This window comes from Streptosporangium sp. LJ11 (genome assembly GCF_051918945.1).
GTDB lineage: Bacteria > Actinomycetota > Actinomycetes > Streptosporangiales > Streptosporangiaceae > Streptosporangium.
On the sequence record NZ_JBPXMB010000042.1, the window covers coordinates 1 to 53439 of the forward strand.

Below are 53439 nucleotides of genomic sequence, written 5' to 3' on the forward strand. Positions count from 1 at the left end.
GACGTCTCGAAGACCGTACGCATGCTCGCGTGCCTGGGCCGTGCGGCGGGCCCGGTCGTGGACAGCAGCCCCGTGTCCACGCCCAGACGTTCGGCCAGGTCGGCGCACGGCACGGCACGCAGCAGGCCGGCCGCCAGCTCGATCGCCAACGGCAGCCCGCCGGTCGCGGCGCAGATCGCGGCCACCAGCGGGGCCTCGCGCTCGGGGTCGAACCCCGGCCGGGCCTTGAGCGCCCGCGCGACGAACAACGCCTCGGCGGCCGGCTCGGCGAGCCCCTCCACCGGGACGATCACCTGTCCGGGCACGTCCAGCCGCCGCCGGCTGGTCGCCAGCACCCGCAGGCCCGGCGCCACCCGCAGGATCTCCGCGATCACCCCGTCGAAGGACGGCAGATGTTCGAGATTGTCGAGCACCAGCAGCGTCGAGCGACCGGCGAGGGCGGCGAGCAGCAGCTCGGCGGCGGGCCGCGGCGGGGAGAGGTCCACGCCGAGCCGGCGTGCGAGCGTCGTCACGGCCGCCTCCGCCCGTACCCCGACAAAAGACACGAACGCGACATCCGTCGCGGAGGGGAACGTGGTGTCGTGCTCACCGGGCTTCGCGGAGGAAGGGGAGTCGGCGTCGTGCCTCCCGGTCCCCGTGGAGGTCCCCGTGGAGGTCCTCGCGGGGGAGAGGGACGCGGCATCTCGGTCCCCGGCCTCCGCCGCGGCGATGGCCAGGCGGGTCTTGCCGATGCCGCCCGGGCCCGACAGGGTGATCAGGCGTTCCCGGGACAGCAGGGCACGCAGGCGGCGAATGTCGGACTCGCGGCCGACCAGCTCCGCCCCGGGGACCGGCGGGTCGGCCCGGCGGACGGTCGCGGGCCGGGGCGTGAGGTCCCGGCGGAGCGCGCGGGTCTCGGGTGCGGGATCGACGCCCAGCTCGCGCGCCAGCCGCAGGCGCAGCTCCTCGTAGCAGGCCAGGGCCGCGGCCCGGTTCCCGGACCCGGCCAGGGAGGCGATCAGCACCCGGTGGGCCTCCTCGTCGTACGGGTCCAGCTCCGTCACGATCCTGGCCAGCCGCACGACGTGTTCGCAGGCGGCGGGCCCGGCGCGCACGAGCAGCTCGCGCAGCACCAGCCGGGCCCGCCGCCGCTCGCACTCCAGCCACCCGGCGAACGCGGGCGCGTCCCCGAAGGAGAGACCGTCCAGGAACTCCCCGCGCCACAACCGGAGCGCCCCCGCCACCGTCGGGTCCCGGGTGAGCTGCCGGTAGTCCACGAAGCAGCCGTCGCCGGCGCGCAAGCCGACGTGGTCGCGGGTGATGTCGAGCCAGCCGCCCACGTCCCTGCGCAGCTCCGACAGTGCCAGCCGAAGGCTGCCCCTGGCGTTGGCGTCGGGACGCTCGCCCCACAGCAGCCCCGCGAGCTCGGCCCGCGAGCGCGCCCCCGGCGTGGTGGCGAGGTAGCACAGGAGCGCCCGGGTCTTGGCGGAACGGATCCGCACCGGCCTTCCCCCGACAGCCAGCTCGGGCGTGCCGAGCAGCAGCAGGCTGAAGGAGTCTCCCATACGAGGACGGTAGGCGCGTGCCTGCCGCCCGGCTGTGTCAGAAGGCACGGAGATCGTGTGCTCTATGCCGTTGACCTGTGATCTCACGATGTGCTCACGCCGCGTCCGCGACTCTGATGCCGCGTTTCGCGACGGTCGCGAAGCGTCAGCGTCTCCAGGAGGAGCAGCATGCATTCTCGTAAGGTGATCGCCGCACTCGCCCTGGCCGGAGGTCTGGTGGCGCCGATGGCGCTGGCCGCGACCCCGGCGGCCGCCATGGCCGGCTCGTGCCGCGTGGAACTGTACGACATCGACGCCGGCAACGTAGCCGACCGGGACGGCCGGGACGAGGTCCGGTTCCTGGTCGGTGGGAACCTGTTCCCCACGCTCAACGCCAACTACTTCGGCATGAACGCCGGTGGCGACGGGGATCCCGGCGACTTCGAAGACCCGACCTCGATCATCCAGAGCACCCAGGACGTGGCCTTCGAGCTGCGCGAGACCGACGGCCCGGCCTGGGGGCAGGGCGACCTGCTCGGCACGGTGACCGCCCTCGGCAGCACGTGCGCCGGGCTCGCCACGGGCGCCACCAGGACCATCACGAGGACCCTCACCGGGACCGAGCAGACGGCGTACTCGTACGTGGTCAGCCTTGAGATGACCGCTCTGTAACCGCCCTCGGAGCCGAGGCCGCGCTGCCGCCGCGGGGCAGCGCGGCAAGAGCATCGGCGGCGCGGCCGTCGTCGACGAGGCCATGCCGCCGATGGCCCCGCACCTGCGCGGAAAACCGCCGCCACCCACGGAAGCCTCGACACCGAGATCGGCCTGCCGCCGACCGTGCTGCGGGCCGGCGAGTCCACCCGCTACCTGGTCCCGGAGAAGTTCGCCGACATTCCGCACGACGAGGTCTGATGCGTCTCGGGGACTGCTCCCGCAATGCGAGGAACGCCCTGCTCCTCCTTCAGGAGGAGCAGGGCGTTCCCGGTCGAAGCTCCAGCCGGGACACGGTGGCCGGATGTTCAGCGGATGGTACGGAAGAAGGTGCGCAGCTCGTCCACGAACAAGTCGGGAACCTCAAGCGCGGCGAAGTGCCCGCCGCGGTCGTACTCGGTCCAGCGGGTGATGTTGTTGAGTGGTTCGGCGAAGGAGCGGATCGCGATGTCCTCGGCGAAGTTGGCCACGCCGGTGGGCACCTGGGAAGGCGTGGGCCAGTTGCCGGTGTGCATGGACTCGTAGTACATCTGGGCCGAGGACGTGCCGGTGTTGGTCAGCCAGTAGATCATCGCGTGGGTGATGACGTGGTCGGCTCCGATCGAGCCCGCGGGGTGGGACCAGTCGTGGAACTTCTCGCCGATCCAGGCGAGCTGGCCGACCGGGGAGTCGGCCAGGGCGAAGCCGAGCGTGTGCGGGCGGGTGGCCTGGATCTGGAAGTAGCCGTTGCCGTCGGAGAGGAACTGGTTCATCCGGTCGAGCCTGGCCTGCTCGGCGTCGGTGAGGACCGTGTCCGCGGGCACGTCGCCGAGAGGGATGAACCCGACGGTGGCCGCGTTGACGTGCACACCGGCGACGTGTTCGGGGTCCACCCGCCCGAGGTCGGGCACGATGATCGAGCCGAAGTCGCCGCCTTGCGCCCCGTACCTGTCGTAGCCGAGCCTGGACATCAGCTCGGCGTAGGCGGTGGCGATGCGGCGCGCGTCCCAGCCCGCCGCGGCCGGCCCGGTGAACCCGAAGTTCGGGTGCGAGGGAATCACGAGGTGGAAGGCGTCGGCCGGGTCGTCGGGGTCGGTCAGCGGCTCGATCACATCCAGGAACTCCGCGATCGACCCGGGCCAGCCGTGCGCGAGGATCAGCGGGAACGCCTGCGGGTGGGGTGAGCGGACGTGCATGAAGTGCAGGTCCAGCCCGTCGATCCGGGTGGTGAACTGCGGGTGCCGGTTGAGCCGCTTCTCCGTCGCGCGCCAGTCGTATGTCGTGGTCCAGTACTCGGTCAGTTCCTTCAGATGATCCACCGGCACGCCGCGGCTCCAGCCGACGTCCGGAATCTGGCCGGGCCAGCGAACGGCGGACAGGCGCCGCTGCAGATCGTCCAGCTCGGATTGCGGAATGTGGACCTGGAACGGCTTGATCTCGCTGTTCAACACACGACTCCTCTGTGTCGGCACGAAGCGCTCGGCCGCGTGCGCGGGGTGGTGCCCTGACTGGGCGTGTTCGCGTCGCTGGGCCCGGTCGCGAACCCGCCTGAAGACCCGTGACCGGTGTTCCGGGCGAAGGACCCGCCGGCACCACGCCGTCCGGCGTCTGCTCCGGTCGGCGGCGGTCACTGAGACGATCATGTCAGCCAACGAGGTCAGCTACTGTCCTCGTTGCGATGCACAATGGGGGCATGCTTGAGACGTCCGCCCGGTTGCTCCGGCTGTTGTCGTTGTTGCAGCAGCGCCGGGACTGGACCGGTCCGCAGCTGGCCGAGCGGCTGGGGGTGACGGTGCGCACCGTGCGCCGTGACATCGATCGGCTGCGCGAGCTCGGCTATCCGGTGCACGCCACGATCGGGAACGTCGGCGGATACCGGCTGGGTGCCGGGGCCGCCATGCCACCGCTGCTGCTCGACGACGAGGAGGCCGTCGCGGTCGCGGTGGGGTTGCGCACCGCGGCCAACGGTACGGTGGCCGGGATCGAGGAGACGTCGATGCGGGTTCTGGCGAAACTGGAACAGGTCCTGCCTCCCCGGCTGCGATACCGGGTCGCGACGCTGGACGCGGCCATCGTGGCCCAGCACCGGCCGGGCGCGGTCGTCTCGGCCGAGGCGCTGACCACGATCGCCGCGGCCTGCCGCGACCACCAGCGGCTGCGCATGGACTACCGCAGCCATGACGGCACCGAGAGCACCCGAACGGTCGAGCCGTACAAGCTCGTCCACGCCGGCCACCGCTGGTACCTGGTGGCCTACGACCTCGACCGGGCGGACTGGCGGACCTTCCGGGTCGACCGGCTGCGGACCCGGACCCCGGCCGGTCCCCGGTTCAGTCCCCGCGAGCCGCCCGCCGACGACATCGGCGGGTACGCGTCCTGGGCCGTGGGCGTCGGCCGATATCGCCACCGGGCGCGGTTCACCATGTACGCCCCGGCGGCACGGGTGGCCGAACGGGTGTCGGCCGAAACAGGGGTGATCGAAGCGGTCGACGAGCGCAGCTGCACCCTGTGGGTCGGCTCGGACTCCCTCGACGGGCTCGCCCTGCACGTGACCCTGCTCGGCTTCGAGTTCACCGTCCACGAACCGGCCGAGCTCGTCGAGCGCTTCGGAACGCTGCACGCGCGCATCGGCCACGCGCTCGGCCCATCCGCCGGATGACCGGTGCGCATCCGGCGACGCGCCTCCACCCGCGGGATCCGGCCGCCGACCTCCGGGAGGTCGGCGGCCCGGGTGGACGGACGAGACGGGCGCCGAAAGGGCGGCGAGCCGGCCAAAGCCCTGATCGAAAGTGGGTTGGACCGGGACGTGCGACGGCTGCGGGTGGCGCTGTACATCGCGCCGGCGTCCTGGCTGTTCTACTTTCTCTTGCCGTCGTGGCCCTGGTGGGTGACGGTGCTCGACGCCGTGGTGATGTCGGTGGTCGTGGTGCGGCTCCAGCCGGTGCTGGGACGCGGCGAGGACGTGCTGATCGTCACCGGCGGCCCGCCGGCGCCGCGTGAATCTTTCATCCGGTTCCGCCTGCCGCCCCCGCCTGGACGGCGGGGACGAGGGCGGCGTTTCCCGAGGTCTCGAAGGCTCTTCCCCAGGTCTCGCACGGGCTCAGAGGAGGCGGTGACCGTACGGGCGACGACGGTGTCTGTACATCCTCCGAGAACCGTCCGAACCTGAAACCGCCGACGCAGACGGGCGGCGGCCAACGGGGTGTCTCAACGGGAGGTCGGTCATTAGTGAAACTCGGTAAGGGCTTGTCACGGAACAGGGTTCTGACGTCGGCCGCGGCCACCGCGCTGCTCGCGGCCGGGGCCGTCATAGGCGGCACGGCAACCTCGGCCGACGCGGCGGTCGGTTGCGCTGTGACCTATACCTCGCACACCTGGGGCACCTCGTCGGGCGGCTTCACCGCCTTCATCGACATCACCAACACCGGAGACCCGCTCACGGGCTGGGCGCTGACCTTCACCTTCCCGAGCACCCAGCGGATCACCGGTGGCTTCAGCGCGCAGTGGAGCCAGAGCGGCCAGCGGGTCACCGCCAGAAACCCCGCGTGGGGCGGATCGATCAGTTCCGGAAGGACCTTCAACATCGGCTTCAACGGAACCTGGACCGGCAGCAACCCGCCGCCGACGGACTTCGCCCTCAACGGCGTGCCGTGCACGGTCAAGCTGGTGCCGAGTCCCACCCCTTCACCCAGCCCCTCGCCCTCACCCCCGCGGCTGCGGATCCTCATCTCCCCCTCCGACCTCACGGTGCCCGAGGGCGGCACGGCGAGCGTCCAGGTACGGCTCAGCCAGCGGCCCCCGGGCAACGTCATCGTGGGCACCGCGCGGGTCTACGGCGACACGGACCTGTCCGCCGGACCGCCGCTGACCTTCACCCCGGACAACTGGGACGTCCCTCAACCTCTCACCGTGACGGCGGCCGAGGACGACGACGCGGTGAACGGCTCGGCGACGTTCGACTCCCGCAGCAGCCAGATCACCGGCAGCAGCGCCTTCCTGTGGGAGGCCGTCGAGCAGGACAACGACTAGCGCACCCGCCGCCCGCAGCGCCGCACCGCCCTGTTGAGAGAGGCGGTGCCCCCAGAAGCGGGCATGGGGGCGTCCCGTCGATCCACGGGTGGGTAGACACTGTCTACTGGACGCTGGTAGACAGTGTCTATGCGCGAGGAGGACGCCGGGCTGCGGGCCCGCCTGGTAGAGGTCGGCGTGGATTTGGTGACCCGAGAGGGGACGCAGGCGCTGTCACTGCGTGAGATCGCCCGTCGGGCCGGAGTCTCGCACGGCGCACCGCGCCGCTATTTCCCCACCCACCTGGAACTGCTCTCCGCCATCGCGCGGGAGGGCTTCGCGGCCCTGGGCGCCGAGGTCGTCCGGGCGCTGGACGACGGCCGGGCGGATCCGCGCGCGCAGTTGACGACGCTGGGCCGGGCATATCTCGGCTTCGCGCTGGCCAACCGCGGCATGTATGAGCTGATGTTCCGCCACGACCTGCTCGAGAGCAACCATCTGGGCCTGCGGGAAGCCAGCCTGCCGCTGTTCCACGTCGTGGTGGATCTGCTGACCCGGGCAGGCCTGCGGCCGGGCGTGGACCCGCGGATCGCCGCGGGCGTGCTGTGGGCGAACGCGCACGGCATCGCCCAGCTGTGGGCCTGGGGCAGCCTGCAGCTGACCACCGGATCGACCGAGCTCGAATCGCTGCTGCGGGCCGCGCTGGAGGCGCACCTCGGGCCGGAACCGCGGTGAGACCGGGACGTCACCGCCACCTCACGCTGGCCGGCAGCGTCACGGGGGCGGCCATCGTCGCTCTCGACGGAACCGTGCTCACCATCGCCCAGCCCGCCATGCAACGGGACCTGCACGCCTCGTTCGCGCAGGTCCAGTGGACCAGTACCGGCTATCTCATCGCCGTGGCCGCCCTGCTCGTCCTCGCCGGCAGGCTCGGCGACCGCTACGGTCACCGGGAGGTCTTCGCCGCCGGGACCCTGGGCTTCGCCGCCACCTCGGCGGCGATCGCGCTGGCACCCGGCATCGGCTGGGTCATCGGCCTGCGCGTCGCCCAAGGACTTTTCGGCGCGCTGCTGCAACCGGCCACCCTCGGGATGCTCCGCGCCGCGTTCCCGCCCGACCGGCTCCCGATGGCCATCGCGGTGCGCAACAGCGCCATCGGCCTGGCGGCCGCCGTCGGCCCGCTCCTCGGCGGCGCGCTGACCGCCCACTTCGGCTGGCGTTCGGTGTTCCTCCTGAACATCGCCCCCGCGCTCGCGATCGGCGTGGCGGCTCTGGCCGTCCGCGCACCGGCACCGCGCGGCACCGGCACCGGCACCGGTGTCGGTGCCGGCCGGCTCGGCCTGACCGGCGCCTGCCTGCTGGCCGCGGCCCTGGCGTGCCTGATCCACACCCTGGCAGAGGCACCGCGCGCGGGATGGACCGCGGGCACCGCGCTCAGCCTGACCGCGGCCGTCGCGGCGGGCGGCGCGTTCGTCCGGCACCAGCGGATCGCCGCCCACCCGCTGGTACCCCGGCACGTGCTCGCGTCGGGGACGCTGACCGCGGCGCTGGCGGTCCTGCTGACAGCCGCCGCGGCGATGTTCGGGGCACTGTTCGTCGGCAGCTACTTCCTGCAGGAGGTCCTGGCGCTGGACCCGCTGCAGGCCGGGCTGCGCATGCTGCCGCCGGCGGTGATGATGGTGGTCGGCGCGCCGGTCGCCGCCGTGCTCCTGCGCCGGCAGGGTCCCCGACGGACGGCCCTGGCGGCGATGGCCCTGGTCAGCTTGGGAATGCTGCTGTTGGCCGGCGCGGACCGGCCGGCGGCCTCGCCGGTGATGACGGGGGCGTTCCTCATGCTGGGCGCCGGCTTCAGCACGGTGATGGTCACGGCGACGGCCGTCGTCGTGCAGCAGGCATCCGCCGACGACGCGGGCGTGTCCGGCGGACTGAAGCAGACCGTCATGAACATCGGCCCGGCGCTGGGCATCGCCCTGGCCACCACGTCGATCACGCTCATCGCGCCCGGCCTGGCCGCCGGACACGCCGGTGGCGGGGGACCGCGGTGGACGGCCGCGGCCTTCGGCGGCGCGATGGGGCCCACGCTGCTGCTTCTCGCCGCCGTCGCCGCGCTCGGCGTCCCGGCGGCGGCCAGGCTGCCCTCTCACGCCGCCCGCCGGTAGCGGCGGCGGGCTGCCGCGTCACCTGTGACGGCCTCCCCCGAACGTGTCCCTAACCCCGAAGTAAGCCGATCTGCGCGGGTCACCCGGCTTGCGAGAAGATCGTGTCCTCGGCAATGGAGACGGTCACGACTTTTGAGAACACGCACGGCTGAGAGGCAAAATCCGCTTGACCGGGAACTCGGTGCGGACATCCCGGATGTGGGTCACCGGCCACAGCAGCCAGCGGCCCACGGCGGGTCGTCCGGCCGCGTGAGGACGAGCAGCGCGCGTTGCGGGCCTCTGCGGCCCGGCTCGGTGGAGCGACCGTCTCGGTGGGGGGCCGTGGTGTGGCGTGGGCGCGTGCCCGAATCACCGGCGGGGTTCGGTTGCCGCTGCCGCTCGGGCCGGTCACAGCCGCGATCTGACCGCGCCGGACCCGCAGGTGCGCCCCCGGGCGATGAACCGGTCACCGAGACGCAGGTGCAGGTCCTGCAAGTGCAAGATCGGATCCATGGCGTACGGGTCCTTGTCTGCGAAAGCGGCGCAGGCACGCCGCCATGGCGCACCGCTCGGCGAAAATGGTGAGGCTCGCCGCGCACGGATCATGGCGGGCTCTACGGCGCCGGGGAGTGAGGGCCGCCATCTCGGGGCGGCGCCGCCGGGGTGGCGGTCAGGGCGGTCAGCCGGTCGACGCGCTCGGTGAGCTGGGACATGAGATCTTCGAAGATCTCGTCGGTGTCGATCGGCCCGGGATCGGGAACCGACCAGTGCACGCGCCGGGGGTCGGGGCCCAGTTCCTCATAGGCCTTGTCGCAGACGGCGACGACCAGGTCGCCGGGGTCGAGCACGTCGCGGATGTGGGCGGTGTGAGAGCGGCCCAGGTGCAGGCCGTGGCGGCGGGCGGTGCTGACGGCTCGCGGGTTGAGGTAGGGGCCGGGGTGGGTTCCGGCGGAGGTGACCGGGATGTGGCTGCGGGCCGCCCACAGCGCGGCGCCCAGCGGTGAGCGGGCGCCGTTGCGGGTGCACCGAACACCACCCTGGGCGCAGCGACGGTCGTGGCGGCGCTGAGAGCCTCCAGGGGCGCCGACACCGTCTCGGTCATCGACACCGCCACCGGCGGTGCCCGCCGCCGTGACCCACCCGGCCTCGCCGCCGGACCCCCTCGTTCATGCGCGTGGTCTTCACCGGCCCGGTCGCCATCGCACTCGTCAACACCGCCGACTCGTCCGCAGGTGGGCAGGCGGCCGTGGCTGACACCGACCCGGCGATGGCCGAGAAGGTGGCGTTCGTGCGCTGCGCCTCGTGCTGGGAGTCGATGGGAGACCGGCCTCGCGAGCATGGCGTCCCGGCCTGCCGTGCGGCCGTCGACGTCGCCGAGAACGCCTCCTGGACTGAGGTGGCGTGGGAGGCGACCGACCCCTACGTCGTCGCCGAGCAGCTCACGGCCACACAGGCAGCAAGTTTTTTCTCATCGCCGATGGCTGTTCCGCTGTTCCTCAGCCCCGTGTCTCTGCCGTGTTTCGGTGGCACCCCGTATGGGCTCGTGCCGCCCTAACGGGTCTCGGCGCGCGACAGCGGCGACGTGAGCAGCGGGACCACGCAATTGCCCGACGCGGTCGCCTCATAGATCCACGCCGAACCGTCGGGCGCGGTGTAGAGGTGCCTGGTGGTGACGGACACGCCTGAGCAGACCTCGCCCGCCGCGGCGGCCTGCTGGTTCAGCGCGGCGCGGGCGTTGCCTTCGGCGGCCGCCCTTCCCGCATTCGGGCTGGGGCCCCAGCCCGAGGAGGTGGCCGAGCGATAGGTGGCGGCGAGGGCGGTGGGAGCGAACAGCACCGCGCCGGCGGTCAGCGTCAAGGCGATGACGAGGACGAGGCGCAGAACCCGGGCAGGATGACGAACGCTGAGTGCCATGGTGTCCCTCTCGCGGGAGGCCGGAGGTTCGAGATTGTCACCATAAGACCGGGCAGGTCGGACCGACCAGCGCCGGGGGCGCGGGCAGGCATCCGCGCACGTCGAGGCTGAAATTTTCACGCAGGCCCGCGGCACAAGCGGTGAGCGGGCCTCTTAACTAGTACTGGACGATGTGACCGGGTCGCGCGGCCGCCGTCTTAGCGCCGCTGCCGGTCAACGGTGCCATGATGTCGGCGATGTACGTGATAACGACCCTTTATCCGATATATAGGACTCGATCCGTCTGGCGCGTTCCCGCGCCTTCCCTCCAACCTCCGAACAGCGGGAATGCGATCCCATGCACGATCGACTGCGGGTTTTGGGCTTATGCGGACTGAGCTTCTTGCGGCGCGTGGGAAGCGATTCGGCCGGCAACGACACCCTCTGGGGCGGCCGCGGCCGCGACGTCCTCGTCGGCGGCACCGGCGACGACTTCCTGAACGGCCGTGGCGGCAACGACACGACCGACGGCGGCGCCGACACCGACACCTGCACCGGCGAGACCGAGGAGAACTGCGAGTTCTGAGCGACCGGCCTCGCGGGAGCGGGCCGGTGGCGGGCCGGGCGTCCGATGGGACGCCCGGCCTTTTCGGGAACGCATGTTCCGTCCTTTTGGCTCAGGTCGGCTGAGCTGCGCGAACGCCTGGCTTGGGGCTGATGGTGCGAGTCTTGCCGACACCCCGTATTGGATCGGACGGGGAAACCCGCCGGGAGTGGTCACGGCAGGGTGCCCCGGTCCGACCCAACCCAACATCCCCGGTCGCCTTGAAGGAAGCCCGCGGGACGGGGGCAATGATCGCTCTCGTCCGTGCCTCTACAACGCCCGCTGGAACTCCGGCAGCAGTTCCTCCAAGAGCCGCAGCTCGGCTGCGAAGAACTCCAGCGACACGGCGGAGTCCGCCGGGCCGATCGGCCAGTCGGCCACCTGCCCGGCCTGCTCCAGCTTCGTCCTTCGCAGTGCCGGCAGGATCGCCAGGCGGTCCGTCAGGCCATAGGCGTCGACCAGGATCCGCAGCCGGGACGCCAGGTCGGGCAGTGGATCGAACCCGGACTCACGCAGCTGCCCTGGACGGGCGATCGGCAGGAACGCCCAGGCTGCCGCGGCCAGCTCGGTGACCGGCTCGATCGGCCCGGCCGCGTCCCAGTCGATGAACGCCACCGGCAGATCGCCGCGGTAGACGGTGTTCCACGGCCCCAGGTCGCCGTGTGAGACGATCTGTTCCCGGCCGCGCGGGTGCGGCCGGAACCGGTAGCCGGTCTCGGACGGGACGAACCCACCGACGGCACGGTGCAAGCGGGCCAGCAGCCGGCCGACCGCCGCCAAGCCCTCCTCACTTCGGGCGCAGGAGGGAAGCCGGGCGCCCCGGCCCGGCTCCCACTCCGGATCGGAGGCCACCTCTCCCTCCAGGAAACTCAGCACCTCGGTGTCCCCTTCGGTGCCCAGCACCCGCGGCGCCCCGTCGAACCCGACGGCCTCCAGGTGCCGCAACAGCTCGTGCACCGCCGGCGACCACGGCCCCATCGGCCGCCGCACCACGTGACCACGCCGGGTGACCCCGCCGGTCATCCGCCCGCCGGACAGCGGCACGTCGCCATGCAGGCCTGTGTTCTCGCGCATCGTCCCAGTATCGGGGCCAAAACCGCAGCAACGAGATCATCTTGAGTCGCCGGTCGGGCCCCGGGTACGAGGCAGGCGGTGACGCGGGTGGCGCTGGGAGTCGGTGAGCGGCAAGACTCGATGCCGGTGTGGATGAAGATGCGGCGGAAGGCGATGCCGGCACGTTCTCGGCCCACCCGAGGAGAAAGCGAAGTCGGGGTGTCGTGAAGAGTTGTGTCACCAGGTAGGGGTTCCGGTAGCAATGAGGAGATTTCCAACGAGGCACCGTCTGACCTGCGCTGACGAAGGTGTCGTAGAAGCCGGGGTTCAGCTGTGGGTGACCGTGCCCGGCCCGACGGCCGGGCACGGCCGTCAGGTCACTCGACCATGATCTGATAGACGGCCTTGGCCGGCCCGGCCGTGGCATCCCCCGACCACAACGCGAGGTAGCTGTACCTGCCGGCGATGGCGGGCGTGTCGGTGAACGTGTACGTGCCGTCGGCGTTCACGCTCACCGGCGGCAGCTTGACGCTTCCGCCGCTGACGTTGTCGACGTACACGCTGCGCTGCACGGTGAGCGTGGCCCCCGGCGATGGCGGCTCGCCACCCGCCGTCAGCACGCCGGTCAGCTCCATGGCCGTGCCGACGACGCCTGACTGCGGTCCTTCCATGGTGAGGGTGGACACGTGCCTGACCATCACGGTGGCGGAGGCGCTGCTTCGGCGGTAGCGGTCGTCGCCGTCCCAGAACACGAAGTAGGTCACCTCGCCGATGTCCGGCGGCGTGTCCTCGAAGGTGAACGTGCCGTTCTTCTGCGTCGTCACGCCGGTGATCTGCTTTTTCCTCCCGTCGGGCAGGCGCCGGGTCACCGCGAGCGGCTTGAGCCCGAGCGCCTTGCCGTCGGCGCGGGTGAGCCGCCCCTCGACGGTGACCGGCGAGCCGGCCCACGCGCGCGCCGGGGCCGTCACCGTCAGATCGGACGCCGGCAGCGCGACGCCCGTCACCCGCCACAGCAGCAGCCGGCCCGCGGAGCTCCGCAGCAGCACGAAGACGTCCGGGCCGGAGAACGCGACGCCGTCCGGGAGCGTTTCGGCGTCCGGCTGGTCGGCCGCGAACATCGCCGCGCCGGTCGCGGCGTCGTAGAGCGTGAGGTCGGTGCTGCCCCACTGGCGTCCCGCGGCGACGTAGGCGCCGCCCGCGCCGAGCGCCACGGCCGACGGATACCCGTCCCAGCCGTCGCCGTAGGTGCCGGTCGCGGCCAGGGTCGTGGTGTCGTACCTGGAGAAGTGCCCGGGGGCGTCGGCCGCGGCGAACAGGGTGGTGCCGTCGGAGGTCAGGGCGAGGTCGCGCAGGTAGTCCATGCGCCACTTCCTCCCGTCGATCGTGCCGCGCAGCTCCGGGGTGCCGCCGCCGACGTCGTAGACCAGCATGTCGGCGTGGTGCAGGCCGGTCCGGCCGACCACGAGCGTGTCGCCGCCGGCCGCGAGCACGGGAGCGCTCAGGTGCTCGCCCCCGACCGCCACCGGCGCCGGTGCGGCCGCGCCCAGATCCAGGCCGACGACGCCGCCATGGCCGTCGTCGCACCCGTGCCCCACCCACAACCGCTCGCCCAGCAGCGCCAGGGTTTGCGGGCACGGGTGGGCCGACAGGTCGATCCGCCGGGTGACGGCGAGGCTCGCGGTGTCGATCTCGGCCACCTCGTTCGAACCGGTGAGCGCCGCGTACAGGCGGGTGTCGTCCGCGTTCATGGCCAGTTCGCGGATGTCGGACAGGCCGGTGACGACGCCGCCGGTGAGGTTTCCGCCGGTGTCGGCCACGATGATCCGGTCCTCGGCGGCGACGAACACCCGGCCGCCGCCGACGGCCAGGTCGGCGGCATAGGAGCCGAAGGTCACCCCGAGGTCGGTCGTGGTGTCGGCCGCCGAGGCGGCGGGGGCCGCGACGGTGAGCAGGCCGGTGAGCAGGCTGGTGAGCAGGCCGGCGGCGCCGCAGTGAGCGGCTAATCGGCGAACCAGCGGATGGCGCACGAGGACCTCCTGCATGAATGGGAACATATGTTCTAATAACGTCTTATGGGTGCTCCCACGTCAAGATCGGCCGATCGCACGACACTGAACCGTGATCAAGTACACCCCGCCCCGGTCGAGAGAGCGCGTTCTCGGAGGGCCTCACCGTGCGGACGTTCAAGGTCGGTGACGTCCGGTTGGGGGAGGAGCCGCCCGCGCCACCCGCGGTCGCGGCGCAGGACTCGAACACGAGCGGACTCCACAACCAGGCCGCCGGTCGTGACCTGGGGGCCTTCTACGCCCGCTATCGCGTGTTCACCAGGGGAACCCGCGAAGGAGGAGTGCAGAACAACCCCTCCGACGCCTTCTACGTCAGAATCAGGCCCGGCACCCCGTAATCCACCCTCCACCAGGAGGGGGCGTCTCGCGAGACGTCCCCTCCTTCGAGAGGCGGCCATGCAGTCACCGACCTACCTGCACGACCTTCTGGTCTCGACTCTCTTCACCGAAGGGCTCGACGTACGCCTCGACCGTGAGGCCGCCGGAAGGCCGGGGAGGCGGCTCGGGACGCGGTCGAGTTCGTGCACCAGCAGCGCGGTGACCGCTCCCATGTGCTGATGCCGTGGATCCCACAGTCCCTGAGCGTGCTCCGTGGCCCGGTAACGGCCCTGGCCGAGCGAGACGTACATCGCCATGGAACAAGATTCTGGAGCCGTAGCGAGTCGCTGTCCGATCTGCCGCATTCGATAGGGATTTCCCCGATTACTCGGGGGTGGGCCCAACGCCATCGTTGCTCCTGGAAGCGCCCCGGCAGCGGGCCGGGCGCGCCGATCGAGCAACTGGAGGACGACGGATGCGACTCGCATCAGGCGTGAGAACCGGGCGGGCCACAAGCGGCGCCCGGCGCGCCACGCCGCGCACGGCCGCGGCTGGTCTCCTGGTCATCGGGAGCCTGCTGGCCCTGCCGGCACTGCCCGCGCACGCCGACCCGCCCCCCGTTTCCAATGTCGCCCCCGACGTGACCGCGGAGACCTCCCCACCTGACGACGGCGCCCTCACCACCCCCGAGGAGGCCCTGGAGCGGGACGCCACGGCCGTCGCGGGCCTGGCGAAGGTCTCGGTCTCCGAGGCCAAGCGGCGGCTGACCATCCAGCAGAGGATCACGAAACTCGTGGAGTCGCTGCCCGAGGACGTCCGGGCGCAGTCGTACGCCGGAGGCCGGTTCGACTTCACCGCGAACAGGCCGGCCACCCTCTACTTCAAGGGCCGGATTCCGGACTCGGTGCGGGCCGGCACCATTCCCGAGGTCGAGTTGACCGGCGGGATGAAGTACTCGTTCGACGAGATGGTCGCCCGGCAGAACGCGCTGCACGCGGCGGCCAAGGACCTGGGCTTCACGCAAGTCCGCTCGGACTTCGACCTGGTGACGCAGCGCATCGGACTCACACTCGCGCTTCAGCGGGAACAGCCGGACCTGCGCGGGCGGGCACTGCAGGACAAGCTGACCGCCCGCGTGGCCGGAGGCCGGCTCGCCCTGCGGGATTCCGACTTCTCCATCGAGGAACTCGCTCCCGGGGCCAGGCTGACCGTTCCCAGCACCGGGTACGGAGGGTCGATCCTCCGCAGCGGTGGCGCCTACGCGTGCACCTCGGCCTTCGTCGTCCGGCGCACCAGCGACCAGGCCGAGGGCGTGCTCACCGCCGCGCACTGCGAGGGCATCAACCAGATGGATCAGAACAACTCCGTCGGCGGGGTCGTCTCGACCTTCTCCGCGCCGTTCGTCAGCGAGCACATCGGCGCCAACGGAGAGGTGGAGTGGCACACCACCACGGGCCACGACGACGTCCCCGAGTTCTGGGACACCTTCAGCACACGACGCACCGTGACGTCCCGCATCGCCAGTTCCGGCTACATGTCGGGGGCCTACGTCTGCCACTTCGGGCGGACCAGCGGAACCACCTGCGGCGCGATCAACAACCCGAGCGTGAGCATCCAGTTCGCGTGGGGCGGCTGCGGCGGCTGCACGAAGACCGCTTCGAACATGGTGGGCGTCTCGGGGGCGGCCAGCCTGCCGGGCGACAGCGGAGGCCCCTGGTACGTGCTCAACCAGGCATTAGGCGTTCATCACGGGTATGACCCGGTCACCCTCGACGTGTTCTTCAGCCCGATCGAGCGGGCGGAGAACCAGTTCGGCGTGAAGGTGCAGTTCGGCTAGCCCCAGGTCTCCCGATCCCCCGCGCCGGAGCGCTTGTCCGGGCCCGGGGGAGGTCGTGGCCGGAGTCCCCTGAACGGACGGGACCCCGGCCACGACCGCGTGAACGTCCGCCCGCCGCCCCCGGTCTGCTACGGGGAGCATCGGCTCAGTCGGCGCGGGAGCTGCCGGCGGCCTCGGGTCGTGTACCGAGCCCCGCCAGCTCGCTGCGGTTGCGCACGCCGAGCTTGCGGTAGATGCGGGTGAGGTTGGCCTCGACGGTCTTGGCGCTGATGAACATCCGTCCGGCCACCTCACGGTTGGTCAGGCCGGACGCGACCAGCCGGTGGATCTCCTGCTCGGTGGGCGTCAGCTGGCGATCGGGCACCCGGCGCTGCCCGCACCTGCGCAGTTCGGCCGCCGCCTGCGCGGACCACAGCGGCGCACCCAGCTCGTCGAAGGTCTGCTCGGCCTGGGTCAGCACGTCCCTGGCCGAAATCTTCTGCTTGCTCGCCCGCAGGACCTTGCCGTACACCAGCAGGGCGCGCCCGCGTTCGAAGGGCATCGGCAGGGCGGCGCATGCGTCCAAGGCCCGCTGCGCGGCGCGGGCCGCCCGGTCCAGGTCGCCCTCGGCCGCGGCGACGACCGCCTCGCTACGGGGCAGGATCGCCAGCAGCCAGGGACGCGGCGCGACCTCGGCGCGGTTCCGCAGCCGCGCGAGCAGCTTGCGCGCCCGCGCCGTCCGGCCGGTGGCGGCCGCGGCCTCGATCTGGTCGCCGTGGAACATGTAGCGCGCCGGTTCCTTGATCTTCATGGCGCCGACCAGTCCGTCCGCCTGGCTCAGGTGATGGTCGGCCCGCTCGAGATCCGCCGCGGACAGCGCGACGAAGCCGAGGACCTGCCGCAGCAGGGCGGCCACGTACGGGTCGCCGGACTCCCCGGCCTGCTCCAACGCATTCCGGGCGGCGGCCTCGGCCTCACGGACGCGACCGAGATGCGCGTCGACCAGGGCCAGGGCGTATCGGCCGAAGCCGAGCCAGCGCCGTTGGCCGGTCAGTTCGATCACCTCGATGGACCGCCGCGCCTCCTGACGGGCCCGCGGCCAGTCCCCCAGCCAGCAGTCGATCTCGGCGAGGTGCATCAGCGCGTGCCCGACCGCGGGTTCGTCACCGGACTCGGTGGCCAGGCTGAGCTCGACCGCGAAGCGCTTGCGCGCCTCGGCCGGATCCACGCATTTGGCCCACGCCCCCAGGCTCTGCCGGCTCCACGTCTCGGCCCAGTGCCGCGACGGCTGCGCCGGCAGCAGGCGGGCGGCGCGCTCGAGATCGCGATGGGCGATGCCCAGGCCGTTGGTGAGCCGGTACATCGCCCGTACGGACAAGGCGCACGACAGCAACACGGGCTCCGGACACGCCCCCGGCCGCTGAAGCACCTCGGCGGCGGCCTCGGCGGCGGCCAGCTGCTCGGTCGCGTCGTGGGTGCTGAACCAGGCCCGGCGTAGGTGCAGCTCCGCCTGCAGGTCCGGGTGGCCGGTGGCACCGACCAGCGCGCGCCGGCACAGCCGGCCCGCCTCGACCGTGCCGCCCTCGTAGAAGACGACCTCGGCGAGCCGCAGCAGCGCCCGGGACCGCAGCGGGTCCGGCGGCCGGGCCGCCACCACCGCCTCCAGCACGCGACGGGCGCGAGCGGCGTCACCGGCGGCGAGCAGGCACCGCGCCTCGGCGACCGTCCGCCGATGGGCACCGTCCACATCGCCCGGCGGGGTACGGGCCGCCGCCAGGTTCCACAGTTCCGCGGCGGCCGCCGGACTTCCCCGGTGCCAGGCGCCGGTAGCCCCCTGTTCCAGCAGTGCCGCGACCTTCTCGTCCGGCCCGTCTTCGCACAGCGCCAGGTGCCGGCCCTGCTGTTCCACATCGGAGACCACCTCGGCCAGCCGCCGTCGTACCCGCCGGTGACGCTCGGACGAGGTCACCGCGCGGACGGCGGAGGCCAGCAGCGGGTGGGTGAAACCGATCCGGCCCTGCCGGACCTCGATCACGCCGGACTCCTCCGCCACCGTCAGGGAGGACAGCCGCCCTTCCGGCACCCCGATCGCCGCCCGCACCGTCGTAACCGTCGGGTGCGCCAGCAGGGCGACATGCAGCAGCACGTCGACGACGGGTTCGCCCAGCGCACGTATCCGCTCACCCATCAGCTTCGCCACCGACTCGGGAACGGGAAGCGGTTCACCGGGCCCCGGGTAGGCGCCGGTGCGGCGAAGGGACCGTACGATCTCCAGGGCGTACAGCGGGTTGCCTCCCGAGGCCTGGTGGAGGCGGCGGAGCGCCGGCATGCTCCACTCCTCACCGGTGTGCCGCAGCAGCATCCGGCGCAGCGCGCCCAGGCCGAGGGATCCCAGCCACATCATGCCGACGCGGGAGGCGGGCAGCGCCTGAGCCAGCCCCAGCGGTGCGGCGGCCGGAGGCCTGGCCCGCATCGCCACGAGCAGGCCCACGGGCTCCTCCGTCAGGCGGCGCACCACATAGGCGATCGTCTGTGCGCTGGCCTCGTCCAGCCACTGCACGTCGTCGATCGCCAGCAGCACGGGACCCTTCCGCGCCAGGGCCCGCACCGCCGACAGCGCGGCGGCGCCGAGGGCACGCGCGGCCAGCGGTGGCCCCTCGGCCTCCGTCCGATGGAGGAGCGCCACCTCCAGAGCCTGTGCCTGGAGCGGCGGAAGCATGTCGCCCGCGTCCTCAAGCACGCCGTGAAGCAGGTCGGCCAGCGCGCTGAGCGTCAGTATGGTCTCGGCCTCGGCGGGCCGGCAGGACAGGACGCGGTGACCGAGGGCACCGGCGCGGGCGACGCCATGGTTCCATACCGTGGTCTTGCCGATGCCTGCGTCGCCGGCCAGGACGAGGGCCGCGGCGCCGTCGGGCAGCGAGGTCAGGAAACGGTCGAGGGCGGCCAGTTCGCGGGCGCGGCCTTCCACCTCGGACAGCGCGTACCCCATCATCTCGATCACCCCGAATGCCTCATGCGATTCCGGCCGGGCCCGGCGAGCCCTTCCGCTTGCACCGTCCGATCTCGGCCGACCGGCCGTGCGGGCCGGAGCGGCGGCCGCCCCGCCGTCACCCGGGCAGGGCGTGTCCCCGCGTCATCGCGAGATGTGCGGCTTCGAGCCGCCGACCGGCTTCCACGCCGAACTCGTCGTCGAGGTGCGCCCTGTCCGGGTGCGTGCGTGACGCCGCTGCGAGCCTGACTCGCCTATGACGAAGAACTCGCCGGGCGGTCTCCCTTTTCGTCGACGGTCATCCGGAATTCATGAGTCCCCGGGCCATGGCCGAGGTGGCGAATGTGCAGGACTTGCCGGAGAGCCATGTCACCGCCGGGGTCAGGAGGGCCGACACGCATGACGGCACTTTAACCACGGCCATGCGCCCGCAACTATGACCATGAAGGCCTGGAACTCCTATAGCTCCGGTGAGCCGCCACTCGGACTCCTGATTGATGGGTCACCTTCCGGCAAGGGGTGCCGCAGTAGCGCGGTGGGCGGCCGGTCGATGCCAGGACGATCTGGCCGGAGCAGACCGGGCACCTCGAGGCCGGGCTCGCGCCGGTGACGGCCCAGAGCTCCCGGTTTCGTCGGAGGTGCGCCTGCCAGGCCGCCTGTGCCGCGTGGCCCTGCGCGGCGCCGATCACGAACATGAGCACGGTAGCGGCTGCCTGGTCGGCCCCGGCTTGGGTGAACCCCGCCGACTAGTAGATCGTCGGGATTGTTCGTCGAAGCGGGCCTTGCCGGGGCCGTAGATGAGGTGCGTGCTCATCGCCGGGATCAACCAGTAGTGCCGCACGACCATGGCATACGCTCCACGCGCCAGCGACGCGGCGGTTTCTCGCCACCCGAAGGCGGTGCCGGGCAGCGGGATCTCGCCGAACACGTGGTCGGCGGCGAGGACCACCAGCTTGTCCTTACTCTTGACGTGGTAGTACACCGCCGATGCGGCCGACCCGAGGTGTGTGCCCAAACGGCGGATGTTCAGCCCGTTCACGCCCTCGCCGTCGAGTACCTCGACGGCTGCCCGGACGATCTGCTCCTTGGTCGCCGGTATTACCGTCCTGTACCGGGGCGTGCTGTCGGTGTTCGCCTTGCGCGGCATCCACCTCCGACCCACGGTGCACGTCCACCCGGCTCCGGCCCCCACCGCGCTGGAGCAGCCGCGTACGCGCCTGGACGAACAGTTCGGCGAAGTCCACGCGCGCTTGACCAGCATGGAGGCCGCCGCCAACGACCAGCTCGCCGCCCGCAGAGCAGAACCACGCGATCGCTGATTCGCAGACCGGCGGGTGACCACGCTGCCGTTTCCGGGACGCGGCTTCCCGCCCCGTACGTGGCCAGCTACAAACGATGTGTGAGGCATCTGTACTGGGACCTCGGAGAAACCGGGGCCGGCGCCATCTTCGAGGTGGACTGGCGCGGCTCGACCGCCCGGGTCTGCCTCATGGACAGCGATGAATACCAGGCGTACCTCGATGAGGATGCCTACCAATATCACGGCGGCTTCTACGACTACAGCCCCATCAGCCTGGAGGTGCCCTACGACGACTACTGGTACCTGATCGTCGACAGCTACGACCGGGTCAAGAACGTCACCGTCGTCCAGCTCTTCGACGACTGACCGGTGATCAGGGACGAGGGCCCGTGACTCTGCAGCCCGCTGGGCTGGATGACGGACTGCGGACGTCAGTGACGTCGGCGGGGTGGGGCGAGGTTTTCGGTGATGGGTTTGACGTGGCGCATGGCGGCGCGGAGGTTCCTGTGCCGGGTTTTGCCCATGATGAGCTGCAGCGGTACCTCGGCGTCGCCCAGGTGGGTGGCCGCTGAGTGGCGCAGCTGGCGCAGGTCGAGGTCTTCGACGTCGAGGGCGAGAATCTCCGAGGCCCTGGCCGCGGTTTCGTACAGCATTCGCCACAGGGTCTTCTCCCGCAGCGGGACGTCCCGGCGTGACAGGAGCCGGTGGATGGTGGTCTTGGCGACGCCCTTGGTCTCGTCGGGGGTTTCCCGGCGGCGATCGAGGTCGGCGGGGACCGATGGGGCGGCCCAGCGTTTTTTGGTCTGGCACCGGGTGAGCCAGGAGGAGACCGCGGCGCGGTTGCGATTCCAGGTCGCCGGCGCGCACGTTCCCCGCAGCCGGGTGAGCGCGTCGCCGACCTCATCGCCGGAGATCTCGGCCGGCGACCGGTCCGCGCCGAGCACGGCAACGGTGCGGTCGATGGCGCCGGCGTAGGCGCGGTGGGTGTTGGGGTTGGCCAGGCGTGGTGTCGACAGGAACGCGTCGGCGGCCGCGGCCAGATCGACGCCGCCGCCGCGCAGCGCGGACACCTTCCGCGCGGCCGGGCTCACCGGACCACGCCGATGGTGATGTACCGGATAACGTGCCGGAGTCGCACACTGGCCGGACGCAGGTTTCGCCTGCTCGGCTGTGACCTTGGGCGCTCGGTGGCGGTGAACTATCAGCGCTATTTAGCGTTGATCACGGTATGCCGATGACGAGGGACTCGCGAGCGGTCTCCACGACTTCCTTGGTGATCATCTTTAGGGTGTTGATGTCAAGAGTGCGAGCGATCTGAGCGAAGAGCCGTTGCACGAGCCGGAAGTTGCCGCTGGTGATGCGGTGGACGGCGGCGATGGCTTCGGCGTCGGTGAAGTCGTCGGCGGACAGGGTGAGCCCGAGCGCCGCCCAGTGGCTGCAGACGGACGACGGCCAGGTGCTCACCGAGGCGGACCAGGTCCTTGTCGATGAGGCGCGGAGAATTGGCGACCGTCGGAGTGTAGAGCAGGGTGTGCAGGTCGGTTCGCTCGCGGACGGCGGTGGAGTTGGTCCGCCAGGCTTGAAGCATCGTCTCCAGTTCGTCCCGTTGGGCGTACTGCCGGGCCGACAGCGTCTTGCCGACACCCGGCGGCCCGAAGCACAGGCCGATGTGGCGGGACCCCGCCCAATTGCATCAGATGCAGGATCTGTCGGCCCCGGCCACCGTCATGCGCATGCTCCGCGACCACGACACCAGCATCACCGAGCCGGACGCCGGAGCCGGCGATACGAAGCAACGGCCGTAGTCCCTGGCCGATACCCGGGTCACGAACAGTCCTTGGTGTCATGACCAGCACCGTGATCAAACCGAGACGCCAGTCGGATGCTCCTGCGTTATCGCAGGTCAGATGCAACTTCGTTGAAAATTTCCTCATCGCTACGGGGGCTCTCGTGGTGAGACCGTTCTGGGCACCGGGGCGGCGTGGAATGGACTGACGAGGGGGTTTCGCCCCTGTACCGCATCACGGGTGAGTGGCGGACAGGCCGCGGACCATCGTCTCGAAGGCCTCGTCCCAGTGGCGGCGGCCTTGCGCGGGGTCTCCGAGCGCGCCGCGCAGTTCGAGGCTGCACAGCCCATGGGCGAGGGCGTTGAACTGGACGGCCAGGTCGTACGGCTCGGCGGGCGCGAACAAGCCTGCTTCCACGCAGCGGGTGACGGCGGTGACCAAGCTGTCGAAGGTGGGTTGGATCTGTGCGGCGGTCTCGGTATCGGGCCGGAACTCGGGGACCGGCCGGCCGAACATGAGCTCGTAGAGATGTGGGTTGGCCAGAGCGGTGGCGCGGTAGGCGTGGCCGAGGGCCAACAGGTCAGCGACGGGATCGTTGGTGCGTGGTACGGCGGCGAAGGCCTCGGCGAGACGCTCGAACCCCGACAGGAACATCTCGCGTACCAAGCCGGCTTTGTCGCCGAAGAGATTGTAGACCGCCGTGGTGGACACGCCCGCCTGCCGGGCGACTCGGCGGGTGCTCAACATCGACGGCCCCTGCTCGGCCAACAGCAGGCCACCGGCGTCGACCAGGTCACGGCGGAGCTCTGCGTAGTCACGGATTCTGGGCCTTGCCATATCGCTCAGAGTATCATAACTTAGTTACGTAACAGCGTTATTAAATCTTGAAACTGGAGGACGTCATGTCCCGACTGCACGTTGTACTCGGCGCCACCGGAGCACTCGGCAAAGCCGTCGTGGCCGAACTCACCGCCCGCGGCCACCACGTCAGAGCCGTCAGCCGCGGCGCGGCCACCGGCCCACACGACCTCCGCGCCGACATCACCACGCTCGACGGCGCGATCGCCGCCTGCGACGGCGCCGCCGTCGTCTACCAATGCGCACAACCCGGCTACACGCGCTGGCCCAAGAACTTCCCCGCCCTCACCCGAACCGTGCTCGCCGGAGTCGAGGCCGCCGGCGCCAAACTGGTGATGGCCGACAACCTCTACGTCTATGGGCCGGTCGAGGGCCCGATGACCGAGGACCTGCCCCACACCGCGGGCTTCCCAAAAGGCCGCGCCCGCGCTGAGGTGGACAAGCTCATCCTCGACGCTCACCGATCCGGCCGGGTCCGCGCCACCTTAGGCCGGGCATCGGACTACTACGGGCCCGGCGGCGTCAACACCGTCCTCGGCCCGACCATCTTCGCCGCCGCACTGAAAGGAAAGACCGCCCGCTGGGTCGGCGACCTCGACCAGCCCCACACCCTCAACTACCTCCCCGACATCGCCGCTGCACTGGTCACCCTCGGGGAACACCAACAGGCCGACGGGCGCGCCTGGCACCTACCAGCCGCCGAGGCGATCACCGGACGCCAATTCCTCGACCACGTGTGGTCCGCGATCGGCGACACCCCCAGGATCGCCGGGCTCGGTCGGACCACACAGCGCCTCATCGGGCTGTTCAACCCCATCGTCCGCGAACTCGGTGAGACCTGGTATCAGCGCGACCGGCCATTCATCTCCGACGACTCCGCCTTCCGCAATGCCTTCGGACCCGTCAACGTCACCCCCCACGACCAGGCCGTATCCGCAACACTGAACTGGTATCGGCACCACCACCCGGAAAGTCAGCGGCCAGGTGGAACGCCTCACGTGCGGCCAGCTGCTGAGAGCCAAGGCCGATAGCCCCCAGCAGTTCCCGGATCTCCCAGGCGTGCTCGTACGCCGTCTGCTGCCGCCGGCCGAGCACCTGGGATCGAGTTCCAGCTGCTCAGCGACGAACCTCACCGCTCCCGGGACCTCAGCGGGGGCCTCGGTCAGAAACACCCCGAGCACACGCACCGTGCCCCACTGCACCGCCCACCCCAAGCGGGTGTCCGGGCGGCGTTTGCCGGCCAGCGCGCCAAGCGCCGCGCGATCCAGCCGGAAGGACTGCCTCAGCTCGGCCACTCATGCGAACACGCCGACGCGACCAGAATTAGGCAACAGGGTCGTACACGCCCACGTCGCCGGGATGATCCGATGTCACGCCAGGCCAGGCGTGGCCCAGTTCAAGGACAGCGAGCTGCCCGCCGGCGCCGCGCGCGACCCTCGGTCTCATTCAATCTCTCGCCGGACGCGGCGAGCAGTCCGGTGCGGAAGTTGCCCGGCTCGACGATGAACACGGTTACGCCCAATGGGCGGCCTCGGCCCGTAGCGCTTCGGAGAAGCCTTCGAGCGCGAACTTCGTCGCGCTGTAGGCGGAGATTCCCGCGAACGACAATCGTCCTCCCACGCTGCTGACCTGCACGATCGCGTCGGACCGCCGTGCCCGCAGGTGGGGGAGGGCGGCGCGGGTCAGCGCGGCGGGGCCGAAGAAGCGGACCTCGAACAGGGCCCGGTGCCCGGCCTCGCCGGTTTCCTCCACGGCGCCGACGTGGCTACGTCCAGCGTTGTTCACGAGGATGTCGATGCGACCATGTCGAGCGATGACCTCGGCCACTGCCTCGTCATGGCTCGGGTCGCGGGGAAGGGCGCTAGGACCTGTTTTGTGGAAGAGCAGTGGGCAGGCGATGGTCACGGCCGAGATGGTGGTACCAATGCCGCGTCGGCGCAGGTAGGTGCGGATGGTGCGGGAGCTGTAGCCCTTGTCGGCGATCACATGGTCGGGCCGTGTGCGGGGCACGCGGATGGCCTCCATCACGGCGGTGAACTGGGTGCAGTCGTTGACGTTGCCGCCGGTGAGGATGCATGTCAGAGGCAGGCCGCGTCCGTCGACGGCCAGGTGGATCTTGGTGGTCAGTCCGCCGCGCGAGCGCCCGAGCGCCTGTCGGTCCTGATCGCTCTGACCGGGTTGCTGTCCGTATGTCCTGTGGTGGGTCCCTTTTTACGGGCTCCGGCCGCGTGTTGGTGAGCGCGCACGATGGTGGAGTCCACGCAGATGGCCGACCGGTCGACCTGGCCGACGGCGTCGTCGTGAACCTGGACGTGCTGCAGGAGCCGGGTGAAGGTGCCGTCGGCTGACCAGCGGCGAAAGCGCTGGTAGATGGTTTGCCAGGGGCCGTAGCGCTCATCTGCTTGAGCACGGGCTGCGGACCTGTCGCAGCAATCAGTGACCTCGTTCCCGGCCGAGGAAGCACGACAGGAGTCGCCTGAAGTCGTGCGGGTGCTCGAGCGCCGGCACGTGCCCGCATCGGCCGAGCACGTGCAGACGGACATCGGCCAGGTGTTCGAGCAGGGGCAGGGCTGCCGTCCCGAGCGGGGTGACTCGGTCCTCGGCGCCGTGGACGAGCAGCACGGGCGCGCGGATCCCTGCCAGCGTTTGCGCCGAGAGGGTGAGCTCGTCGGCCCAACGTGCCCTGGGTGGAGGGAACAACGACGCGAATGCGGCCGCCCCCGCTCGCATCGCGGCTGCACGGGCGGCGACGGCCGACTCGGTCACGAGCGCTTGGTCGAGGACGAGGCGACTCAACATGTCTCGTGCCCCGAGCGGGCCGGCGGGGGCGGCCCAGATCGCGTCGAGTTCGGCGGACAGCGGCGCCCCGGGGGCGCCCATCGTCGAGACCGCCACGACACGGGTGACCTGCTGGGGGCGCGCGGCCGCCAGCGCCAGCGCCACGGCACCGCCCATGGAGTGGCCCACCACGGCGTAGTGCTCGACACCGAGAGCATCCATCAGGCCCGCGGCCTGCTCCGTCCACAGCCGGAGCCCACCCCTGGAGCCTGCCGGGATTGGTGTACGGCCGAACCCCGCCTGGTCAGGAGCCACCAGGTGCCAGGACGTGCCCAGCGCCTGTGCCGTCGTTGCCCAGGCGCCGGATCCGGTCGTACCGGGTCCGGAGCCGTGCAGCATCAGCACCGCGGGCCCGGTGCCGCTCTCCAGGACGTGGACGGGGGAGCCGTCGACGGTGACGGTCCGAAGTGCCGTCACCGAGACAGGTCCGGTGTGCTCATGCCGATGCGGAGTTGATGGACTTCGAAAAGAGCTCCATCATCGCCCTGCCGAATTGCGGCATGTCGGGCCACCCCCGGCAGGAGACGAGGTTGCCGTCCACGACGTCGGGAGCGTCGATGACCGTCGCGCCCGCGTTCTCCATGTCACCGGTGATGGGGGGGAAGCACGCCGTCTTTCGACCCTTCAGCAGCCCGTACACAGCCGGCACCTGCGCGCCGTGGCACACCAGCGCGATCGGGAGGTCGCGCGCGAAGAAGTGCTCGGTGATGCGCCTGACGTCGGCGTCGACCCGGATCCACTCGGGGGCACGTCCCCCAGGGATGATGAGGGCGTCATAGCGCTCGACGTCGACCTCGGCCCAGGGCACGTCGACCGGCAACTTTCGGCCGTTCTTCTCCACGTAGGCGTCGGAGTTGGGGTCGAACTCGTGGATGACCAGCTGAACGTCACGCATCGTCCGTGACGAGACGTCAACGTCCCAGCCGCCCTCCTGCACGCGATAGTAGGGATACATGGTGTCGAGCTCCTCGGCGGCGTCGCCGGTCAGGAGCAGTGCTCTGGGCACCTGCTTCTCCTCGCATCTGGGGCGGGTGAAGTGGATCCAATCCGATCCAATCCGATCCGATTGGGTTAGCATTCCTCGGCCCAGACCGCCCGTCAAGCCTTTACCGCCATTCCGTCCGCGCCCTCGGCCTCGTCGAACAATCGCCGGAACCGCTCGCCGGACAGCAGGATGTGCCGACGCATGGCGTAGGCGGCGGCGTCGGGGTCGCGCGCGGCGATCGCGGCCAGAACTTCTTCGTGCTCGGCCATGGCCAAGTGAGTGACCTGGGTGTCGTGGAGAAGCCGGAACAGGTGCACGTGCGTGTGCAGGCGAGCGAGCGCTTCGCGGATGACCTGGTTCCCCGCGCTCAGGGCGACGAGATCGTGAAAAGCGGCGTCGCGCAGCCCGAAGGCGCCATAGGCCATGGGCCCGTCGCCCCCCTCCAGCTCCGCCATCTCCTCCAGCATTCGTCGCAGACCGGCCACCTGCTTCGAGGATGCGCGTTCGGCGGATCTGCGCGCCGCTGCCGGCTCGAGGAGCAGGCGGATCTCAAGCATGTCCTCGAATCGGTCACGGGTGATCTGGGGGGGAATGCGATAGCCGGCATGGGGCACACGCACGACCAGGCCCTCGGCCTCCATGCGGTTCAGAGCGTCTCGGATCGGCGTCTGCGAGACCCCCAGCTCTCGCGCCAGGGCGTCGATCGTGACGCGGGAGCCAGGCTCGATCCGTAGCGACATCAGCTGTCCGAGCAGCGTGTCGTACACCTCGTCGGCAAGCCGGCCGCGAGATCTTCCCGGCGGCGTTCCGCCCGTCATGGCCCCACGGCGCCGCACGATCATCACTTCGTCGTCCATCGTGACGTGAGGTCCTTTCCTGCGTCTTCGAGAACTTGTTGACATCGGTCGCAATGCTGCGGGATATTGACGCCCCTACTCGGATCGTATAGGAAAGGTGACGGATGCCACCCATCCTTCACCCGTCGGGGAACCGCCCGCCATCGCTCCGCTTCGATCAGTTGGAGCTCCCATGAGCATGCTCGACGTCCTACTCGATTCGCCACCGGGCCGCACAAGGACCGAAGGACTTCTCTCGACTGCTTGAAGCCCCATTACGTCGCGGCGTACTCGTGACGCCGGTCTGCGGGTCAGCCCCTGCGACAGCCGGCAGCACGCCTGAACAACCCAGCAACTGCTCGGCGAAGCACGCAGCAAGGCTCCAGAGGTCCCCCCCAGAAAGCAGGCAAGAAGATGCGGTATCCGCAGCGAGTAGGACGACTGTCCGTTCCCCGTCGAAAGGTGCAGCTGGCGACGGCGGCCATGTTAGTGGCCACGACCGTGGCGGCTTGCGGCGGCGGCCAGGACGAGGCGAGCGCCCCCAAGGCACCGGCGACCATCCCGGAGCTCACCAAGGACCCGCTGACCCTCAGCTTCATCTGGTTCGACTGGCCCCCCGCCCACGCGCTGGAAGACTTCGCGAACGCGGAGTACACCAAGGAGCGGTCGAACGTGACCATCAAGGTCAACACCGTGCCGAACGCGAACTGGCACGACGCGATGTTCACCCAGTTCGCAGCGCACAAGACCGACTTCGACATCCCGATCCTGGACTCGCAGCACATCGGCGAGGCCGTGACGAACGGCAACATCCTCGACCTCACCGACTTCGTCAAGAAGAACATCGACGTCAAGGCCTACAACCCGTACCTCCTGGCGGCCTACGGCCAGTACCCCCAGGCGGAGACCGGCAAGCGCGACGAAAACGCCAGCCTGTACGGACTGCCGCTGCTCGGCGACACCTGGACGATGATCTACCGCAAGGACCTGATCGGCGACAAGCCACCGCAGACGTGGGACGAGATGATCTCAGTCGCCGAGAAGTGCCAGGCGGACAACCCTGGCGTCAGCGGGCTGGCTTTCCACCAGGCCAACGGCTCCGACGCCGCGGCCGTAACCTACAACACGGTCAACGGCGTCTACGGCGGCAACCTCTGGAACTCCAAGACGCGCAAGATCGACGGCGTCATCAACGACGCTGCGGGCCAGGAGGCGATGGACGTCCTGGTCAACAAGATGAAGCCGCTGACCGCCAAGGGCTCCGGCAACTGGTTCATCGACGAGGTGAACGCGGCGGTCGCCCAGGGCAAGGCATGCATCGCGTTCAACTGGATCGCCGCGAGCGGCGGCCTGCTTGACCCGAAGCAGTCGACGCTCGGCACCACGCGGGAGGAGATTCTCGACAAGCTGGGTTTTGCCACCCTGCCGAGCCAGAAGACGAACCTGGTGCCTCTCGGCGGCATGGGGATGCACGTGTCGGCCTACTCCCCCGAGGCGAACCAGGCGGAGGCCCTGAACTTCATGAAGTGGTTCGAGCAGGCCGACATCCAGAAGAAGTGGGCCGCCGCCGGTGGCGTGCCATCGCGTACGGACGCCCTGGAGTCGCCCGAGTTCCTCAACGCCGGGCCGTTCAACCAGGTGTACACCGACTCGGTTTCGCGGATGCGGGACATGTGGAACGTGCCCGAGTACGCGCGCCTCGTCGACATTGAGAACACCAACGTGAACGCGGCTCTCAACGGCGCGAAGACGCCGAAGGACGCGCTCAACGACATCGCCAAGGAGCAGCAGGGCGTGCTCGACTCCGGCAACCGCAAGGGCGGCGGCGGACTGTGAGTGACCCCGCCCCTCTGACGACCGACCGCCCCGGGCAGGTGGCGTCCGCGACGCCGCCTGCACCGGGTCGGTCCCGCCGGTTGAGCGACCGCTGGCTCACCGTGGCCTTCATCTCCCCGGCGCTGCTGCTGTTGCTCGCCATGTCGGTGTTCCCGTTGCTGTGGGCGTTGTACCTGTCCTTCACCGACTACTCGGCCACCCGCGGGGGGCCCGCCGATTTCGTCTGGTTCGAGAACTACACCGCCATCCTGACGTCGGCGCAGGTCCACCTGAGGGCCTTCACGACGTTGATCTACGTGGTCGGCGCGGTCACCCTGCAGACCGTGCTCGGTTTCACCATCGCCTACCTGATCTCACGGCGCACGCACGGGCGAGGACTGCTGACCACTCTGTTCCTGGTTCCGATGATGCTGTCGCAGGTCGTGGTCGGGCTGTTCTGGAAATTCATGCTCGACGCGCAGTTCGGCGTGATCAACAGCATGCTCGGCTCGCTCGGCCTGGGGCAGGTGGAGTGGCTCACCCGGCAGCGAACGGCACTGATCTCCCTGATCGTGGTCGACACCTGGCAATGGACGCCGTTCATCATGCTCATCGCACTCGCGGGCCTTACCGCGGTCCCCAAGTACTTGTACGAGGCCGCCTCGATCGACCGGGCGTCCGAGTGGTTCCGGTTCCGCACCATCACTCTTCCGCTGGTGTGGCCGCTGCTCCTCATCGCCGTGTTGTTCAGGGCCATCGAGGCCTTCCGGCTGTTCGACCTCGTCTACATCCTCACCAGCGGAGGTCCGGGGGTCTCCACCGAGACGTTGTCGTTCCACGTCTACAAGGTCGCGTTCCTGGGCTTCAACACCGGAACCGCCTCGGCATACGGGATCCTCATGGTCCTCGTCGTCATCGTCCTCACGCAGCTCTACCTGCGCTACTTGAACAAGCTCAAGGAGGACTGATGGCCGTCTCCGTCGACGAGGCCGTGTCCGCAGGTCCTGTCCGGGATCACACGCCCCCCGCGCGCCGCTTCGGCGGCCGGGGCCGCGCCGTGCTGGAGGTCGCGCTGCTGACCGTGCTGGCCGTCGTGATGCTCTTCCCGGTGCTGTGGATGATCGAGACGTCCATCAAGGAGAACCGGGACGTCTACGCCATCCCGGCCAAGTTCTTCGACTTCAAGGTCACCCTGGACCATTACAAGGACGTGTTCGTCGCCTCCGGCGGCGGTCGTTCGACCTTGTCCGTCGCGTTCCTCAACTCCGTCGTGGTCGCCGGGGTCTCCACGGCGCTGGCCACCGTGCTGGGGGTCCCGGCGGCCTGGGCCTACTCACGCTTCGCCGTGAAGGCCAAGAAGGACCAGCTGTTCTTCATCCTGTCCACCCGCTTCATGCCGCCCGTGGTGGTCGTGATCCCGATCTTCCTCATGTACCGCCAACTCGGGCTCATCGACACCAAGCTCGGCCTGATCCTCATCTACACCGCGTTCAACGTCCCGTTCACGATCTGGATGATGAAGGGGTTCGTCGACGAGGTGCCCGCAGAGTACGAGGATGCCGCCATGCTCGACGGCTACACCCGCCTGCAGGCGTTCTGGAAATTCACCCTTCCCCTGCTCCTGCCCGGTATCGCCGCGACGGCGGTCTTCGCCCTCATCTTCTCGTGGAACGAGTTCGTGTTCGCCATCTTCCTTACCTCCAGCGACACCGTGCGGACGGCCCCACCCGCCATCGCCGGCCTCATCGGTGGAACCACCGTGGACTGGGGTCTCGTGGCCGCCGCCTCCGTGGTTTTCGCCCTGCCGGTGCTCGTCTTCGCCTACCTGGTGCGCAAGCACCTCGTCGCCGGTGTGACGCTCGGGGCGGTGCGACGCTGATGGCGGGCATCGAGGTGACCGCCCTGCACAAGCGCTACCCGGACGGGACGGTCGCAGTTGATCACGTGGACCTGTCCATCGCCGACGGTGAGCTGTTCGTGATGCTCGGCCCTTCGGGGTGCGGCAAGACGACCACGCTGCGGGCCATAGCCGGCCTGGAGAGGCAGACGACGGGCGACATCCGCATCGGCGACACGCTGGTCAACGACCTGCCGCCCGCCGAGCGCGACATCGCCATGGTGTTCCAGTTCTACGCCCTCTACCCGCATCTGAGAACCCGCGACAACCTGGCGTTCCCGCTGCGGGCCGAGGGACTGCCCAAGCCGGAGGTGCAGGAGCGGGTCGACGAGGCCGCCCGGCTGATGCGGCTCGGTCCGCTCCTGGACCGGCGACCGCACCGGCTGTCCGGCGGGGAGCAGCAGCGCGTCGCGCTTGCTCGCGCCCTGGTGCGACGACCGCGCGCGTTCCTCATGGACGAACCTCTCACCAATCTGGACGCGGAGCTGAGGGCGGACATGCGCACGGAGATCAAGCACCTGCAGGGGGAGCTGGGGACGACGATGGTCTACGTCACCCACGACCAGGTCGAGGCGATGTCGCTCGGTCACAGAATCGCCATCCTCAACAAGGGCCGCGTCGAGCAGATCGGCACGCCGCTGGAGGTCTACGACCGTCCGGCGAGTCTTTTCTGCGCCGCATTCATCGGCTCCCCGCCGATGAACCTGATTGAGGTGGAGGTGGCCGACGGGAAACTGCGCAGTAAGAGCGGACTGGTCCTCACGCCACCGCCAAACCTGCCGCGCGACCGTTCCCTGGTCGCAGGGGTCCGGCCGGAGGCGCTGGAAGTCACAGAACCAGGGGCGGAACGTTCGGTCCCGGCCCGCGTGGTCTCGGCGGAGTGGCTGGGCGACGAAATCATCTACGTGGTTGACCACGGCGGCCAGCGCGACGTACGGGTTCGGATGCCACCGACTGTCCGTTTCGCCGCTGACGCACCGGTCGGGCTGCGGCACACCGGCGGGCCCCCGCCGGTCTACGACGTGAGCACGGAAGAGCTGGTGGCCTGATGGGAACCGTGGCGGTGCACGGGCTGTGCAAGTCCTTCGGTAAGGTCCAGGCCCTGGACGGGGTGACGCTGGACGTGCCGGACGGCTCGTTCTTCGTCGTGCTCGGGCCCTCCGGGGCAGGCAAGACGACGACCCTGCGAGCGATCGCCGGCCTTGAGAAGCTTGACGCCGGGTCGGTGCATCTGGACGGGAAGGACGCGACCGGTGACACCCCGGCCGCACGCGACCTGGCCATGGTCTTCCAGAGCTACGCCCTCTACCCGCGACACACGGTGTACGAGAACATCGCTTCGCCGCTGCGGGCACGCCGCTGTTCTTCGAGCGAGATCGCCGCTGCCGTCGAGCAGATGTCGAGCCTGCTGCACATCGAACGTCTGCTGCAGCGTCGTCCCGCGCAGTTGTCGGGCGGTGAGATGCAGCGTGTCGCCCTGGCCCGGGCGCTGGTCCGTCGCCCGCGCGCGTTTCTCATGGACGAGCCGCTGACGAACCTCGACCTCAAGCTCCGCGTCGAGATGCGCACCGAGCTCACCCGCATCCACCGGAGCCTCGGGGCAACCTTCGTCTACGTGACCAACGACCAGGTCGAGGCCCTGTCCATGGCCGACCAGGTCGCGGTCCTCAAGGAGGGGAAGGTGCAACAGGTCGGAACGCCGGCCGAGGTGTACGAGCGTCCAGCCAACCAGTGGGTCGCGGGATTCGTCGGGAGCCCGCCGATCAGCCTGCTCGCCTGCCACGCCGAGGGAGATCGTCTGGTCGGTGCGGAAGGCTGGACGCTGCCGCGGCCCCGCTGGACCACGGCTGAGGACGGTCGTCCGCTGCTGCTGGGCCTGCGCGCGGAGGATCTGTCCGTCGAGCAGCGTGGGGACGCGTCGTTGTCGGGCGAGCTCTACGGCCTTGAGCCGCTCGGTGACCGAACGGTGGTCGACGTCCAAGTGGGGACGGAGATCCTCAAGGTCAAGGCACGACCCACCGTCACCGGTACGCCGGGCGAGCGGCTGCTTGTCACGGTCGACCTGGACCGTGCGCACCTGTTCGACGCGGGCACCGGGCTGGCGCTGTCCGAGGCCGGGAGGTAACCGCGCAGGGCGGCGACGTCAACATGCGCCCGCACGTGGCGATCGAGCCTCGGCGGACCGTCACCGGTGAGCACGGCCTGACGACGCTGAAGCAGCCATGGTCCGAGAAGGCGATCGGTGGTGCGGGGCGTCGCCCTGCAGCCAGGGCCCCAGGGCCAACGGCCACGTTCGACCCGCTCGGCAACCACGGCCCCGACGAGGCCGTGTGACCCGTTCGTCAACGCGCGTGGCGCGATCGCCGAGGTCACGCTGGACATCACCAAGAACATCACAGGAGGCGACGCGATGAGTGACCCGATGAACGTCCTGGCCCCCGAGCACCGGCGGCTCCGGATCGGCGACACCTGGCGCGACGCCGCCGGCGGAGCCACCTTTGTCGTCGAGGACCCGGCCACCGGCGAGACCATCGCCGAGGTGGCGGACGCCGGCGTCGTTGACGGGCTCGCCGCTCTGGACGTGGCGAGCAAGGCAATGGCGGAGTGGGCGGCGACCCCGCCGCGAAAACGGTCGGAGTTGTTGACCGCGACGTACCGGGCACTGACCGAGCGATCCGAGGAGGTCGCCCGGCTGATAACGCTCGAGATGGGCAAGCCGCTCGCCGAGGCTCGGGGAGAGGTGGCCTACGGCGCCGAGTTCTTCCGTTGGTTCGCCGAGGAGGCGGTGCGCGTCGAGGGGCGCTACAACACCGCTCCCGCCGGTGGATATCGCATCCTCACCGTGCCGAAGCCGGTCGGACCGTGCGTCTTCGTGACGCCCTGGAACTTTCCGTTGGCCATGGGTGCCCGCAAGATCGCTCCTGCGCTGGCGGCGGGCTGCACGACGATCACCAAGCCGGCAGCCCAGACGCCACTCACCATGCTGTTCCTGGCCCGCATCATGGAGGAGGTCGGCGTTCCCCCGGGCGTCGTCAACGTCGTGACAACCAAGCGTGCCGGCGAGGTGGTCTCAGCACTGCTGGCCGACCGTCGGACCCGCAAGCTTTCGTTCACCGGGTCGACCGAGGTCGGGCGCGTGCTGCTACGACAGGCGGCGGACAACGTGCTGCGCACCTCCATGGAACTGGGCGGCAACGCGGCCTTGATCGTGTGTGCCGACGCGGACCTGGACGTCGCGCTCGACGGTGCCATGGTGGCCAAGATGCGCAACATCGGGGAGTCCTGCATCGCGGCCAACCGAATCTACGTCGAGGAGCCGGTGCGCGAGGAGTTCACGGCGCGCTTCGCCAAGCGGATGGGCGCGCTCTCGGTGGGCCATGGTCTCGACGACGGCGTGGACGTCGGGGCGTTGATCGACGAGGCCTCGGTCACCAAGATCGACGAGCTCGTCGCCGACGCGGTCAATCGCGGCGCCCGTGTCCTGGTGGGCGGCGAGCGTCCGGAGGGGCCGGGCCACTTCTACCCGCCTACGGTCCTCGTCGACGTGCCCGAAGAGGCGCGGATACTGGAGGCGGAAATCTTCGGCCCGGTGGCGCCGATCATCTCGTTCACGTCCGACGACGAGGTAATGGCGAAGGCCAACGACACCGAGCACGGCCTGGTCGGATACGTCTTCACCCGTGACCTCCAGCGGGCGCTCCGGTTCACCGAGGGGCTGGAGACGGGGATGGTCGGCATCAACCGTGGTCTGATCTCGGACCCGTCGGCTCCGTTCGGAGGCGTGAAGCAGTCCGGGATCGGCAAGGAGGGGTCGCACGAGGGCATCCTTGAGTACCTCGACGTCACCTACGCGGCGATCGACCTACCGTGACCGGCCCGCCGCTCCGGGTGCCCGCCGAGGATCACCGCGTCCTGTGCACACATGGCCTGACCGGCCTCCACCCGTGGGGCGGGCCCCGGGCCATGGTCGGCACGAATCCGCCGGCACCCGGGGACGCCGTCGGCTCCGCCGGTGCGCGCGCCACAGACGCGGCCGCGGCGGTGGATGGGGCGATCAGCCCTTTCGGCGGTCCCAAAGGCCACGCCCTCGGGCTCATGATCGAGGTGCTGGTCGCGACCTTGACTCGTACCGCCCTTGGCGACGATGTCCGCGGGACCCTCGGCCCGACTGACCCGCCCACCAAGGGCGAGGTCTTCATCGCGATGGACCCGAGGGCGCCCGGGCACGACCGAGTCCGGGAGCCCGGCGCGCGCCTGCGCCACCCGGCAGCCAACCTTGCCGACGCCGTCCCGGTCTCGCAGGTGACCTGGACGTCCGCCCAGCAAATCACCGCCGACGTTCCAGAGAGGCACCGACATGCTTGAGACCGTCCGCGGACCACGCCAGCTGATAGTGGGCGAAGGGGTCGCGCAGAACATCCCACGAGTGGTGGCCGAGTGTGGCTCGCGAGTCCTCATCGTGACCGACCGGGTTCTTCTGGGGCAGCCGGGCGTGGCCGAGATCGTGGCCGCCGTGCGGGAGAAGGTCGAAGTCGTCGGGGTGTTCGCCGACGCGACTCCGGACGTGCCACTCACCGATGTCGCCCTGGCCGTCTCGGTCGCCGCAGAGGTGGACGCCGACGTGATCCTCGCCATCGGGGGTGGCACGGTGATCGACCTCGCCAAAATCGTCGGCGTCATCCGGCGCCACGGTGGGACGCCGCGCGACTTCTACGGCGAGTCGAAGGTGCCGGGGCCGACGATTCCTCTTGTCGCGGTCCCGACGACGTCAGGCACCGGCTCCGAGCTCACACCCGTCTCGGTGTTGACCGACCCGGACCGCGAGCTGAAGGTGGGGGTCTCCAGCGTCCACATCGTGCCCGACTTCGCCATCGTCGACCCCGAGCTCACCTACACCTGCCCTGCGACCGTCACTGCCCACTCCGGCATCGACGCGTTTTGTCACGCGGTGGAGAGCTACACCGCGCGACCTCGGGCCCACGGACCGCGCGACCCGGTGGAGCAGGTCTTCCTCGGCCGCAACCCGATCACCGATCACTACGCGCTCCTGGCCGCGGAGCGGATCGCCCGCAGCTTGCCCCGTGTCGTCAGGGACGGAGGCGACAAGGACGCGCGCGCGGACATGTCCTATGGGTCCATGCTGGCCGGGCTCGCGTTTTCCCACGCGGGCAACGCGGCTCCGCACGCCCTCCAGTACCCCATCGGCGCAGCCACCCACACACCGCACGGCCTGGGCGTCGGGCTGCTGCTGCCCTACGCGCTGGACGCGGCCAGGGATGCCATCGGCGACCGGTTGGCCATCCTCGCCGGGGTGTGCGGGCTCGACGTGACCGACGCCTCGGATGCCGAGGCCGCAGATACGTTCCTCACCTGGCTCGACGGGCTCCTTGCCGACATCGGCATCCCTACCACCTTGGCGGACATCGGCGTGGCACGCGCCGACCTCCCGCGCTTCGCGGAGATGGCCAGTGGCGTCACCCGCTTGATCCAGAACCATCCAGGCCCGACCGACACCGCCAGCCTGACCGCGATCCTCGAAGCGGCCTGGATCGGGGACCGGACCCGACACGTCCTGACTCCGGAGCAGAGATAGTGACGGGCCTTTCACATGACGACGAGTTCCCTGCCCCACCCCGGGTATCGGGATTGTCGGCTACGCCTTAATGGGAGCCGCCCATTCCCAGGCCTGGCGCACGGCTGCGCGCCCACCAGGCCGGCCACGGCCACAGCAGCCACAACTCCACCGGCCCACCTCGCTCCACGCGGTGACATAACGTCATCATTCCGCTGCGGATAGATCAACGCGAGTGAACAACCGAATCGTGATCGCATCTGCTCCCGGCCCCGACCAGGCCGGCCACCACCCCAAGATCATTTCACTACCCGCCCAGCAGGTGGCCGGTGCTTCGGGCCTCGTCGCCCGTCGTTGGTGACCAGGGTCAGGCACCACGCCTGTTCACCCTGCTGTTCCAGATGGCGGCCGCGGATGGTGCCCTCGTGGGCGTACAGCAGGTCGCGTTTGAGCGCGTGCAGCGACTCGCCCTTGTTGAGCTGGCGGCAGATCTTGCGCCGGTAGGCGGGGTCGGCCAGGTAGCGGGCGGCGTAGATGGTGCGGCGCAGCGCGCCGTACTCCTTCAGCGCCGCCGCCAGCGCGTTGATGAGTTCCTCTGTGGCCTTGTGATCGGCCGCGGCTCCAAGATCGTCCTCAGTGCGCGGGAGGCAGCCCGGGTAGGCGGCGCGGTCACCTCGTGCGCCGGCAGAGCCGTCGGGGCGAGCGATTCCTTTTCGGCTGGCGGGGGTCTGCATTGTCGAAGGCTTCGCGGTACGGCGACCATCCATCAGCCGCGGCGAAGCGATCCGACGCACGACACCGAAAGGGACTGCCATGAGCCACGACAGCGCTTCGCTCGTCGAAGCCGACCAGGAAGTACACACCGTGCTCGACGAGGTCTATGCCGCCTGGGCCGACAACGACGCGACTGCCTTCGTCGCGCCGTACGCCGAGAATGCCACCGCGATCCTGCCGGGTACGTACCTGCGCAGCCGAGACGCGATCCACGCCACCATGGCGGCGCTCTTTGCCGGTGAGCTCCAGGGCTCCAAGGGCGTCCACGAGGTGCAGAGCATCCGGTTCGTCGGCGCTGACGTCGCCGTCGTGATCAGCAAGGGGGCCGTGCTGCTGGCCGGCCAGAGCGAGCCGGACGGCGCGAACCGGGCGCTGGAGACGTGGGTGCTGGCCAAACAGGACGGCACTTGGCGTGTGCAGGCCTTTCACAACTGTCCCGAACACGCCGCCTGAGGCGAGGAGGCAGACATGGCGATGCCGAGCAAGCAGTCCGAAGCCGTCAAGAGGCACTGGGCGGCGATCCGAGCAGCCAGTGAGCGGCCGGACGCGGATCAGCCCGACGACGAGTCGTGGGGCAACCTGACAGCCGAACCACGCGACGTGGACTACATCGAGACCGAAGCGGGTGGTTTGCCCGCGATGTGGGCGGTACCGAAACGAGCGGCCGAGGATCGGGTACTGCTGTGCATGCACGGCGGAGGGTTCATCAGCGGCTCGATCTACACACACCGCAAACTGTTCGGCCACTTGGCCAAGGCGACCGGGGCGCGAGCGCTGATCTTCGACTACCACCTCGCCCCCCACCATCTCCACCCCACGCAGGTCGATGACGCGACCGCTGTCTACCGGTGGCTGCTGCACGACCGGGGGATCAGCGCCGACCACGTGGCGTTCACCGGTGATTCCTGCGGCGGCGGACTGTCGATCACCACCCAGCTGCGGGCCCGCGAACAAGGACTGCCCCTGCCGGCTGCGGCGATGCTTTTCTCACCGTGGGTGGACATGCGGGCTACCGGCGAGTCGTACAAGACCAATCGAGACCGGGATGCGTTCTTCTCCGCCGAAGTCGTGCGTGAGTTGGCCGGCACCTTCCTGGGTGAGGGCGGCGACCCCAGCGACCCGCTGGTCAGTCCGCTGTGTGCCGACCTGTCCGGTCTCGGCCCGGTCTACATCCAGGCGGGAGGAGACGAGGTCCTGCTCGACGACGCCCGCCGACTGACCGAACACGCCCGCCGGGCCGGCGTCGACGTCCGGCTCGACGTCTTCCCCGGCATGCAGCACACCTTCCAAATGGCCGCCGGCCGAGCGCCAGAGGCCGACGAGGCGATCCGTAGGATGGCCCACTGGGTCTGCCCCAGGATCGGCCTGTGATTGGCTGGGCGGGGGACAGGAGGCGGTGATGGCGGACAGAGCGGGTGCCGTCGCCGAGGCCGGCGAGTTCGCCCGCCGAACCGAGCAGTACCGGCGCGAGTTGCTGGCGCACTGCTACCGAATGCTCGGGTCGGCGGACGAGGCCGAGGACCTCGTCCAGGAAACCTACCTGCGGGCGTGGCGGTCCTACGGCACCTTCGAGGGCCGGTCGTCGCTGCGGGTCTGGCTGTACCGCATCGCCACCAACGCCTGCCTGACCGCGCTGCAGCAGGGCGGTCGGCGGGCGTTGCCGTCCGGTCTGGGCGGTCCGGCCGACGACCCCGACGCCGCCCCGGATCCGCCCGACACCAGCGTGGCGTGGCTGCAGCCGATCGCGGACACGCTGGTAACCCCGCCGTCAGCAGACCCCGCGATGATCGTCGAGACACGCGAGAGTCTCCGGCTCGCGCTCATCGCGAGCCTGCAGTACCTACCGACACGGCAGCGGGCTGTACTCATCCTCCGAGAGGTCCTCGGTTTCCCCGCCACCGAGGTCGCGGCGATGCTCGGCACCTCGACCGCGGCGGTCAAGAGCGCCCTACAGCGGGCCCGCGCCCGCCTCGACGAGGTGGCACCGGAACGCAACCACCTCACCGACCCCACCGAGCCGCACGCCCGGGCCCTGCTCGACCAATACATCGTCGGCTTCCAGAACGCCGACACAACAGCCCTGGAACGGGCCCTGCGCGCCGACGCCGCGATAGAAATGGTCGGCACCCGCACCTGGTTCTCCGGCCGCCTGACCTGCCTGCGCTACCTCACCCACGCGGTCGGATCCCCCGGCGACTGGCGGATGACTCCCATCACCGCCAACGCACAGCCCGCTGCTGCCGCCTACCTCCGCGACGGCCACGGGAACCACCGCGCTTACGGACTCGGCGTCCTCACCGTCACCGACTCGGGCATCGCCCGTATCCTCGTCTTCGACGGCGGCGCCGACCTGGTCGCCAAGTTCGGCCTCCCACCCATGCACCCGGGGTCATGAGACTCCCCGCGCTGAGGCGGGAGTAGGTCTAGTTGAGACAGCCGTTGACCCGGCCAACGCAGGTCCTCAAGGCCCTCCGCTCGGGTCGCCGCCACCAGGCGCAAAGTAGCTGAGAGTAACCGGGTGTTCCCGGACAGCTTGTTAGCGGGGCAACCCGCTCCATCTCTCCCGCGGGGAGCAGGACGAGCCCCCGAGCCTCGTGGTGAGCTACTTCAGCGGCCCGAACTTCGTGTCCGAGTCAACCTTGGCCACCGCCCGCACCTGCTGCTCAGTTATCCCGCGCACACCCCTCAAATCCGCGCCAATCAGGTCCGCGCCGGTCAGGATCACTTCCATCGGCTCCGCGCCGGTCAGGATCGCGTTGCATCGGGCGGCCGGCCCGATGAGGGCTGCGAGCGCGAGGCAGGCCGCCAGCACAACCGCAACGCCGCCTAAGACCCAGCGCGCCCAACTTGGTCCTCCTGTCCACATGGTCGCGGCACAGGCGCAGGCGGCGATCAATGCCAAGAGCGGGACCAGCCACAGCCCGCGCCGCCTCCACCTGCGGCGCGGCGGCGCGGGGGGTAGGAGGTCGTCGGACGGCTGTGCTGATTCTGGCTCCGCCGGTGGGGGTAAGGGCGGTGTCCGCCTCCTGGTCGAGGAGGCGAGGGCGGCTCCGGCCGCGGCCGATGTGAGGAGCGCGGCCAGCGTGAGGGCTGCGCGGAGAAGCAGGGGTTTACCAGCCATGCTGATCATTGCACCAGGTCCGCTGGCCCCAGTGGAACAGGAGATGATCGACCCTCGCGATCACACAGCGTGACACTTATTGCTCTGCGCTCCTTTGCGGCTGCTGGCAGCGACCCGAGCGGAGGGCCGTGTCGGTCGCGCTCCGGCACCTATCACACCGGGCGGTTCACCAAAGTCCCTCGGCTGGCGAAGCTGCTGCGCGTGCCGACCCCGACCGACCGCGGGCCGAGGCGGCTGTGGCGGCCAGGCACCCCGCCGCCGGCGTCGATCCCCGCCGACACCCCGGCCACGGACATCCGCGTCGCCTATGCCCGCTGCTCCCACCTCACCCAGGAACTTCAGTCCCAGCTGGTCGCGCTGGCCGCGCACGGCATCCCGCGCGAGAAGATCTTCGCCGAGAAGGTATCCACCCGCGTGCGGGTCCGCCCGAAGTTCGAAGCCGCCCTGCAGGCCTGCCGCGAGATCAAGGCGCACGCCCCGCACTGCCGAGTCATCCTCACCGTGTACGAGATGAAGCGGCTGGGCCGGGACTCGGCCGAGCTGACCGCGCTGGCCGACCACCTCACCGCGCACGGCATTGCCCTGGAGATGCTGGAGGTCCAGTAGGAACAGAACGATGAAGAGCCCGCCTGGGTCGCGAAGGTAGTGGCGGAACTCGGGGGAATCGATGACGTCGAATTCCGCGCCCACCGCGGCGAGGATGAGCACCGGCCAGTCGAAGGCGTCCACTTGCAGGCGCAGGTGGCAGGAATGGTCGTCGACGGGCTCGACCCGGCCGCCGGTGACGGCGACGACCTGCTCGACCGCGTCGGCCGGTGCGTGGAGGAAGACGGTGATGTCGTGCCGGGTGGGGCGGGAGCCGAGCCGGTCGGCGACGAAGGCGGCGTCGGCGGCGGGCAGGTCGCGCGAACGGAAGCGGGCTCCGGTGGCGGCCGGATCGGTGAGGCGGTCGAGGCGGAAGACGCGCCAGTCGGCGCGGTCGAGGTCTCAGGCGACCAGGTACCAGCGGCGCTTGAGCGAGACGAGCCGGTGCGGCTCGACCAGCCTGGCGGCCGGCTCACCGGATGGGGTGGCATAGGTGAAGACGAGCCGTTCGTCGTCGCGGCACGCCTGAGCGATCACGGTGAGCGTGGCGGCGTTCACCTGAGGGCCGTCCGCCGGGGCGGTGACCGTGTAGGCGCGGAGGGCGTCCACGCGGCGGCGCAGGTGAGGGGCATCACCTGGACGACTTTGGTCAGAGCGCGCAGCGAGGTCTCCTGGATGCCTTCGACGGTGCCGCCGGCGGCGGTGCGCAGGCTGACCGCGATGGCGACGGCTCCTCGTCGTCGAGCAGCAGGGGCGGCATCGCCGTACCGGATCGCAGCTGGTAGCCGCCGCCGGCGACGCCGCAGTTGGCGTCGACCGGGTAACCCGGCTCGCGGAGCCGGTCGATGTCGCGGCGCAGGGTGCGCTCGCTCCCGGCGAACTGGTCGGCCAGTTCGAGGCCGGGCCAGTACCGGTGGGTCTGCAGCAGGGACGGCAATCGCAGCGTGCGTGAGCTCGTGTTCGCCATGATTCCAGACTCCCTCACATTCCGGCCAGGAACTGACCGGAATTTCCTCCAGTGTTGCTTTCGTGAACGACACAGCGGAAGGAACGCACATGAACATCTTGGTGACCGGGGCGACGGGAATCGTCGGCCGCCACGTGGTGGACCAGCTCGTACAAGCGGGCGTGAACGTGCGGGCGCTGACCCGTAACCCCGCGGCGGCCAAGCTGCCGCCCCAGGTTGAGGTGGTCAAGGGCGACCTGACCGCACCCGCGAGCGTGGCCGCCGCGCTGGACGGCGTGGAACGGATGTACCTGTTTTCGGTGGAGGAGGGTGCCCGCGAGGTCCTCGAGCTGGCCAAGCAGGCGGGAGTGAAGCGCGTCGTGGTGCTGTCGGCGGCGTCGGTCACCGCTGGCCTGCACACCAACGGGGTGGAGCGGGCGGCTGAGGAATCCGGGCTGGAATGGACGCACGTACGGCCGTGCGGGTTCATGGCGAACATGCTGCAGATCTGGGCGCCGTCCATCCGGGCCGAGCGGGTGGTCCGCTACCCGTACGCGGACGAGCCGATGAACCTGATCCACGAGGCCGACATCGCCGCGGTCGCCGTCGCCGCGCTGCTGCAGGACGGCCACCATGGCAGGGCGTACACCTTGACCGGGCCGGGGTTGGTCACCGTGCGCGAGCAGGTGACGGCCATCGGCGAAGCGCTCGGCGAACCGGTCCGCTACGAGGAGGTCAGCCGCGAGCGCGCCCGTGAGCTGATGAAGGCACAGGGAGGGTTCGCCGCCGAGTCGGCCGACCTGATGCTGGGCTTCGTCGAGTACGGCGGCGACGCCGCCACCGGCGACGACGGCTACGCCGACCAGGACTGGTCGGCGCTGATGCGGGTCTGGCCGGACGTGGAGCAGGCCACCGGACGCCCCCCGCGCAGCTACGCCGAATGGGCCCGCGACCACCTCGCCGACTTCCGCTGACCGTCACCGACCTGCCTGACGTCCCCCCTCGAACGGGACGCCCACCTCCGAGATGATCCGACCGCGTGTGCGACCGCTGCCCGTACCCCTCCAGGTCCCCAGGATTCAGCCGCAGCTGCTCCGCCAGCCGGGCCACCGCCACCGGCGGCGCCGACACCACGTCATCCGGCACGAACCCCAGCCACGGCAACGTCGAGAGCTGAACAGCAAGACCGAGCCGGTCGGTCGGCCCCCGGCCACAGCCCGCCCCGTCGACGGGCAGGTGTCTGATCCGCACCTGCACGCCCACGTCTCGATCGCCAACCTGGTGCGCGGAACCGACGGCAAATGGTCGGCCATCGCGGCCGGTGGTAAGGACCTGCACCGCCACGCCCACGCCGCCGACGCCTTCCTCAAGGCCCGCCTCCGGCGCCGGTCGACCGTCGACCGTCGACCTCAGGCTGCGCTGGGAGCGCGACGCGCACACCGACGCGTGGAAAATCGTCGGCATCGACGAGGCGATGCGCACCCGCTTTTCCAAACGCGACGGCCAGATCAAAGAGCTGCCGGCCGAACACGGCCTCACCTATGAGGAGACGCACCCGCACGCGCGCAAGGTGGCCGCCGCCTGGGCCGCCAGCCGGACACCTTCTCACCGGCCACCCACCACCAAGGGCCCCAGCCAGGGGTTCGGCAGGTAAGTACGAGCGACGGACGTGGCGGAGCGTTCGAAGCCTGCTGCGGGCGCGTCGGTCAGGGCATGGTCGTCGCGGCCCAAGGGGGGCGCGCACGGGAGGCGCACAGGGGGGCGGCGCGCCCCCCTTAATTGGCCCGGTGCTCCCGAAGCTACGGCCAAGTGACAAGTAGCCCTCCGCGCGAGCGACAGCAGGAGGCGGTTACGAATCGTGAGGCTCTGGCAGTCTCGTTCGGAAGGGCTTTCTGGCCCGCGATAAGCACGGTTATCGCGAGTGGGAACGTCGGATCCGAAGGTCCCCTGACCAGGTCTAACGCCGTTTAGCGCTATTGGCTGCCCCATTGTTCCCCGAGGCCGGATCACTACAGAAAGTTGCTGGTCACTTGGCCGTAGCTTCGGGAGTACTGGGCCGACTCGCCCGGCAACGAACTCCGCTGTGAGAGCGAGTTCGCAAATAACCAGACTCTAACCGACGGTAATTGATCACGTACGGTTGGTTGCGAGATGGTGTTCAGGTTCTGATCAACCTGCACAGGAGGCACCATGCTGCTTGCACGCCATCTACTGGCCGCCGCCATCGTCGTGAGTGCGGCCACCGCCCTGCCCGCCACGGCCGCCGCCCAACAGTCGGCTACCCCCGCTGCTCTCGCCGGCACCCCGGTGTGCCTGGACGCCAGCAACGCCCGAGCCAATCTCACCGGGGTGCGTCTGTGGCAGTGCATGGACCACACCAACCAGAAGTTCGTGATCGACGGCGGCCAGATCAAGGTCAAGGACACCCTCGCCTCCGCCACCCCGATGTGCCTGGACGCCAGCAACGCCCGAGCCAATCTCACCAAGGTCTACCTGTATGAATGCCAGAACAACAACAACAATCAGCTCTGGGTCATCAGGAAGGGCGAGATCGTCCTCAAGGACACCCTCGCCTCCGCCACCCCGATATGCCTGGACGTCAGCAACGTCAGGACCAACGACACCAAGGTCTACCTGTATCAATGCCAGAACAACAACAACCAGAAGTTCGTGATCGACGGCGGCCAGATCAAGATCGAGGACACCCTGGCCTGATCGGCTGACTCACGCTCAGCCACACGGCCTGTTCCAGCTCCAGGAGCGGACCTCCTTCTTCGGCCGAGGCCGCCGAAGGAGGTCCCGGGCGCCAATCGCGGCCGCGGCGACCATCGAGCAGCCTGCCGACACCGAGATCGACCCCATCGTCGTGTCCTGCGCGAGGTGCATGCGCCTGTTCGAGGACACCCCAGGTCAGACCAGGCTTCTAGTCTGCGTGAGCTTGTTGCAGAGAGTTACTTGTCAATTGGTGGCAGCTTCGGGAGTACCGGGCCTAATTTCGCGTCGTCCCAGGTCAGCTAGAGCGCAGGGAGGGCCGGAGCGGATGAGGTAACCGGTCTGGAGCCTGCTCGTTTTGGGCGGGGCGCTGCGCTGAGCCAAATGATGGCAACGGCAGCGGCCCCAAGCAGAGCGTCTGGGTGGCGTGTACCGTGTGCGCCGGGGCGGGGCGGCGATGAGCGACCCGATCACCTGCCCCGAATGCGAGGGCGAAGGCGGCCGGCGGCTGGGCCGGCTGCGCATCGCGTGCCGGTTCTGCCACGGCCGGGGCTGGGCCGGTGCCGAGCACGAGCCCGCCGAACCTCCCCCACCGCCCACCGAGCCACCACCGGCGTGGGAGCACCGCATCTGGTCCGACTCGGCGGCCGCCGCCGTCCTGGGATGCCGCTACTGCCTGGGATCGAAGACGGTGGCGCACCTGGAGGAGAGCACCCGCACGCTGGTGATGGCCCCCTGCCGATGCCAGGCGCCAGGGGATTTGTCGGCGGGTGCGTAGGGGGTGGAACCGTCTGCGATCGCCACTTCGGTGCTCGCTGTGACGGTCGACGGCGATCGACGCCACGCCAACTCCTTCGTCGTCGGCGTGCCACCGAGCCACAACGGCTAGCTCGCCGACCTGCTGGCCGCGCTGCCCCGCGACATGAGCGTCCATCTCGACCCGATCGAGTGGGCGGCCGGGCCCGCCTACCCTGACGGATGGGAGGGATTCGTTCCGGGCCTCGAACTCCAGGGCCACAACCGCATCGCTGACGCCCTACGCGGCACCGCTGGGCTGCTCAACGGCCTCTCCGCAAGGATCGAGGACGAGGTGCTTGAGTTCCTGCCCGCCGGCCACCCCGTCCGCGCCGCCCTGGCCGCCGAGACCAGGCGCATGCTCGATCAGGCGCTGACCCTGGTCGACCCTGGTCGACCCTGCCGACCCCGCCGAGACCGCCGCCGAACAGGAAGAGTCCTCGTGAACGAAGACGGGGCCGACCACACCGCCGGCCTCCGTCCGGACGGGCCTGCGCAACCCCAGGCTGGTGCCCTGTCGTTATTGGACTGTGTCGTAATTCAGGTGCTCGGGCGGTCCGCGAGCATGATCACGACGGCCTAACTTCGCTGCAGGTCAGGGGACGATCACCACGCCGCCGCGCACGCCGCCTTGGGCCAGCCGGTCGTGGGCGGCCGCCGCGTCAGCGAAGGGGTACACGCCAGCAACCCGGAGCGGGATGTCGCCGCTGGTGACGAGTTTGACCAGTTCGCCCAGCCGGCATCCGTCAGGTCGCACCTCCAGCGCGAACGTCCGGATTCCCCCCACCGATTCCGGGCGAAGCGGGGGTGACGCGGCCACGTAGCCGCCGCCGTCGCGGATGACGTCCAGCAGCGAGGGGCCGATCACCGCCAGGTCGATGACCGCGTCGAACGTCCCCATCGGATCGCCGGAGCGCGGCAGGAAAGCCGCGCCCAGCGCCTCGACGAACTCACGGTCGTCGGCTCCGGCGAGTCCCGTGGCATGCAGGCCGCTCGCCCGGGCCAGCGCCAGGACGAACCCGCCGACCTGCCCGGCGGCGCCGGTGACGAGCACGGTCGAACCCGCCGGGAGCGCCAGCAGGTTGAGCGCCTGGGCGGCGGCGAGGCCGTTGGTCGGCAGAGTCGCCGCCTCGGTGGCGGGGACGCCGGTGGGTGCGGAGGCCAGCCAGGCGGCATCGAGCACCACGTACTCCGCGTGGGCACCGACCGTGGTTTGCAGCCATGGCGAGAAGCCGATGACCTCGTCGCCGATCGCGAACTCCTCAACCGATGGGTCGACAGCGTCGACGGTGCCGGCCACGTCCCAGCCGGGCGTGTACGGCAAACCGGTCGGCAGCGGGGCCGGGAACCGGCCGGAGCGGACCATCAGGTCGACCGGGTGCACAACGGACGCGGCGACCCGCACCCGCACCTGCCCCGGCCCGGGCTCAGGCACCGGCACGTCGGCCACGTGCAGGACCTCCGGCCCTCCGAACTGTGAATAGCTGACTGCGCGCATCGCCGTCTCCTTCGTGGGACCTCGTGATCACACGACCGTACGAATCAAAGGAACTGTGAGAAAGTAGGCACCGTAAAGTGCCTAGGGCACCGCAGGAGGGAAAATGGCGACGACGACCGCGGCACAACGCCGTGAACAGGCCAAACGCGACTACGACGCGTTCCTGGCAGGCTGTCCGACCCGTGAGCTGCTGAGCAGACTCACCGACAAGTGGGTCGCGCTGGTGATCCCGGCGCTCGCCGGCGGCCCGCAGCGGCACGGCGAGCTCGCCCACCGCATCGCCGGCGTCAGCCAGAAGATGCTCACCCAGACCCTGCGGACGCTGGAGCGCGACGGACTGGTCACCCGCACGGTCACCGCCTCGGTACCGGTCCGCGTCGACTACGCGCTCACCCCGCTCGGCCATGAACTGTTCCCGGTCATGATCGCGATCAAGGACTGGGCGGAGACGCACATGGACCGCGTCTTCGAAGCCCGCACCCAATTCGACGCACGCCCCTGAAACACAGGACGCCGACCACCTCATAGCGGCCTCAGACGCATCCGAACGAAAAGTCACGCCAACGTCAGTCACGACGGTTCGCTGGCGCGGATTTCCGTTCCGATGCTCGTCAAGCCCCGGCAAGAAGGCCGGCAGGGGCTTTCGGCCCCTTGATGCCCGCGGCGCGGTATGCCTTGGCCACCGGCCCGTTTCCCGCTCGGGAGGCGGGCCGGTGGCCTGTTGGGGCGTTCATTTAACGGTCGTTTGATGCACGTCGGCGGAAGTACGTCCGAGCGAGCCGCCGTATCTCGTCAAAGTGTTCATCCGGCCGTTCGTTTTCCCGCAAGCGCGGCCGCGTCGGCGGCCGCCGCCCCGTGGTCGACGACGACAAGCGCGCCGCGATCCTCGCCCGCCACCAGCGCGGCGAATCCATCCGCACCATCGCCGCCGGGGTGAAGGTCTCGATCGGCGTCGTCCACAAGACCCTCACCGCCGCCCGCTCCGGGATCGAACCCGCGATGGAGGCGTCTCATGACGGCCGGGTCTGAGAACAAGCAGAAAAAGCCGTTCCGCAAGGGGCGCGTGCGCGAGAGCCTGTTTCTGCTGGTCTGCAGTGTCATGGTGGCGATGCTGCTGCAGGTGTTCGTCTTTCGGCTGTTTTGGATCCCGTCGGAGTCGATGGAGAACACCCTGCGCGAGGGCGACGGTGTGGTCGTCAACAAGCTGCATGGCGCGGCCGAGCGTGGTGATGTGGTGGTCTTCAAGGGCTGGGACGGAGAGGACACCGTCAAGCGAGTCATGGCGGTCGGCGGTGACACCGTCACGTGCTGCGACGCCAAGAAGAGAATCACCGTGAACGGGATCCCGCTCGACGAGAGAAACCACCTCCATCCCGACGACTTCCCCTCGAAGGAAGAGTTCGAGAAGGTCGTTCCCGAGGGTCGTCTGTGGGTCATGGGCGACCGTCGCTCGGCCTCCCGGGACTCCCGCGACCACAAGGAGCAGGAAGGCGGTGGGACGATCGCGCAGGACGATGTGACCGGCCGCGCCGTGGCGATCTGGTGGCCCCTGTCCCGGGTGACCGTCCTCTCGACGCCGGACACGTTCGCCCAGGCGTTCACCGGAGACAAATGACTGATCCTAATGAGAACTGATACTAGGGCGCTGAGCTGGGCGGATGCGTTTCGGAAGACCGGACAGAGCTAACGTCCTGTCCGGTCAGACCTCACGCTGAGCTACTTTGCCCCTGGTGACACCGACCCGAGCGCCGGGCCATTGTGTCGGCCCACGCGCGGCCCGGGCGACGAAACGCGAGCAGCGGGCCGCGAGCGGACGTGCGACCAGTACCAGGGACGGAACGCGGTTCTGTACACAATCAGGCGGCCGAGCACGATCATTGGCGGTAAGGGTGCCGCGGTCGGCGCGGTCGTTATCTGGGGTTGTCAGGCAAGTAGGTCACGTCAGGGGACATGAGGCTATCTTGGATGACTCTTTGTAGTCAGACATGTGCCACACGCCGCGACGTCCACAACCTCCTGGAAGAGATCAGTTCTCACGTGTCCAGGCGGGCGTGATCCGCACCTCGCGCAGACGCCAGCCTGCCGGCGTCCGGACTGCGGTGAAGCGCTGTCGCAGGCCGCCGGTGAAGTGGGGTGCCTGGCCATCGCGGTAGTAGTACACGGTCGAGTTCGCCGAGACGGCCGCCTGATCGCCGTTGACGTCCACCAAGAGGTCGGTGGTCGTGTGCTGGGTGTCCTGCCCCTCGACCTCGCTCTGGCGCATGAAGTCGACAACCTTGTCGATCCCGTGGAGTTCGCCCCCGCGGGGGGAGTGCACGGCCACATCGTCGGCGAAGACGGTGCCCGCGTCCTCCCACCGCTTCTCGTCGAGCAGGAGCGCGAAGCGGGTGAGCAGGTCGGCGATTTCGATACGGTCGGCGATCAGAATGTCCGTGGACATGACTTCCTCTTTCTTTCTGCAGGGTGGCGATGTTGTCTTCGTGCCGGGTGGCGGGTTTCGAGGAGTAAGGGGTTCAGGGGGCGGCCAGCACCGCGTTGGCCCTGCCCAGGATGGTGCTCAGGACGCGGCCTGCGGCGGCCAGGTCCTCGGTCCGCAGGTCGCCCCACAGTTCCTGGGTGATCGGGCCGATCGCGGCGCGGACCTGCGTCCAGCGCCTGTGCCCTTCGTCGGTGACCTGGACGCGGCCATCCCCTCCGTCGCGCAGGAATCCTGCGGCGGTCAGTTCGGCGATGCGTTCGGCCACCGACGTCTGGCTGAACTGCGTGGCGCCGCTGACCCGGTGGATGAGCTCGGCCCGGTCGATGGTCCCGCCGCCGATCACGGTCAGCGTGAGGGTCACCCACTGGGGCTCGGTGATGCCGGTCCCGGCGAGCTGCCGGTCCAGGATCGCGTTGAGCGCCTTCTCGGTCTGGCCGATGAGAGCGGTACTGAAGGTCTGGGCTGCGGTCGTCACGATGACCTTCCAATCCGTTTCCGTAACTAACGTTTAGTCCACTAACGTTTCTCCCGCGAACGAAATTACATCGTTAGTCCGACTAACGCAACCCGGTAGGATCGGTTTCATGACCAGCAGAGCCGAAGCCGCGGACATGACCCACCACGGCGAGACGAAGACGCCGGACAGACTGCGCCGACGGGCCAGCCGCCTGCTGTCAAGCATGACCGCGCAGTCGGACCGGCTGATAAACGAGGGACTGGCCCAGGTCGACGCCCGCAAGTGGCACTACGCTGTGCTGGCTTCGCTGCAGGAGCACGGTCCGGGCAGCCAGGCGACGCTGAGCCGACGCACCGGCATCTACCGCAGCGACATGGTCGGCGTCCTCAACGAACTGGCCGAGCGCGGCCTCGTCGGGCGGGCACCGGATCCCGACGACCGCCGCCGCAACGTCATCACGATCACCGCCCAAGGCCGCCGGCACCTGCGTCGCCTCGACAAGGTCCTGGACGACCTCCACGACGAACTGCTCGCCCCGCTGACCTTTGCCGAACGCGACCAGTTCGTGCAGTTGCTCACCCGCCTACTGGACCACCATGCCCAGCAGGCACCGCACCCCCCAACCTCCTGACACGAAACCAGCCCTGGCGACAACATTCGTCCTGCAGTTGTCACCTGCGAAGTTCGAGCGGCGACGAACCTCAGCCGCGCGGAGCGGAAGAGGATCGTGTCGGCACGAGCCTGCTTTTACACTGTTCTCGCAGCTCCTGCATCTGGTCGCGGACTTCGCAAGTCAAGACCGTTGGCCCTCGGCTTCGCCCGCGGACGCTGCATCACCCGCTCCTCCCGGCCCACTGGCGGGCAGCCGCGGTGGCCTACTTGCCTTATCGACCTTCAAGCCGTTGACCAGCTACTTCGCTTGAGAACCCCAGATAACGGTCGGCGCGGACATCGGGGTTGAGGAACCTGCGGACAGCCGTTGGCGGTACCCGCGAGTAACTTAGGTGGACGCTCCGGCAGGTCGTCCTGCGGGTGATCATTTCCGTTCAAGATCTGGACGTGTGGTGTGCTTCCGGTTGTTACCGGGCGCTGGGTGGTGTGCCTACGGTCGTCGGTCATGCCCGCAGAGTTTCTGTCTGATGAGCAGAGGTCGGCGTACGCGACCCTCAGTGAGATGCCGTCGCTGCCGGACATGGAGAAGTTCTTCTTCCTGGACGCCTTCGACCGGGAAGTGATCGCGCGCTCACGCCAGGATTCACACCGCCTCGGCGTGGCGATCCAGATCGGGACGGTCCGGCACAAGGGCTTGTTCCTGGAGGACCCCCCGGCGGTGCCGTGGCCGGTGGTGGACTACCTGGCCGAACAGTTGGGCATCGGGGACCCCTCGCAGGTGAAACGATACGGGGAGCGGCCGAAGACGGTCTATGAGCACGCGTGGATGATCTGCGATGTCTACGGCTATCACGACTTCGACTATTGCTCCAAATCGTGCCGCAACCGCGCCTGGGAGGTGCGTTCGGCCGAGGCCCGGCTGCAGCGCGACATCGCCGCCGGCGCCGCGCGCAGCGAGCCGGTACGCGAGGTGATCCGCCAGACCGTCGCGCAGACCCGCCCGGCTCCTTCGCCTGCCGAGCGGAGCGCACCGGCCGTCTCGGCTGCGGCCGGGTGGATGGCGCTGCTGCAGGAGCTCGCCGAGCAGCTGCGCGAAGGCGAGCTGGGCCGCACTGGCACCACGAGAAGCTGTACCGGCGCCTGACCGACGTCGCGGCCGCGCTCGGCGAGGCCTACCCCGGCGGCATGGGGCACCTGCAGCGCCACGTCGGCCGCCGCTCACGATGACCGCGCCGCTCCCCGGTGCCCCGCGCGGTCGACGAGGCCCCAGCTGGACAGAGAGCCATCCCCGGGGACGGCTTCCCGCTCACCGCGCGAGCGGCTACCAATGACGTGTGGACCATCTCTACTGGGACATCGGATCGTGCGCGGGCGGCGCCTGCTTTGAGGTGGAGCTGCGCGGTTCGGCCGCCCGGGTGTGTCTCGTGGATGTCGACGACTACCAGGTATATCTCGACGGGAACGCGTACAACTACCACGGCGGCTTCTGCAACGTCAGCCCTGTCGTCCTGGAGGTCCCCTACGACGACTATTGGTATCTCGTCGTCGACAGCAACGCCCACCGGATCAAGGTCGGGGTCGCTGAGATCTTCGACTGACAGCGCGGTTCCGCCCTCAGCCCGCCAGCGCCAAGGATCGTGATCGTTCTCAGCGCCAACGGCTGTCCGCAGGTTCCCCAACCCCGAGGGCACGATCTGACCCCAGGACTCAAGGCCCAGGCGATGAGAGTGCTCACTCACCAGTGGCTACCAGGCACCGAGTCTGCCCGAACAGCAGAACCGGTAGCTCCCATTAGGCTTTGAGGAGGGTGCCGCGGCGCCAGATGGCGCGGGTGTTGAGGGTGTCGGTGATGGTAGTGGTGGGGTCGCCGTCGATGAGGAGAAGGTCGGCGCGCAGGCCTTCGGCGATGCGGCCTCGGTCGGTGAGGTTGAAGCGGCGTGCGGTGGTGGAGGTGGCTGCGCGCAGGGCCTGGAGTGGGCTCAGGCCGGCGCGGGTGAGGTAGTGGAGTTCGTGGTGGATGCTGGCGCCGTGGGCGAGGCCGCCGAGGAAGGGCAGAGGGACGGAGACGTCGGTTCCGGCGAGGATGTCGACGCCTGCGTCGTGCAGGGCGCGCACGGTGTCCAGGACGTGGGAGATCTTGCCCTGGGGGTAGTGGCCGAAGCTGGAGCGCAGTGTGGTCATCCAGTCGTCGTCCAGGCGGGAGGCGACTCGGGGGTCGTCGGCGAGTTCGTCGCCGGTGATGCCCATCATGGAGGCGTTCAGGACGATGCAGGGGACGACGAAGGTGTCGGAGTCCTTGAGCAGGGAGATGATCTCATCGGTGTGCGGCTGGTCCATGAAGACGTGGGCCAGGCCGTCGATGCCCGCCTCGATGGCCATGCGGGTGGCGTCCAGGGTGAGGGTGTGGGCGACGGTGAGCATGCCGTGCCGTTTGGCCTCGGCCACGCCCGCGTTCAGGGTGGCCTGGTCGAGCA

At 69.6% G+C, this 53439-nt stretch carries 56 protein-coding genes and 6 pseudogenes (1 of these 62 only partly in view); 36 read left to right on the top strand and 26 right to left on the bottom strand.

Annotated features, from left to right (window positions below; translation table 11 throughout):
• A partial coding sequence (locus ACTOQ3_RS39625; RefSeq protein WP_440088919.1) for an AfsR/SARP family transcriptional regulator occupies positions 1–1544 on the bottom strand: 1544 nt, incomplete at its 3' end.
• 168 nt (positions 1545–1712) lie between these two features.
• Here ACTOQ3_RS39625 and ACTOQ3_RS39630 point away from each other — a divergent pair.
• Positions 1713–2195, top strand: a complete 483-nt coding sequence (locus tag ACTOQ3_RS39630) for a hypothetical protein (RefSeq protein WP_440088921.1) — start codon at positions 1713–1715, stop codon at positions 2193–2195.
• A 347-nt stretch (positions 2196–2542) separates the two neighbouring features.
• On the opposite strand, the gene ACTOQ3_RS39635 is transcribed toward ACTOQ3_RS39630, so the two are convergent.
• On the bottom strand, positions 2543–3664 hold the full coding sequence (locus tag ACTOQ3_RS39635; protein WP_440088923.1) for an epoxide hydrolase family protein: 1122 nt from the start codon (positions 3662–3664) through the stop codon (positions 2543–2545).
• 242 nt (positions 3665–3906) lie between these two features.
• Here ACTOQ3_RS39635 and ACTOQ3_RS39640 point away from each other — a divergent pair, with 242 nt between their 5' ends.
• A complete protein-coding gene (locus ACTOQ3_RS39640) occupies positions 3907–4872 on the top strand; it encodes a helix-turn-helix transcriptional regulator (protein ID WP_440088925.1) in 966 nt (321 codons plus the stop codon).
• A gap of 197 nt (positions 4873–5069) precedes the next feature.
• Here ACTOQ3_RS39640 and ACTOQ3_RS39645 read toward each other — a convergent pair whose 3' ends face one another.
• Positions 5070–5222 (bottom strand): hypothetical protein, encoded by a 153-nt coding sequence (locus ACTOQ3_RS39645; RefSeq protein WP_440088927.1) that lies wholly within the window; start codon positions 5220–5222, stop codon positions 5070–5072.
• A 237-nt stretch (positions 5223–5459) separates the two neighbouring features.
• Here ACTOQ3_RS39645 and ACTOQ3_RS39650 point away from each other — a divergent pair, with 237 nt between their 5' ends.
• The 3 genes from ACTOQ3_RS39650 to ACTOQ3_RS39660 all read left to right on the top strand — a co-directional run bounded on the left by ACTOQ3_RS39650 (position 5460) and on the right by ACTOQ3_RS39660 (position 8380).
• Positions 5460–6242, top strand: coding sequence for a cellulose binding domain-containing protein (locus tag ACTOQ3_RS39650; RefSeq protein WP_440088928.1), 783 nt, complete (start codon positions 5460–5462; stop codon positions 6240–6242).
• Between the two features lie 129 nt (positions 6243–6371).
• A complete protein-coding gene (locus ACTOQ3_RS39655; RefSeq protein ID WP_440089000.1) occupies positions 6372–6956 on the top strand; it encodes a TetR/AcrR family transcriptional regulator in 585 nt (194 codons plus the stop codon).
• Positions 6953–8380: an MFS transporter gene (locus tag ACTOQ3_RS39660; protein ID WP_440088930.1), complete on the top strand. Its 1428-nt coding sequence runs from the start codon at positions 6953–6955 to the stop codon at positions 8378–8380. Before ACTOQ3_RS39655 ends, ACTOQ3_RS39660 begins: the two co-directional genes overlap by 4 nt.
• A 593-nt stretch (positions 8381–8973) precedes the next feature.
• Here the strand turns inward: ACTOQ3_RS39660 and ACTOQ3_RS39665 are convergent.
• A pseudogene (locus ACTOQ3_RS39665) lies at positions 8974–9372 on the bottom strand (arsenate-mycothiol transferase ArsC); the annotation flags it as partial.
• Between the two features lie 155 nt (positions 9373–9527).
• On the opposite strand from ACTOQ3_RS39665, the gene ACTOQ3_RS39670 reads away from it, so the two are divergent.
• Positions 9528–9914 (top strand): hypothetical protein, encoded by a 387-nt coding sequence (locus ACTOQ3_RS39670; RefSeq protein ID WP_440088931.1) that lies wholly within the window; start codon positions 9528–9530, stop codon positions 9912–9914.
• Here ACTOQ3_RS39670 and ACTOQ3_RS39675 read toward each other — a convergent pair.
• The gene (locus ACTOQ3_RS39675; RefSeq protein ID WP_440088932.1) at positions 9911–10273 is read right to left on the bottom strand and encodes a hypothetical protein; all 363 of its coding nucleotides are present in this window, start codon (positions 10271–10273) and stop codon (positions 9911–9913) included. The genes ACTOQ3_RS39670 and ACTOQ3_RS39675 overlap by 4 nt on opposite strands.
• 391 nt (positions 10274–10664) lie before the next feature.
• Here ACTOQ3_RS39675 and ACTOQ3_RS39680 point away from each other — a divergent pair, with 391 nt between their 5' ends.
• Positions 10665–10838: a calcium-binding protein gene (locus ACTOQ3_RS39680; protein ID WP_440088933.1), complete on the top strand. Its 174-nt coding sequence runs from the start codon at positions 10665–10667 to the stop codon at positions 10836–10838.
• Positions 10839–11126: 288 nt separating this feature from the next.
• Here the strand turns inward: ACTOQ3_RS39680 and ACTOQ3_RS39685 are convergent, their stop codons facing one another.
• Together ACTOQ3_RS39685 and ACTOQ3_RS39690 are read right to left on the bottom strand one after the other, a co-directional pair.
• The gene (locus tag ACTOQ3_RS39685) at positions 11127–11930 is read right to left on the bottom strand and encodes a phosphotransferase (RefSeq protein WP_440088935.1); all 804 of its coding nucleotides are present in this window, start codon (positions 11928–11930) and stop codon (positions 11127–11129) included.
• Between the two features lie 356 nt (positions 11931–12286).
• Complete coding sequence (locus tag ACTOQ3_RS39690) at positions 12287–13951, bottom strand: hypothetical protein (protein ID WP_440088936.1); 1665 nt, start codon at positions 13949–13951, stop codon at positions 12287–12289.
• A gap of 131 nt (positions 13952–14082) precedes the next feature.
• On the opposite strand from ACTOQ3_RS39690, the gene ACTOQ3_RS39695 reads away from it, so the two are divergent.
• From ACTOQ3_RS39695 to ACTOQ3_RS39705, 3 genes are all read left to right on the top strand, one after another.
• Positions 14083–14313, top strand: coding sequence for a hypothetical protein (locus ACTOQ3_RS39695; protein WP_440088937.1), 231 nt, complete (start codon positions 14083–14085; stop codon positions 14311–14313).
• Positions 14314–14371: 58 nt separating this feature from the next.
• The gene (locus ACTOQ3_RS39700) at positions 14372–14533 is read left to right on the top strand and encodes a hypothetical protein (protein ID WP_440088938.1); all 162 of its coding nucleotides are present in this window, start codon (positions 14372–14374) and stop codon (positions 14531–14533) included.
• Between the two features lie 235 nt (positions 14534–14768).
• Positions 14769–16130, top strand: coding sequence for a S1 family peptidase (locus ACTOQ3_RS39705; RefSeq protein WP_440088939.1), 1362 nt, complete (start codon positions 14769–14771; stop codon positions 16128–16130).
• A 145-nt stretch (positions 16131–16275) separates the two neighbouring features.
• On the opposite strand, the gene ACTOQ3_RS39710 is transcribed toward ACTOQ3_RS39705, so the two are convergent.
• Together ACTOQ3_RS39710 and ACTOQ3_RS39715 are read right to left on the bottom strand one after the other, a co-directional pair.
• Complete coding sequence (locus tag ACTOQ3_RS39710; protein WP_440089002.1) at positions 16276–19101, bottom strand: AAA family ATPase; 2826 nt, start codon at positions 19099–19101, stop codon at positions 16276–16278.
• Positions 19102–19783: 682 nt separating this feature from the next.
• Complete coding sequence (locus tag ACTOQ3_RS39715) at positions 19784–20137, bottom strand: hypothetical protein (RefSeq protein WP_440088940.1); 354 nt, start codon at positions 20135–20137, stop codon at positions 19784–19786.
• Positions 20138–20183: 46 nt separating this feature from the next.
• On the opposite strand from ACTOQ3_RS39715, the gene ACTOQ3_RS39720 reads away from it, so the two are divergent.
• Positions 20184–20417: a hypothetical protein gene (locus ACTOQ3_RS39720; protein WP_440088942.1), complete on the top strand. Its 234-nt coding sequence runs from the start codon at positions 20184–20186 to the stop codon at positions 20415–20417.
• A gap of 80 nt (positions 20418–20497) precedes the next feature.
• The gene (locus tag ACTOQ3_RS39725) at positions 20498–20764 is read left to right on the top strand and encodes a DUF1883 domain-containing protein (RefSeq protein ID WP_440088943.1); all 267 of its coding nucleotides are present in this window, start codon (positions 20498–20500) and stop codon (positions 20762–20764) included.
• Positions 20765–20829: 65 nt separating this feature from the next.
• On the opposite strand, the gene ACTOQ3_RS39730 is transcribed toward ACTOQ3_RS39725, so the two are convergent.
• The 3 genes from ACTOQ3_RS39730 to ACTOQ3_RS39740 all read right to left on the bottom strand — a co-directional run bounded on the left by ACTOQ3_RS39730 (position 20830) and on the right by ACTOQ3_RS39740 (position 23022).
• On the bottom strand, positions 20830–21489 hold the full coding sequence (locus tag ACTOQ3_RS39730) for a hypothetical protein (protein WP_440088944.1): 660 nt from the start codon (positions 21487–21489) through the stop codon (positions 20830–20832).
• Positions 21490–21695: 206 nt separating this feature from the next.
• A complete protein-coding gene (locus tag ACTOQ3_RS39735) occupies positions 21696–22067 on the bottom strand; it encodes an AAA family ATPase (protein ID WP_440089004.1) in 372 nt (123 codons plus the stop codon).
• A 352-nt stretch (positions 22068–22419) separates the two neighbouring features.
• Positions 22420–23022, bottom strand: a complete 603-nt coding sequence (locus tag ACTOQ3_RS39740) for a TetR/AcrR family transcriptional regulator (protein WP_440088945.1) — start codon at positions 23020–23022, stop codon at positions 22420–22422.
• A gap of 47 nt (positions 23023–23069) precedes the next feature.
• Here ACTOQ3_RS39740 and ACTOQ3_RS39745 point away from each other — a divergent pair, with 47 nt between their 5' ends.
• Positions 23070–24074 carry an NAD-dependent epimerase/dehydratase family protein gene (locus ACTOQ3_RS39745; protein WP_440088946.1) on the top strand — a complete coding sequence of 335 codons (1005 nt, stop codon included), beginning with the start codon at positions 23070–23072 and terminating at the stop codon, positions 24072–24074.
• Positions 24075–24119: 45 nt separating this feature from the next.
• On the opposite strand, the pseudogene ACTOQ3_RS39750 reads toward ACTOQ3_RS39745, so the two are convergent.
• The 6 genes and pseudogenes from ACTOQ3_RS39750 to ACTOQ3_RS39775 form a co-directional block, all read right to left on the bottom strand.
• Positions 24120–24338: pseudogene (locus tag ACTOQ3_RS39750) on the bottom strand (DUF4158 domain-containing protein); the annotation flags it as partial.
• 217 nt (positions 24339–24555) lie between these two features.
• A complete protein-coding gene (locus tag ACTOQ3_RS39755; protein ID WP_440089005.1) occupies positions 24556–24948 on the bottom strand; it encodes an SDR family NAD(P)-dependent oxidoreductase in 393 nt (130 codons plus the stop codon).
• 6 nt (positions 24949–24954) lie between these two features.
• Positions 24955–25460: pseudogene (locus tag ACTOQ3_RS39760) on the bottom strand (IS5 family transposase); the annotation flags it as partial.
• 16 nt (positions 25461–25476) lie between these two features.
• Entirely contained in the window at positions 25477–26298 is an 822-nt protein-coding gene (locus ACTOQ3_RS39765; protein ID WP_440088948.1) for an alpha/beta fold hydrolase, read from the bottom strand.
• Between the two features lie 19 nt (positions 26299–26317).
• Positions 26318–26887, bottom strand: a complete 570-nt coding sequence (locus ACTOQ3_RS39770) for a DJ-1/PfpI family protein (protein WP_350738673.1) — start codon at positions 26885–26887, stop codon at positions 26318–26320.
• Positions 26888–26979: 92 nt separating this feature from the next.
• On the bottom strand, positions 26980–27723 hold the full coding sequence (locus ACTOQ3_RS39775) for a GntR family transcriptional regulator (protein ID WP_440088950.1): 744 nt from the start codon (positions 27721–27723) through the stop codon (positions 26980–26982).
• Positions 27724–28164: 441 nt separating this feature from the next.
• On the opposite strand from ACTOQ3_RS39775, the gene ACTOQ3_RS39780 reads away from it, so the two are divergent.
• The 8 genes from ACTOQ3_RS39780 (at position 28165) to ACTOQ3_RS39815 (ending at position 37007) form a co-directional block, all read left to right on the top strand.
• Positions 28165–29538 carry an extracellular solute-binding protein gene (locus ACTOQ3_RS39780; protein WP_440088951.1) on the top strand — a complete coding sequence of 458 codons (1374 nt, stop codon included), beginning with the start codon at positions 28165–28167 and terminating at the stop codon, positions 29536–29538.
• 80 nt (positions 29539–29618) lie between these two features.
• The gene (locus tag ACTOQ3_RS39785; protein WP_440088953.1) at positions 29619–30485 is read left to right on the top strand and encodes a carbohydrate ABC transporter permease; all 867 of its coding nucleotides are present in this window, start codon (positions 29619–29621) and stop codon (positions 30483–30485) included.
• Positions 30485–31396: a carbohydrate ABC transporter permease gene (locus ACTOQ3_RS39790; RefSeq protein ID WP_440088954.1), complete on the top strand. Its 912-nt coding sequence runs from the start codon at positions 30485–30487 to the stop codon at positions 31394–31396. Before ACTOQ3_RS39785 ends, ACTOQ3_RS39790 begins: the two co-directional genes overlap by 1 nt.
• Positions 31396–32463 (top strand): ABC transporter ATP-binding protein, encoded by a 1068-nt coding sequence (locus ACTOQ3_RS39795; protein WP_440088956.1) that lies wholly within the window; start codon positions 31396–31398, stop codon positions 32461–32463. The genes ACTOQ3_RS39790 and ACTOQ3_RS39795 overlap by 1 nt, the downstream gene beginning before the upstream one ends.
• A complete protein-coding gene (locus ACTOQ3_RS39800) occupies positions 32463–33539 on the top strand; it encodes an ABC transporter ATP-binding protein (RefSeq protein ID WP_440088958.1) in 1077 nt (358 codons plus the stop codon). The genes ACTOQ3_RS39795 and ACTOQ3_RS39800 overlap by 1 nt, the downstream gene beginning before the upstream one ends.
• A gap of 285 nt (positions 33540–33824) precedes the next feature.
• On the top strand, positions 33825–35285 hold the full coding sequence (locus ACTOQ3_RS39805; protein WP_440088959.1) for an NAD-dependent succinate-semialdehyde dehydrogenase: 1461 nt from the start codon (positions 33825–33827) through the stop codon (positions 35283–35285).
• 92 nt (positions 35286–35377) lie between these two features.
• Positions 35378–35779 carry an Ldh family oxidoreductase gene (locus ACTOQ3_RS39810; protein ID WP_440089006.1) on the top strand — a complete coding sequence of 134 codons (402 nt, stop codon included), beginning with the start codon at positions 35378–35380 and terminating at the stop codon, positions 35777–35779.
• Positions 35772–37007, top strand: coding sequence for an iron-containing alcohol dehydrogenase (locus ACTOQ3_RS39815; RefSeq protein ID WP_440088960.1), 1236 nt, complete (start codon positions 35772–35774; stop codon positions 37005–37007). The genes ACTOQ3_RS39810 and ACTOQ3_RS39815 overlap by 8 nt, the downstream gene beginning before the upstream one ends.
• A gap of 278 nt (positions 37008–37285) precedes the next feature.
• Here ACTOQ3_RS39815 and ACTOQ3_RS39820 read toward each other — a convergent pair whose 3' ends face one another.
• The gene (locus ACTOQ3_RS39820; RefSeq protein WP_440088961.1) at positions 37286–37720 is read right to left on the bottom strand and encodes a Tn3 family transposase; all 435 of its coding nucleotides are present in this window, start codon (positions 37718–37720) and stop codon (positions 37286–37288) included.
• Positions 37721–37799: 79 nt separating this feature from the next.
• Here ACTOQ3_RS39820 and ACTOQ3_RS39825 point away from each other — a divergent pair, with 79 nt between their 5' ends.
• From ACTOQ3_RS39825 to ACTOQ3_RS39835, 3 genes are read left to right on the top strand one after another with little or no spacing between them, the layout of a single operon-like run.
• Positions 37800–38213, top strand: a complete 414-nt coding sequence (locus tag ACTOQ3_RS39825; RefSeq protein WP_440088963.1) for an SgcJ/EcaC family oxidoreductase — start codon at positions 37800–37802, stop codon at positions 38211–38213.
• A gap of 15 nt (positions 38214–38228) precedes the next feature.
• On the top strand, positions 38229–39131 hold the full coding sequence (locus ACTOQ3_RS39830; protein WP_440088964.1) for an alpha/beta hydrolase: 903 nt from the start codon (positions 38229–38231) through the stop codon (positions 39129–39131).
• A gap of 28 nt (positions 39132–39159) precedes the next feature.
• Entirely contained in the window at positions 39160–40155 is a 996-nt protein-coding gene (locus tag ACTOQ3_RS39835; RefSeq protein ID WP_440088966.1) for an RNA polymerase subunit sigma-70, read from the top strand.
• Between the two features lie 207 nt (positions 40156–40362).
• On the opposite strand, the gene ACTOQ3_RS39840 is transcribed toward ACTOQ3_RS39835, so the two are convergent.
• Positions 40363–40662: a pentapeptide repeat-containing protein gene (locus tag ACTOQ3_RS39840; protein ID WP_440088967.1), complete on the bottom strand. Its 300-nt coding sequence runs from the start codon at positions 40660–40662 to the stop codon at positions 40363–40365.
• A gap of 420 nt (positions 40663–41082) precedes the next feature.
• Here ACTOQ3_RS39840 and ACTOQ3_RS39845 point away from each other — a divergent pair, with 420 nt between their 5' ends.
• Positions 41083–41487, top strand: coding sequence for a recombinase family protein (locus tag ACTOQ3_RS39845; protein WP_440089008.1), 405 nt, complete (start codon positions 41083–41085; stop codon positions 41485–41487).
• 30 nt (positions 41488–41517) lie between these two features.
• Here ACTOQ3_RS39845 and ACTOQ3_RS39850 read toward each other — a convergent pair.
• Positions 41518–42433, bottom strand: a pseudogene (locus tag ACTOQ3_RS39850) (helix-turn-helix transcriptional regulator); the annotation flags it as partial.
• An 89-nt stretch (positions 42434–42522) separates the two neighbouring features.
• Here ACTOQ3_RS39850 and ACTOQ3_RS39855 point away from each other — a divergent pair.
• Positions 42523–43386 carry an NmrA family NAD(P)-binding protein gene (locus ACTOQ3_RS39855; RefSeq protein WP_440088968.1) on the top strand — a complete coding sequence of 288 codons (864 nt, stop codon included), beginning with the start codon at positions 42523–42525 and terminating at the stop codon, positions 43384–43386.
• Positions 43387–43447: 61 nt separating this feature from the next.
• Here ACTOQ3_RS39855 and ACTOQ3_RS39860 read toward each other — a convergent pair.
• Positions 43448–43675 (bottom strand): annotated as a pseudogene (locus ACTOQ3_RS39860) (DUF4158 domain-containing protein); the annotation flags it as partial.
• Here ACTOQ3_RS39860 and ACTOQ3_RS39865 point away from each other — a divergent pair.
• The 4 genes and pseudogenes from ACTOQ3_RS39865 to ACTOQ3_RS39880 form a co-directional block, all read left to right on the top strand.
• Positions 43649–43741 (top strand): annotated as a pseudogene (locus ACTOQ3_RS39865) (relaxase domain-containing protein); the annotation flags it as partial. The pseudogenes ACTOQ3_RS39860 and ACTOQ3_RS39865 overlap by 27 nt on opposite strands.
• Positions 43734–44066, top strand: a complete 333-nt coding sequence (locus tag ACTOQ3_RS39870; RefSeq protein WP_440088970.1) for a relaxase domain-containing protein — start codon at positions 43734–43736, stop codon at positions 44064–44066. The pseudogene ACTOQ3_RS39865 and the gene ACTOQ3_RS39870, both read left to right, overlap by 8 nt.
• Before the next feature lie 536 nt (positions 44067–44602).
• Positions 44603–45127: an RICIN domain-containing protein gene (locus ACTOQ3_RS39875; RefSeq protein WP_440088971.1), complete on the top strand. Its 525-nt coding sequence runs from the start codon at positions 44603–44605 to the stop codon at positions 45125–45127.
• 454 nt (positions 45128–45581) lie between these two features.
• Positions 45582–45902, top strand: a complete 321-nt coding sequence (locus ACTOQ3_RS39880) for a hypothetical protein (RefSeq protein ID WP_440088972.1) — start codon at positions 45582–45584, stop codon at positions 45900–45902.
• A gap of 612 nt (positions 45903–46514) precedes the next feature.
• Here the strand turns inward: ACTOQ3_RS39880 and ACTOQ3_RS39885 are convergent.
• The gene (locus ACTOQ3_RS39885) at positions 46515–47417 is read right to left on the bottom strand and encodes an NADP-dependent oxidoreductase (protein ID WP_440088973.1); all 903 of its coding nucleotides are present in this window, start codon (positions 47415–47417) and stop codon (positions 46515–46517) included.
• Between the two features lie 103 nt (positions 47418–47520).
• Between ACTOQ3_RS39885 and ACTOQ3_RS39890 the strand changes: the two genes are divergently transcribed.
• The 3 genes from ACTOQ3_RS39890 to lepB all read left to right on the top strand — a co-directional run bounded on the left by ACTOQ3_RS39890 (position 47521) and on the right by lepB (position 49032).
• Positions 47521–47919, top strand: coding sequence for a winged helix-turn-helix transcriptional regulator (locus ACTOQ3_RS39890; protein WP_440088974.1), 399 nt, complete (start codon positions 47521–47523; stop codon positions 47917–47919).
• 353 nt (positions 47920–48272) lie between these two features.
• Positions 48273–48446 (top strand): hypothetical protein, encoded by a 174-nt coding sequence (locus tag ACTOQ3_RS39895; RefSeq protein WP_440088975.1) that lies wholly within the window; start codon positions 48273–48275, stop codon positions 48444–48446.
• Entirely contained in the window at positions 48430–49032 is a 603-nt protein-coding gene (gene lepB / locus ACTOQ3_RS39900) for a signal peptidase I (RefSeq protein WP_440088977.1), read from the top strand. Before ACTOQ3_RS39895 ends, lepB begins: the two co-directional genes overlap by 17 nt.
• 411 nt (positions 49033–49443) lie before the next feature.
• On the opposite strand, the gene ACTOQ3_RS39905 is transcribed toward lepB, so the two are convergent.
• Positions 49444–49857, bottom strand: coding sequence for a nuclear transport factor 2 family protein (locus ACTOQ3_RS39905; RefSeq protein ID WP_440088979.1), 414 nt, complete (start codon positions 49855–49857; stop codon positions 49444–49446).
• A gap of 73 nt (positions 49858–49930) precedes the next feature.
• Positions 49931–50371: a MarR family winged helix-turn-helix transcriptional regulator gene (locus ACTOQ3_RS39910; protein WP_440088980.1), complete on the bottom strand. Its 441-nt coding sequence runs from the start codon at positions 50369–50371 to the stop codon at positions 49931–49933.
• A gap of 109 nt (positions 50372–50480) precedes the next feature.
• On the opposite strand from ACTOQ3_RS39910, the gene ACTOQ3_RS39915 reads away from it, so the two are divergent.
• From ACTOQ3_RS39915 to ACTOQ3_RS39925, 3 genes are all read left to right on the top strand, one after another.
• Complete coding sequence (locus ACTOQ3_RS39915; protein ID WP_440088982.1) at positions 50481–50984, top strand: MarR family winged helix-turn-helix transcriptional regulator; 504 nt, start codon at positions 50481–50483, stop codon at positions 50982–50984.
• A 486-nt stretch (positions 50985–51470) separates the two neighbouring features.
• Positions 51471–52109 carry a DUF4158 domain-containing protein gene (locus tag ACTOQ3_RS39920; RefSeq protein ID WP_440088983.1) on the top strand — a complete coding sequence of 213 codons (639 nt, stop codon included), beginning with the start codon at positions 51471–51473 and terminating at the stop codon, positions 52107–52109.
• Between the two features lie 190 nt (positions 52110–52299).
• Entirely contained in the window at positions 52300–52563 is a 264-nt protein-coding gene (locus ACTOQ3_RS39925; RefSeq protein ID WP_440088985.1) for a DUF1883 domain-containing protein, read from the top strand.
• Positions 52564–52756: 193 nt separating this feature from the next.
• Here the strand turns inward: ACTOQ3_RS39925 and ACTOQ3_RS39930 are convergent, their stop codons facing one another.
• Positions 52757–53439, bottom strand: the 3' portion of a protein-coding gene (locus ACTOQ3_RS39930; protein WP_440088987.1) for an amidohydrolase family protein. Its footprint extends 544 nt past the window's final position; 683 of the gene's 1227 nt are visible here — the last part of the coding sequence; its start codon lies beyond the right edge, outside the window; its stop codon occupies positions 52757–52759.

Bases quoted from the DNA above. Each gene is read 5' to 3' on its own strand.
- ACTOQ3_RS39630 (WP_440088921.1), top strand. From the start codon at position 1,713: ATGCATTCTCGTAAGGTGATCGCCGCACTCGCCCTGGCCGGAGGTCTG.
- ACTOQ3_RS39640 (WP_440088925.1), top strand. From the start codon at position 3,907: ATGCTTGAGACGTCCGCCCGGTTGCTCCGGCTGTTGTCGTTGTTGCAG.
- ACTOQ3_RS39645 (WP_440088927.1), bottom strand. From the start codon at position 5,222: ATGAAAGATTCACGCGGCGCCGGCGGGCCGCCGGTGACGATCAGCACG.
- ACTOQ3_RS39655 (WP_440089000.1), top strand. From the start codon at position 6,372: ATGCGCGAGGAGGACGCCGGGCTGCGGGCCCGCCTGGTAGAGGTCGGC.
- ACTOQ3_RS39670 (WP_440088931.1), top strand. From the start codon at position 9,528: ATGCGCGTGGTCTTCACCGGCCCGGTCGCCATCGCACTCGTCAACACC.
- ACTOQ3_RS39675 (WP_440088932.1), bottom strand. From the start codon at position 10,273: ATGGCACTCAGCGTTCGTCATCCTGCCCGGGTTCTGCGCCTCGTCCTC.
- ACTOQ3_RS39685 (WP_440088935.1), bottom strand. From the start codon at position 11,930: ATGCGCGAGAACACAGGCCTGCATGGCGACGTGCCGCTGTCCGGCGGG.
- ACTOQ3_RS39690 (WP_440088936.1), bottom strand. From the start codon at position 13,951: ATGCAGGAGGTCCTCGTGCGCCATCCGCTGGTTCGCCGATTAGCCGCT.
- ACTOQ3_RS39700 (WP_440088938.1), top strand. From the start codon at position 14,372: ATGCAGTCACCGACCTACCTGCACGACCTTCTGGTCTCGACTCTCTTC.
- ACTOQ3_RS39705 (WP_440088939.1), top strand. From the start codon at position 14,769: ATGCGACTCGCATCAGGCGTGAGAACCGGGCGGGCCACAAGCGGCGCC.
- ACTOQ3_RS39710 (WP_440089002.1), bottom strand. From the start codon at position 19,101: ATGATGGGGTACGCGCTGTCCGAGGTGGAAGGCCGCGCCCGCGAACTG.
- ACTOQ3_RS39740 (WP_440088945.1), bottom strand. From the start codon at position 23,022: ATGGCAAGGCCCAGAATCCGTGACTACGCAGAGCTCCGCCGTGACCTG.
- ACTOQ3_RS39775 (WP_440088950.1), bottom strand. From the start codon at position 27,723: ATGGACGACGAAGTGATGATCGTGCGGCGCCGTGGGGCCATGACGGGC.
- ACTOQ3_RS39790 (WP_440088954.1), top strand. From the start codon at position 30,485: ATGGCCGTCTCCGTCGACGAGGCCGTGTCCGCAGGTCCTGTCCGGGAT.
- ACTOQ3_RS39795 (WP_440088956.1), top strand. From the start codon at position 31,396: ATGGCGGGCATCGAGGTGACCGCCCTGCACAAGCGCTACCCGGACGGG.
- ACTOQ3_RS39800 (WP_440088958.1), top strand. From the start codon at position 32,463: ATGGGAACCGTGGCGGTGCACGGGCTGTGCAAGTCCTTCGGTAAGGTC.
- ACTOQ3_RS39805 (WP_440088959.1), top strand. From the start codon at position 33,825: ATGAGTGACCCGATGAACGTCCTGGCCCCCGAGCACCGGCGGCTCCGG.
- ACTOQ3_RS39810 (WP_440089006.1), top strand. From the start codon at position 35,378: ATGGTCGGCACGAATCCGCCGGCACCCGGGGACGCCGTCGGCTCCGCC.
- ACTOQ3_RS39815 (WP_440088960.1), top strand. From the start codon at position 35,772: ATGCTTGAGACCGTCCGCGGACCACGCCAGCTGATAGTGGGCGAAGGG.
- ACTOQ3_RS39820 (WP_440088961.1), bottom strand. From the start codon at position 37,720: ATGCAGACCCCCGCCAGCCGAAAAGGAATCGCTCGCCCCGACGGCTCT.
- ACTOQ3_RS39825 (WP_440088963.1), top strand. From the start codon at position 37,800: ATGAGCCACGACAGCGCTTCGCTCGTCGAAGCCGACCAGGAAGTACAC.
- ACTOQ3_RS39830 (WP_440088964.1), top strand. From the start codon at position 38,229: ATGGCGATGCCGAGCAAGCAGTCCGAAGCCGTCAAGAGGCACTGGGCG.
- ACTOQ3_RS39835 (WP_440088966.1), top strand. From the start codon at position 39,160: ATGGCGGACAGAGCGGGTGCCGTCGCCGAGGCCGGCGAGTTCGCCCGC.
- ACTOQ3_RS39855 (WP_440088968.1), top strand. From the start codon at position 42,523: ATGAACATCTTGGTGACCGGGGCGACGGGAATCGTCGGCCGCCACGTG.
- ACTOQ3_RS39875 (WP_440088971.1), top strand. From the start codon at position 44,603: ATGCTGCTTGCACGCCATCTACTGGCCGCCGCCATCGTCGTGAGTGCG.
- ACTOQ3_RS39880 (WP_440088972.1), top strand. From the start codon at position 45,582: ATGAGCGACCCGATCACCTGCCCCGAATGCGAGGGCGAAGGCGGCCGG.
- ACTOQ3_RS39885 (WP_440088973.1), bottom strand. From the start codon at position 47,417: ATGCGCGCAGTCAGCTATTCACAGTTCGGAGGGCCGGAGGTCCTGCAC.
- ACTOQ3_RS39890 (WP_440088974.1), top strand. From the start codon at position 47,521: ATGGCGACGACGACCGCGGCACAACGCCGTGAACAGGCCAAACGCGAC.
- lepB (WP_440088977.1), top strand. From the start codon at position 48,430: ATGACGGCCGGGTCTGAGAACAAGCAGAAAAAGCCGTTCCGCAAGGGG.
- ACTOQ3_RS39905 (WP_440088979.1), bottom strand. From the start codon at position 49,857: ATGTCCACGGACATTCTGATCGCCGACCGTATCGAAATCGCCGACCTG.
- ACTOQ3_RS39915 (WP_440088982.1), top strand. From the start codon at position 50,481: ATGACCAGCAGAGCCGAAGCCGCGGACATGACCCACCACGGCGAGACG.
- ACTOQ3_RS39920 (WP_440088983.1), top strand. From the start codon at position 51,471: ATGCCCGCAGAGTTTCTGTCTGATGAGCAGAGGTCGGCGTACGCGACC.